The sequence below is a fragment of the Halomicronema sp. CCY15110 genome (assembly GCF_016888165.1).
Lineage (GTDB): Bacteria > Cyanobacteriota > Cyanobacteriia > Phormidesmidales > Phormidesmidaceae > Halomicronema.
In genome coordinates this window covers 1-42269 of record NZ_JACSWC010000394.1, presented here as the reverse complement: position 1 = coordinate 42269, position 42269 = coordinate 1, and the positions used below count along the sequence as shown (strand labels likewise).

The following is a 42269-nucleotide window of genomic DNA, read 5'->3' as shown; positions in this document are numbered from 1 at the left end:
GGCTGGGTGGCTGGGTGGCTGGGTGGCTGGGTGGCTGGGTGGCTGGGTGGCTGGGTGGCTGGGTCAGTTGCGGGTCTGGAGTCGGTACTTTAATTGCCCGCGCATCGCTTACCCCTACCAAGAGAAGAAACTGGCCTTAGATTTGGAGGTCAAAGGACTGGCAGCCCTGCCTCTGACGATCTTCTATACCTGTCGGACTGACGTTGACACAAGGCGCTGGGAAGTGGCTACCTGGGCTTCTGTGAGGTTTTGTGTGGCGATCGCAGACCTGGTCTGAGCTATCGAAGGCCCAGAGTAAAATCTGGTAGACGGTTGGATTAATTGTTGACGAGGTCGCGATGGAAATCATCGGCATTATTTTGTTGGTTATCTGCGCCATCATGTTTTTCACCCGGCGCAACCAACAGCAAAAGCTGTTCAGTATCAAGCGGGCAAGAGCGGTGACGGCGGCAGAGTTGACCGAGATGGCGGGGGCGATCGCGGACGAAATCGGCGGCGGCAACTGGCGCGACTATGTGAAGCTGTGGGGCCAAGTGACGACAGAAGCGCCTCTACAGTCGGAGCACAAGCAAGCATCCTGCGTGTACTACATTTCCACCGTGACTCGCGAATATGAGGAGAAAACGGAAGAGGGCAAGCTCCAACGTAAAACTGAACAGGTGGCGCGTAATCGCCAATTCACCAAATTTTGGCTGAAGGATGACACCGGCAGCATTTTGGTCAATCCTGACGGCGCTGCCATTGAAACCGTTGAAATCATGGATGAGTTTCGGGAGGAGCGATCGGAGGCGACCCTGGGCTATCGCTACAAAGAGGCCGTGCTGCCAGTAGGGCAGGATGTCTTGGTTTTGGGGGCGGTGAGTGACGCCACCGGCAACGTGGTGATTGGTCAACCCAGCCAAGCCGATCATCAATATGTGATCTCGCTCAAAGATGAGGAGCAGTTGGCGATCGCGACTTCCCGCAATGCTAAAAATATGGGCATCGCGATGTTTGTCATGCTGGGCTTGGGGATAGTTTTACTCATCTGGGGTCTGGTGTCTTAGGGGCGCGTTTAGGGATCGACGGGAAAATAACATCCCGGTAACGGCAGTGCTCGGGTGGCTGGGTGGCTGGGTCAGTTGCGGGTCTGGAGTCGGTACTTTAATTACCCGCGCATCCCTTAGGGACTTGCGCGAAAAAAAGATCCCCATGAACCGAGTTTCGACTTCGCTCAACTCTCGATGCTGGCAGGTTGAGCGAAGTCGAAACCGGATTGAACGGGTACTTTATTTAGTTGCAGTTCCCTTAGCTAACGTCTATGGCCGCAGCCACCCAGATATGACCGCCGCAACCCAGAGTGGCGGCAGTGCTCTCTAATGGCTAAGAAATCTTGGAAATTGAGCAGCCGCGATCGTCTCTTAAGATTAAGTGAAATCGCTGAATCTGCTAGTTCGTTTCCCTTGAAAAAGTCCGTTTTATTACGTAATTGGCCCGTAAATGCTGACCGTTACCGCCCAGATAAACAAGACAGCGCTAATTTTCAGCAAAAAGCTGTGCGATGGCTAAACAGAACCAGTATATTTAACAGGAAATTAAAGACGCGACGGAGAAATCTGGAATGGCAATGTTCTTTTGATGAGGTGCGCGGGAAGTTACGCTATCAAAAGTTGAAGTTCGCTATGGATAAAGCTGTGCCACCTTGCTTCAAGCCTGTGACGGGCGATCGCAAGAGACAGCCGCAAGTGGGCAGACTAATAATGTCTACGTACAAGCGTTGCTTCGCTGGGTTGGTTTTGACCCTAGCCTCTGCTAACCGAGCCCGCCATCCGAGCCAATCTGCCGGATGGACGCACTTCAGCAAGTGTGGCAGATGTCACACTGAGTCAGGGATCTTGCCTTTCATGTTCTGTCGTCTTCTTTCGCCGTATGGCAAACGCTACTGCTTCCACTGTTCCAACTGATTTGACTTCCCCTGTTAAAACCTCACTTAGAATCACTGACATTCTGGGGGTGGCGCTGTTTGACCTCAGCGGATTGCCCCGAGAGTATTTTGTCACCGATGAGAATCCGACGACGGGCTGGGTGCAGATTGTCTTTCAGGCCTTGGGGCTGCGATCGCTGCTGTCTTCATCGTTAGAACTAGAAGGATTTCATCAGATCACAATTAATTTAGAAGCAACCACCGCGATGGTGGTGCGACGTAAAAAGGATTACATTGCTCTGCAGTTTAAGGGCAAGTTGGCGCTGCACAATCCCGCCGATGAAGAACGATTATTAACCCTGATTGCGGCTTTGAACCCTGATAAGCTGCGACAGCATCCCCACTTTAAGGTCTACTAAACGACAAGCTCACAATCCCAGTCCCGATACCTCGCCCACTTACTTACCCATCACCACCGGGATCTGAATTTTTCCGCCCATCCCTATCCCGGACGCCAGGTGCCATGAAAGCTATGGGGCACAACGTGCGGTAAGTGTAGACGGCAGATCGGCGCTTCGGTCAGACGATCGCTGTCATAAATCCAGAGTTCGCTTTGGTGGGCCGCGCCGTCATATACCACCGACAATACCCAACCAGCGGGCGCATCGCCGCCCTGTTTCGGCACATAAATCGGCTCCGAAGGATAGCGATCGGGATCTGCTTCAGTGACGGTCAATTTTTCAGTATCGGGGTCAAATCGTGCGATCGCGCGAAACAGTTCGCCGGTATTGTCTTGTGCCGAAGGCTGAATGGAGAGATAAGTGGGGGCCATGGCCGTGGGCTGATCCTCTGCAAGATGGGGAAATTCGCAGTGATCGGCAATCAGACAGGTTTGCGATCGCACCCGGGCCGTTTGCGGCTCCACACAAATCCGCCAAAATTCACCGTCCGCGACCGTTTTGATCTGTCCTGTCGCAATTTCTTTCAACTGCTGGTTGGTAGCAAAGTCGGGGTAGCGCACCACCTCCAGCACAATGTCGCCGTCCTTATTCACAAACCCTTTGCCAAAGTGCCACTGATACCAGGGATCCACCGCTTCAGAACTAATCACTTCCAACGTCTCGGCATCCACCACCACGAGCTGGGTGCCGTGCTTGGGCTGCCACATCAGCGCATCGCTAAAGCTTTGGAAGCCTAACACCGCTGGCAAGGGATTGAGGCGCACGGGCGGCACACAAAAAACCAGGTAGCGATCGGCCAGTACAAAATCGTGGACCAGGGGAATCCCGTTCAAGGGCACCGATTCTTTTTTCTCAATGTGGCCCTGGGCATCGCTGCGGTAAAGATTCAGCGTCGCATTGGCTCCCGGAACGATGCCAAAGTTAAAAATCTGCCCCGTTTGGGGATGACGCTTGGGATGAGCCGAATAAGGGTCATTATCCCTCAGTTGCCCCAGGGGATGCACGCCCTTCGTTTCTAAGGTGTGCAGGTCGAGGTGATGGGGCCAGCCCCCTTCCCACAGGGCCAGTAGCTTATCGGGCAGGGCAAGGACTGAAGTGTTGCCCGCATTTTTGAGCTGGGCATTCCACCGCTGCCACAGCGGCCCCGGTGCCAGGCTGCCGTAGCCGCTGTAAAGAAACTGCTCGGCCTGTTCTTCTTCGGTAAATCCGGCGGAGCGGACGTAGCGGTAGGTCGCCTGGGCCTGTCCCTCAGCAAAATGCACCGCCAGCACTGCGCCATCGCCATCAAACCAGTGACTCACCCGCTGGCCCTGCCGTTCAAGTCGCCCCGGCCCGTTGCGATAGAGACTGCCGCGCAAGTCGGTAGGAATGTCGCCAGAGAGCACCGTCAGGGGGGTGAGGGGAAATTCTTGGGCCGGTTGGGCGATCGCTTTTGCCCAGGCTTTTTGCTGTGTCGGGAGAGACGGAGCCGCAGTCGTCATAGATTCTGTCTGGAAATGATTTGGAATTCCTTTATTGTGCAAGAAATTGACCGGGGTGTCTGAGGGCAGTCCGCATCGCAGCGGGAGCGGTCATCGACGCCCTGCAAGGAACGTATGGGTGGCGTCATAATGAAGCAGCGATCGCGCCCCTGTCGTCTTTGCTGAGCAGCATGAAGCGGTTTACCGAACTTTTTCAGGCGATCGATGCCACCACTTCGACCAACGCCAAAGTCGAGGCGCTGCGCCAATATTTTGTTGACGAAGAACCCGCCAATGCAGTGTGGGCGCTATATCTGTTGCTGAGCAAAACGCGCCGCCGACTGGTCACCTCCCGCGTGCTGCGCGATGTGTACCTTAGTGTTTCGCACATTCCCGAGTGGCTGTTTAAAGATTGCTACTCTCATGTCGGCGACTCGGCAGAGGTGATTGCCTTGCTGCTGCGCGACACCCCGCTCCAGGGCAAATCGGCGGCAGATATTCCCCTGCATCAGTGGATGGAGCAAGTTATTCCCCGGGTGAAGGCGGCAGCGACGGATGAGGAACGACACGAGCTGATTGTGTCGTGGTGGCGATCGCTCGACGATTTTGAAATTTTTGTGCTGAACAAAGTGCTGACCGGGGCCTTTCGGGTTGGCGCATCGAGCAAGTTGGTGATCAAGGGATTGTCGAAGGCGTCGGACATTCCCGAAGCGGTGCTGGCCCATCGCCTGATGGGTGACTTTGAGCCGACGGTGGCATTTTACGAAAATCTGCTCAGCGCAGAGGCGATTGAAACGGCTCCCAGCCAGCCCTATCCCTTTTTCCTCGCGTCTCAAATCGATGAGGCCAAATTTCGTGACGAGGACATGGCGCAGTGGCTGGCAGAGTGGAAGTGGGACGGCATTCGGGCGCAAGTAATCAAACGGGCAGATGAGGTATTCATCTGGTCGCGGGGGGAAGATTTGATCACCGAGCAGTTCCCGGAAATGGTCGAGGCGTTGCAAGCCTTTCCCAACGGCCATGTGCTGGATGGCGAAATTCTCTGCTGGGAGGGCGATCGCCCCCTCACCTTCAATCATTTGCAAAAGCGCCTGGGCCGCAAGCGCGTCACCAAAAAGGTGATGGCCGACAGTCCCGTCCGCTTCATCGCCTACGACCTGCTGGAACATGCGGGCAACGACATTCGCGAAAAGGCGCTGCGCGATCGCAAAACGCTGCTGTTCGAGCTGCTCCAAGCTCATCCTGACGAGCGGGTGGGTCGGTCAGTGCCGGTAGAATTTCAATCGTTTGCTGATCTGGAGGCCATGCGATCGCGATCGCGGGATCAAGGCGCGGAAGGGCTGGTCATCAAAGCCTGGGAGAGTCCCTATTTGGTGGGTCGCAAACGGGGCTACTGGTGGAAGTACAAAGTTGACCCGATGACCCTGGATGCAGTGTTGATCTATGCCCAAGCCGGGAGTGGCAAACGCGCCAACCTCTTTACCGACTACACCTTTGCGCTATGGCAAGGCGAAGAACTGGTGCCCTTTACCAAAGCCTACTCCGGCTTGGACAACGCCGAAATCGAACAGCTCGACAAGTGGATTCGCCGTCATACGGTCGAGCGCTTTGGCCCGGTGCGATCGGTGGAACCCACCCACGTGTTTGAAATTGGCTTTGAGGGCATCGCCGAATCAAAACGCCACAAATCTGGCATTTCCGTGCGCTTTCCCCGCATTCTGCGCTGGCGCGACGACAAACCCGTCGCCGAAGCCGACACCCTCGACAACGCCAAAGCCCTGCTCCAGCAGTATCAATCCTAAAAACTGTAGACCATAAAAGCAGGCGTGATGTCCTCGCGTACTGCTGGAGCGTGACCCCTAACCATTACGGCGGCGATGGCCTGACCGTCCTAGCCCAGCGCCGCCGCTCTATGCCCCTGATCGCTGCCAACCCCGAGCGCGGACCAACTAAACTGCAAATTTCTATCGCAGGACGCTTCATGCCTTGCCCTTCATCCCCGACAATGCAATCAAGCCGAGCGCTGAATGCCGTGCATATCTGCGCCTGCCCCCTGTCAAAAAAGGATGCCTTATGACTGTTTCCCGTTGGTTTAAACCCTTTTTGCCGCTAATGTTAGTGACCATGCTAGTGGTCACCGGCTGTAGCTCCGCCCCCTCAAAATATGACCAGGTGCAAGATGACACGACGGGGTTTAATGCACCCGCCGCCGTCGAAAAGGGCGCTGAGCAGGGCAGCCAGTTCAATCAATTTTTTCCCACCTCCGAGGGTGATTTCAAAGTCGTTCCCTCCCAGGAAAAGAAAGGGTTTGCTGAATATAAGCTCAAGCGCGATGGGGCGACCCTGGCGATGCTGACGATTAACGACACTATCAGCCTGCCCGCTGCCGCTAAAAAGTATGAAGATGCCACCGAGTCTTTGGCGGGTTTTCCCTTGGTGGAACAGGGCACTACCGCCACGGGACTCTTGGTGAATGGTCGCTATCAGGTCAAGGTGCTCTCCCGCAGTGACGGCTTTACCGCCAGCGATCGCGCTACCTGGCTCGAAAAGTTTGACCTCGACGGTCTGGCAGAGCTCGAAGCAAATACGAAAGCCTTTCGTCGCGTGCAGAAAAAGCGGGCAACCGCCGCCGAGAAAGCCGCGACCCCGTCAGCGCCTGCTCAGCAGTCAGCTGGGGTAACCAACTCGGCAGCCACAGATATCCCCAAAGCGACGACAGACCCGACAGCCCCCACCGCCGCCAGCCCCAAGACCCCAATCACCAAGCCTGTCACCGCGCCCTCACCGCGATCGGCCCCTGCTCCGGTGGAGCCCGTGCCCGCATCTCCCGCCGTCAAGCCTACCCCCATACCGGAAGAAGCCGCCACCGCCACGCCGGAGTCATCGGCTCCCGACGCAACGGCAGAAACGGAGTCGGCCAATTCATCGACTCCAGAGACGGCTGCACCAACAACGGGGTCAAACTCAACCCTTGAAACCTCACCGTTTTTAGTGCCGACGCCCGCGAGCTAAGTTGCGACTCAAGCGAGTTCTACCCGTTCTAGCCACATTGAACCCTGATTTTTAGGAGCGTCCCATGAGCGTCAAAATTTACGAAAAAGTGGATAAGTTACCGACCGGCGGGCTGACCGTGCGGGCGTTGAAGACTTTGGATACGTTTGTGCCTGGCCAGTGGGACAACCTGGTAGGCTTTGACCACAGCATCAAAACCATCACGAGGGAAACGGACGAGGCGATGGTGCAGGCCATTGGGGAACGCGCGATCGCCCTCTTTAACGACAAATCCCAGGGCTACCAGCGAGCGCTATGGCTGTATGAATCCGTCGATTCCGCTTCTGGCATGTTGGGCGCGGCCGCCCTGGCCAACCGCATCGGTCAAGATACGTTTCTGGGCTTTTTGAAGAACATCACCCCCAAACCCGAAAAGGCGCAAACCATTGACCTCTCCGTGAAGCTGGTCACGGAAGTCGTCGCCTTTTGCCACATCAACGGCATTCCCGGCGACAGCCTGGGCGACTTTCTTTCCGCCCTCGGCGACTACAGCAGCGAATCGCTGATGCGCATGGCGGCCCTGGTGTCCTTTGACGGCGTGATTCCCCTCGGGGCAGATTTCAGCGTCAAAGCCCTCAACGCGATTAAAAATCTCGGGCCGGATGAGCTGGAGAAAAATAACACCTTCAAAGGCGTGAAAAAGGAAATTCCGGGCAAAGATGCCAAGGGCAAGCTCTCCTTCATTACCGAGAGTTTTGAATCGACTCAGGGCTGGATGGATAACTTTGTCAGCGACCAGAACATTACCCAGAGCGGTTTGGTAGACAAGCTGGCGGGCTTTATGGAAGGTTCTAAAACCAAGCTCGACTACTTGGGGGCCTTTCTCGATGTGTCAGTTCACTATTACGAACACACCGGGGTGCAGACGCTGGCTCGGCGCTTAATTGAACGCGCCGTGGCGGAACTTTAGGGAGACCGCAGTCTATCCCTCCCATCACTAACGCCCTCTCTGGTGACATCCCAGGAGGGCGTGGTTGTTGCTGGCGCTGATCGCTTGGTAGGAGTGATTCGTTTTACTGGAAGTTGACGATGCGCGCAAAGCCTTCAGCCTGCAAGCTCGCGCCGCCCACCAACACGCCGTCGATTTCAGACTGCGCCATGATTTCGTCGATATTGCCCGGTTTCACCGACCCGCCGTATTGAATCGGCACATCCTGGTTGGTGAGCTGGGCGCGAATGGCACCGATCACTTTGTTCGCGTCAGCAGCTTCGCAAGTGTCGCCCGTGCCGATCGCCCAAATCGGCTCGTAGGCAATGACTAAATTGCTCTGATCAACATCGACCAAATCTTTGCTGATTTGGGCCGCAATCACGCTGTCAGTTTCACCTGCGTCGCGCTGCTGTTTGGTCTCGCCCACACACAAAATGGGGGTCAAGCCATGACGTTGGGCCGCCAGTAGGCGCTGATTAACGGTTTCGTCCGTTTCGCCAAAATATTGCCGCCGTTCGCTGTGGCCGACGATGACGTAACGCACGCTGACTTCGCTCAGCATGTCGCCGGAAATTTCCCCGGTGAAAGCGCCTTCGTCTGCCCAGTGAATATTCTGAGCGCCCAGCTTAACCCGACCCCCATGTAAATTTTTGGAGAGGGTGCTCAGGGTAGTAAAAGGCACACAGAGTACCGTTTCGTGATCGTCAGGGGTCTCTGTCAAGTAGTTCAAAAACTCTTGGAGAAACGTCAGCGCGTCTCCTTGAGTTTTATGCATTTTCCAGTTTCCGGCTATGACAATCTTACGCACAGGTCGTCCAACTCACGTTCTTTACAGTGTTTCGCATCACTGCATCGTACTCGGAAAAGGTGGCTTGAATCAAATACCGGTCACGGTTTTGCCGCGTAGGGGCCGTGCTTGGGGAACGGGCTCCTAAACGTGATTCAAGGCTATCGGGGCTGGGTGGGTAAAACCAGCTGTTGCTCATCCTCATGCTTTGGCAAATAACCGGACTGGGGCGGGCCACCGAAGAAGCGATCGCTGAGTTGCTTCACCACAATGTACAAAATGGGCACCACAAACAAGCTCAGAAAAGTGGCCACAAACATGCCGCCAAAGACGGCGGTGCCCAAGGATTGACGGCTCCCGGCCCCCGCCCCCGTGGCAATCACCAGGGGAAAGATGCTGCTCAGGGTCGAAATCGCTGTCATCAGAATGGGGCGCATCCGTTGTTCGGCGGCTTCAAAGGCCGATTTCACAATCGGTAGCCCCTGATCGCGCAGTTGGTTGGCAAATTCCACAATCAGGATGGAGTTTTTGCTGGCGAGGCCAATCAGCATCACCAACCCGATCTGGCAGTACACGTCGTTGGGCAAGCCCCGCAGGGTTTGCGCCAACAGCGCCCCGAGCACCGCCAACGGCACCGCAAACAGAATCACCACCGGGTCGATAAAGCTCTCATACTGAGCCGCGAGCACCAGGAAGACAAACACCAAACCCAGGCCAAAGATGATCGGCGCTTGGTTGCCCGACTCGATTTCTTCTAGCGACGTGCCCGACCATTCGTAGCCCATGCTGGGCGGTAAAACCTGGGCTGATAATTCCTCCATCGTGCCGAGGGCAACGCCAGAACTAACCCCCGGTGCGGGACTGCCCGTGATTTCGATCGCCCGATAGAGGTTGTAGTGGTTGATCGTTTGCGCACCCGTGTTGGGGGTGAGGGTGATCAGATTACCCAGGGAAATCATTTCATCACGGCCAGAACGCACATACAGCTTGGCAATATCATCGGGTGCAGCCCGGAACTGCTGGTCGGCCTGCACGTAGACCCGATAGGTGCGCTGCCCCAGTGTGAAATCGCTCACATAGCGGGAGCCAATATAGGTTTGCAGCGTGCTGAATATATCGTCAATATCCACATCCAGGGCTTTAGCGCGATCGCGATTCACATCAATCAATAACTGCGGCGTCGCGGCAGAGTAGGTACTGAAAACATTTTGCAGATTGGGATCCTGGTTCGCGGCCCCGAGCATCGCCCCCATATTTTCCACCAGTTCATTCAGGGTCAGATTGCCCTGGCGGTCTTGCAGTTGGTATTGAAATCCCCCAAACTGCCCCAAGCCCTGAATAGCTGGAGGATTCACCGGAAACACCCGCGCCTCCGTAATTTGGGAAAACTTGCCAAATAGTTGGCCAATCAACGCCTGTACCGATTCCCCCGGTCCCCGTTCCGACCAGGGTTCCAATGTGGTGAATACGACCCCGGTGTTGGACGTGCTGCCAGAAAAGCTGAAACCGCCGACGGCAAAGGTGGCCCGTACGCCGGGCAGAGCCAGAATGTCTTCTTCGACCTGGCTCATCACGTCGCTAGTGTAGCTGAGGGAGACGCCCTCTGGCCCCTGCACGATGGTAATGAAGTAACCCTGGTCTTCCTCTGGCAAAAAGGCCGAAGGTACGGACTGATAGAGCCACCCGGTAATCACCAGCAGAGCAACAAACCCAGCCAACACTAAAGGTTTCACGGCATTCAACAATTCCAGCGTGCCGCGATAGCTCCGTCGCAGTCCGTCTAAAAAGTGGTTGAACCGTCGGAAGAAGGCACCGAGCCAGCCCCCCATCGGCGGTTTTTGCCGCAGCAGCAGTCCCGCCAGGGTCGGAGTCAGGGTCAGGGCGTTAAAAGTAGACAGGGCGATCGCAAAGGCGATCGTCAGCGCAAACTGCCGATACAGCGCCCCCGTCGTGCCCGGAAAAAAGGCCACGGGAATAAACACCGCCATCAGCACCAGCGAGGTGGCAATCACCGCGCCGGTGAGTTCCTGCATGGCGGCGATCGCCGCTCTAGTGGGCGGCATGCCCTGGTCTTGAATTTTGCGGGCGATATCCTCAACGACGACGATCGCGTCATCCACCACCATGCCCGTCGCCAGGGTCAGGCCAAACAGCGTCAGACTGTTGATGGAAAAGCCAAAGATTTTGACAATGGCGAAGGTGCCGATCAGCGCTACGGGAATGGTCACCGCCGGAATGATCGTGGTGCGCCAGTCTTGTAAAAAGACGAAAATTACCAGCACGACCAGCGCCACGGCCTGCACCAACGTCCACACCACCTCGGTCATGGACTGTTCTACATAGTCAGTGGTATCGAAGCCGATACCGTATTCCATCCCCGGCGGAAACTGCTCCGCCAACCGCGCCATCTCCGCCTTGACTCCTTGCGCCACTTCCAAGGCATTACTGCCCGGCAGCTGATAAATCCCTAGACCGATCGCCTCTTGCCCCCGAAATCGCAGGAACGTGCTGTAGTTTTCGGCCCCGAGTTCGACCCGCCCCACATCGCTAAACTTCACCAGTTCGCCGTTGTCGCCCGTTTTGATAATGAGATTTTCAAATTCACCAATGTCTTGAAAGCGACCAATGGCCCGCAGGTCGATCTGATATTGCTGGGCTTCATCTGCGGGCGGTTGGCCCAGCTGTCCGGCACCGACCTGCACATTTTGCTCACGCAAGGCATCGATCACATCCTGAGCGGTCAGGTTGCGACTCGCCAGCTGTTGCGGGTTGAGCCACAGTCGCACAGCGTAAGTCCGTTCGCCAAAGATCACCACGTTGCCGACGCCTTTAATCCGACGCAGCGCATCAGTGATGTACAAGTCAGCGTAGTTGCTGAGGAAAATGTCGTCGTAGGTGTCGTCCGGCGTGTACACACTCATCGCCAGCAGAATATTGCTACTCTCTTTGCTGACGGTGACGCCAGTTTGCAGCACAGTTTCGGGCAGTTGCGGTTCCGCCAGTGACACCCGATTTTGCACATCGACCGCCGCAATATCTTTATCTCGACCGGACTCAAAAGTCGCTGTAATGGAACTAGTGCCGCTGTTGCTGCTGCTCGAAGTCATGTAGCGCAGCCCTTCGACCCCGTTGATTTCGCGCTCGAGGATGTTCGTGACGGTCTTCTCCACTGTTTCGGCGTCGGCCCCGATGTAATTGGCCTGCACGCTGATTTGGGTGGGGGCGATATCCGGGAACTGGGCGATGGGCAGGGTGGGAATACTGATTGCCCCCACCAGCAGCAAAATGATCGCGCACACCGCGGCAAAAACCGGACGCTTGATGAAGAAGTTGACGAACATGGAGTGTTCCTTAACGACGGGATGCGATCGCGCAAAACCAAATAATTAACTGACTAGGACGCCGGGCCAGATGACTCATCAGCGGGCGGCCCTTCAGTCTCTGACTGGGGCAAGATGGGAGTGCCGTCTTGCAGATTCAAAATACCGGAAACCACAATGGTCTGCCCGGCCTCTAAACCGCTCAAAACTTCGTAATTGTTGCCCTGCAGTTCGCCTAGCTGTACGGGGCGAAGACGTGCAACTTGCTCCGGCGCGGGCATGCCCGGTGGCATGGCGTTGGGCGGCGGCAGTTCTTCTTCGGTACCGGCGTCAGCGACATAAACAAAGGTTTGTCCGCCCAGGCGGGTAATGGCGGCAGTCGGCACTAACACCCCAGTGGTCTCAGACCAAACGATGCGAGCTTCGACTTTTTGCGCATCTTGCAGTCGTCCCTGCGGATTCTCAAAGCGAGCTTTGACGAGCACCGTTTGCGTATCCGGATCCGTGCTCGGGGAAATAAAACTGATGCCGCCGGTGGCGAGTTTGTTTTCCCCCTCCACCGACAACAGTTCCACCGGCAGCCCTAGTTCTAAGCGATTGCGCTGCTCAATTGGGATCTGCAAATCAAGCTCTAGGGCCGCGTTTTCAGTAATGTTGGTAATGACGGTATTGGTGCTGACAAAGTCGCCGAGTTTGATGTTCAAATTACCGACGGTGCCAGCGATCGGAGCGGTCACAGTACGATCTTGCAAGCTCTGCTGCGCCGCCGCCTGATTGGCCTGAGCCTGGGCCAGACTGGCTTCCGCTTGATTCAAATTGGCTTGGGCAGCGGCGATTTCGTCTCGGGCCGAGGCTAGGGTCGCCTGCGCCACCTCTAAATCTCGGCGGGCCAAATCTAACGCTTGCTGAGACTGCGCGCCTTGGGAGACCAACTGCTCTGTTCGATTAAATTCGGCTTCTTGGAGGGCGAGTTCCGCTTCCAATTCGGCGCGGCGCGCTAAGAGGGCTTGCAATGAAGCCGCCGCTGCCTGCCGCGCCGACTCTGCTGCCGCTGCGTTTGCTGTGGCCGCGTTGGCCTCGGCCTGGGTGCGATCGGGACTAATGAGGACGATGGGCTGACCAGGATTGACGCGATCGCCCGCGCTCACATACACCTGGGTCACCCGACCAGAGACCTCTGGCTGCAGCACCACCCCAGTTTGGGCCTCTAAGCTGCCCAAAAACTCCGAAGCATCTTGCACATTTCCGGTCTGCACGGGCTCCAGCTGCACGGTGACGCCGGGGGGCATGCCCATGCCGCCCTGGCCACGAGCCCCCATAAATCGCCAGACCAAGAAGCCGCCAGCCAACAGCAAAATTCCGATGCCCCCAGCGATGAGCCAACGCCCCACGCCAAGACGGCGATCGCTGGCCGCACTCGTCAGCATGGGCTTTTCAGAAGAAGGTAGATTGGGCGCAGTCATCGCCGAGACCCCAAAATTGAACTGAACCGTTTAGGCAATTCGATTATCATAATGCAACTTAATAATTTTGTCGGTACTCTCCGAACGCATACATCGGTACTCTCCGAACGCATAACCGAGGGCGATTAAATCCCTTACAAAAGTGGGCGATCACCAAGGCGATCGGTAACTATCGAAAGGCAGATTTCTGGACCATTCATTCAAGACAAGGGAGCAGGGGCGGTAGTCACATCCTGCCCAACAGAGACAGGACGGTCAGCGATCGCCCACCCTTCACTCGGTTTGCTCCCTCACTTGGCAAATATCTGTGGCCCCATGCGAGGTCGCTTCGTCACAGCCGCGCTTTCACAAACGTTTCGAGGCGATTCATTCCTTCTTCCAGGGTGGCCATGTCGCTGGCATAAGAGATGCGCACCGTACCGTCTTTGCCAAATGCCTTGCCTGGAATCATGGCCACCTGTTGCTCTTGCAGCAAAGTTTCACAAAACTCGATCGACGGCAGGTGCAAGCTCTCGATATCGACATACAGATAAAACGCCCCATTGGGTTTAGTCGCCTTGAGGCCCGCAATGCGGTTTACCCGGTCAAAGATAAAAGCGCGTCGCTCGGCAAATGCCCGGCGCATGTTTTCGACACAGTCTTGGGGGGACGTGAGGGCTGTGATCGCGCCATATTGCGCAAAGGTGCAGACGTTGGAGGTGCTTTGGCCCTGCAAAATGCTCATGGCTTTGATCAAGGGCTGCGGCCCTGCCAGATAACCGACACGCCACCCCGTCATGGAATAAGCCTTGGCAAAGCCGTTGCTGATAATCGTCCGCTCAAACACTGCTGGACTCACCGCTCCAATGCTCAGATGTTGGGCGTCGTCATATAAAATCTTTTCGTAGATTTCATCAGAAACGACATAAATGTCAGTTTCCAACACGACTGCCGCCAACGCCCGAATCTCTGCCGGAGTGTAGACCGTGCCCGTTGGATTGGACGGTGAATTTAAGACAAATAACTTGGTTTTGTCCGTGATGGCCGCCCGCAACTGCGCCGGCGTAATCTTATAGTCACTTTCAGGGGTGGTCTGCACAATGATCGGCGTCCCCCCCGCCAGCTTGACCATCTCCGGATAGCTCACCCAATAAGGGGCCGGAATGATCACTTCATCCCCCGGCTCGATCGCCACCATCATGAGGCCATAGAGCGAATGTTTGCCACCGTTGGTGACGATGACGTTATCGGCCTGGTAGTCGAGATGGTTATCAGTTCTCAGTTTTTGCGCGATCGCCTCGCGCAGGGCGGGTTCTCCGGCGGCGGGGCCGTAGCGAGTCTTACCTTCATCCAGAGCGCGCTTAGCCGCTTCCTTAATATGGGCCGGAGTGTCAAAATCCGGCTCCCCCGCGCTAAAGCTGCAAACATCGATGCCCTCACTTTTCATGGCCTTGGCCTTGGCGGAAATTGCCAGGGTCATTGACGGGGTGACTTGCTGAATTCTGTTGGCCAATTCCATGTCTGAATCCGTTATTCGGCTCGGTGCTCAAAAATGACAATTAGCTCTTAAGCGTAACTCGAATTTTGGCTGGGTGCTGCCCCCCTCTCGCATTTCTTTGCCCCGCCCAAAAACTTGCTGATGGGCGCGATCGCGCCCCCATCTTGTTGATGCGAATCCAGCCCCTCGCAGCGCCCCAGCCCCCGTACACAGATCATTCCCACACCTTTGCCGTTGTTAAGACAGATGAAGCCAGCGCGCTGATCAGTCATCGAAATTCAACGATTGCGAGATAAAGTTGATAAAATCTGACACTGCGTTATCGACTTTGGCAAATTGCATCGGTAGCCCCCGGCATCGCAGTAAGATTAAAGTCAATCTGATAGCAACCCGCATCCCCGAATGGCACCACGCAAACTTTCTGACGCTGATAAACGACAAATCACAAGCATCTATTGCCAACCGGGAGAAACGACCTCGACCTTAGCAAGCAAGTTTGGCATCAGCAGCAGCACCGTCAGCCGGGTGTTGAAGCAAGTTCTCCCCGATGAGGAGTATGCCAAACTCATGAAATGGAAGCGAAGCGGTGAACGGGGCCGCTTTCCGCTGGCGAGTAGTCCCGTGGTTGAACAGTTGGAAGCCGAAACCTACACCTCGGACGCCGCTGACGATCATCAAGCAGATGCCGCTGACCAGGCGACACCGTCGGCCCCTGACGCCCCCGCTGAGGATGTCGAGACGGCGGCAGAACCCGACGCCACTCCTGAGCCGATCGCCTCTGCCACACCCACCAAAGAACGTCCCACCCGGCGATCTCGGCAGCGACAGTCAACGTCGGCGAGTGGCGACAGCGACGCGGTACAGCCAGAAGCCGCCGCCACCGACGCTGAAGCGGCTGATGATGACTCAGAAACAACCAAGCCAAAAACGATTCCTGCCCCCCGCCGGTTAACCTCCCCCCCCACCGACGTTGGCGAAAACGAAGATCAAGAAGTCGCCGCCTGGGTCTCCGAAGGATTGGCCGACTCTGAAGATTATGACGAAGAGTCTGATGAGGACTGGGATGACGAAACTTGGGAGGAGGATGACGACACCGACGAAGCCGAGCCCTACAGCGCTCCACGCGAATCGGAGTTGACGATTCATTCCTTTGATAGCTTCTCACTCACTAAGCCTTGTTACCTAGTGGTCGATCGCATGGCAGAACTGATCACCTGCCCGCTCAAAGACTTCTCGGAACTCGGAGTGATTCCCCCTGATGAAGAGCAAGCTCGGACGCTGCCAGTTTTTGACAATCATCGCGTGGCCCGCCGCTTTGCCCGCCGCAATCAACGCATTATCAAAGTGCCCGATGCACTCATGCTGAACAAAACTCAAGGGTATCTAGAAGCGAAGGGCATTACCCGAATTCTGTTCGAAGGCGAAGTGTATGCCTTGAGCGCCAACTAAGCCCACGCTTTGCCGCGTTTGCCAGGGGCGGCCAAGGAGCGGTGAATAGAAAAAAGTGGCGGCGGAATCTAAAGACAGCAAGACTGCCCTTAGATTCCCTGCATATGATGCAAAATTATTGGGCAGTTTCCATACCTTGCCCACTTTCACCAGCGGCCTAACCGCTGCTAGCGGTCATCCAACCAATTGAGACTTGATGGCGGTGAAAAATCGATGACCGCACTGCTGAATGATCCGCTTACGGAGCGAGCATCCCACAATCAAATCGCGGTGGCTGAACGAACGGCATAACAGCCTTAGCGCAAAAACCAACAGCAGCGAGTGAGCTATGGACGCCCTACCTAGATCTCGTCTCGTGGACTTAGCTGCCTAAAAAGTGAAGATAAAAATTTGAACTGCTGGCCAATCAGCAATTTACGACGGCGACTTGTCACTGAAATGTAGCTAACCACCAGGTGTGGCCTGACCCTAAAGCTTACTCAGCCCAATCGTCAGCCTCTTCGTCACTGTCAAAGAGGGCTCCCATCAGAGACGCATCCATCTCCATCCGTTGTTCCATTTGCCGCAGAAAATATCCGGTCATCATGGCTGAAGCCAGTAGTCCCGCCAAGTTTTCTCGGTCAGTCGAAACTTGGACATTAAAGCCATCACCAGGCAGTACCCCAATGAGACCTTGAACATTTTGCGAAATAATCTGCTTAATCTCTGGAGTGACCGCCTGTGCCACCCGACTCAGTACCTCCGGCGACTGATGCTTAAGGTATTTCAGCAGCTGATTACTGGCCTCATCATCTACATGCAGGCCTACAAAATCAACACGCTCAGGGTTAAATGTCATGGAAATCCTGCTATTCCTATCTCTTAAACCTTAGACCGCCTGACTAAATTATTCCAGTCGGTAATCTACGCAAATGCCGTAAAAGTGTCGAAAATCAAGGGATTATCGGCTTGAAAGTCAATTTACAACACCTGCCTGGTTTTGTGTGGTTTTACCTTAACAAATGATTAGCGGTTCGCTATGACTCCAAACGCGGTCTCTGCCGATGGAGGGTTACGCATCTGGCCCGGTGACAGAGGAAAGCGACTCGACGGCGGTTTCAGAGGCCGATGAGGGGAGGACGGTGGCCTCTTCATGGGAGCTGTCACCAGTATCAGCGGCGGCGGCCTTTGGAGACTGGGCAGCTTGTTTAGTAAAGGCGGGTAAATCGTCAATTTCGAAGTGTTGGTGAAATTTATTAGTCACCTGAAGCCAAAAAGAGCGGCCATCGGCCTGGCGGCGCTTGCGCACAAACCCGAGGTTGACGAGTTCGTTGACGTGTTGATATGCGCCAGAGCCCCGAATATCGATCAGGTCAGTCTGGGCAATGGGGCCTCGCAGGGCGATCGCGGCTAACGTTCGCAGTGCCCCCACGCCCAGATCTAACGGAATGAGCGTATCCACCAGATGGCGAAAGCCTGATTTCAATTGCAGGCAATAACCGTCTTTGGTCTCAATGATCTCCAGCGCACTCTCGCGGTGGGCGTACTCATTCATCAGATCCATGAGGCCTTCCTCGGCCATCTCGCGATCGCACCCAGCATATTCCGCCAGGTTCGCGATATTGAGTGGACGCCCCTTGAGATACAAAATTGCTTCGATGACGCTGGCCAGTTTAGGCATAGCGGCGTTTAATCCAGATTGCGACCAGTGAGTTCTACAAAGATATCCTCTAAGTTCGATGGGCGCGTCATCATGCCGGTTTTATCTGGCTGTTGTTCAAAATAAGCGTTGGCTTCGGCTAGGGTAGCAAAAAACTGATAATCCCAGCGATCGCCCGTTTGCCGCATGAGAATGCCCTCACCATGCCGCTGCCGCAGTTCTGCCAGCGTGCCCAGGGCAATGAGCTGCCCCTGGTCCAAAATCCCGATACGATTGCACAGAAACTCCACTTCTTCCATGTAGTGGGTGGTCAGCAGCATCGTCATGCCTTGCTGGTTCAAAGAGCGGATAATTTCCCAAAGGCGACGGCGGGTCTGCGGATCAAGACCGACGGTGGGCTCATCCAAAAACAAAATTTTGGGATTGTGCAACAGTGCCCGGGCGATTTGCAGTCGTCGCTTCATGCCGCCAGACAGCGTTTTAACTTTGCTGTCGCGGCGATCGCCCAGTTCGACAAACCCGAGCCATTCATCAATGCGCTTTTGCCGTTGCGGCTGGGAAATGTGGTGCATCCGCCCATGCAATTCCATATTTTCCCAAACGGTGAGGTCGCCATCCACACTCGTTTGTTGCAGCACCACGCCAATCTGTCGCCGCACATCCATCGGGTCACGCTGCACGTCATATCCCGCCACGATCAAATTGCCATCCGAGGGCTGGGTCAGGGTCGTTAGCATGCGAATGGTGGTGGACTTCCCCGCCCCATTTGGCCCCAGCAGGCCAAAGCTCTCACCGGGTTGAATGACAAGAGATAAATCGTTCACAACGTGGAGGCGGTTGTAAACCTTGTGCAAATTTTGAACGCAAACGGCAGCTGTCATAGATTAGGCAATCAGCGAGTAATGGTTTGGGATGATGCATAGCCCATTGCTTAAAAGTATCAAAACCTTGGCAGGTCTAGCTGATAATGGTGCCCTGCTGGAGGCAAATCTGCGTTGGGATAAAGGAATTGGGAAATATGCGCTGTTACGTTGACTCGTCCGTTTTGCTCATCCACCAAGATGACGTGCCCCCCTACAAAAAGCAGGGGTCAGTGGTCCGCAACAGTTACTTTTGGGCCCTGAAATCGATCGCTGACACGGCCCGCTTTGATCAACCGTGGGAATTTGAGCAGTCGGTGTGGATTGCTCTGTGTCGTCTGTTGACCTCGTTTGCCATGTCGGGATATTTAGGCGATCGCGAGACCCTGCTCGAATTTCCACCCGATGCCCAAATTCCGGATGAATTACGTGCCATGAGCACTTGGGCATCGGATGCCCATGATTGTTCGGAGGCCGCAGACGCGCCAAATTTCTAAACCCCGAGTTCGCCAAACAGCATCAGACTAGGATTTCAGTGCGAGTTGCGAATCATGGCTTTCGCCAACACCCGTGGTTGCCAGCCTTGCTCGCGTTTGGCGGCATTTGGAGAGAGCGATATGCCTGCGATGCGGCCCCCAGCCCAGTGCTCCCCCTATCACCTGTAAGTGATGGCACTTACTGCACTGTGTATCAGATCCCCGCTTTCACAGCAGCCCACTCACCAAGCCTCCGTGTTTCTCCACGCAGCACATCATCGCCCCTGGAGAAATATCAAGAGTCTGTGAAGCTCACTGCTCCCATCATCAAGAAACAGTCAAGAAACCATACAAACCGTTCAATATTGGTTCGCAGGAACCAGGGTCGTTAAAATTGACTGAGCATTTACGTATTTCTCCCAGTCTGCATTCTCTTGCCATCAGAGTTGTTGACTCACGCTCTGTACTGAGCGCCCTCCTACCATCACTGTGTATGTCAGAAAATCGCCATCCAGAGCTTGAAGGCCATCAATCTGAGCCCTTATATACCTTTGAACTTACTAACCATCGCAAAGCCTTTCGCACCAAATTGCTGTGGACTCTAGTAGGCGTCAGCATTGGCATTGGCGGCATGTGGTTAGGGCTGGCAGCAAACTTTTCCTTATTAAGACCCCAGCCGGATAACGCCACCACGTCGCTCGAAGACCCCTTTGCTCAGGGATCGCGCCAAGCGATGAGTGCAGCTGAGTTGACTCAAAGTGCTGAATACCGCGAAGAGTGGAGTCAAGTCGCGATTTTGTGGCAGCAGGCGCTGACCAAGATGGAATCGGTACCAGCGTCACATTCCAGCTATGAGATGGCGCAGCAAAAGCAGGTTGAATATGCGCGCAACCTCCAGTACGCCCAGAGCAACATTGATTCCCGCGCTCCCATCAATCCGGAGGCGCAGTCCTATTGGACAATTGGTTCCGATCGCGAACTGGTGGTCGCCTTGCAGGGCATGCCGGCGCGGATGACGCAGTACGGCAATTCTTGTAAAGAGGTGATGTACTACGGCGACAGTATTGTTGAGCTAAAGAATGGCTATGTCGTTGATTTCAGTGATTCGGATGGCAATCTCAAAGTGTTGGGGGATGGGCAAGTAGCCTTGTCATTCCAGGCTTCGCCGGAAAATTGGGCGATTGGGTCTTCCCAAGAAGAGGTTTTCCAAATTCAAGGAACGCCAACCCGTACGAGCACGTTTCAGAATGCCGTGACCTTGCACTATGGCAGCAGCATTGTCCAGTTGGCCGACGATCGCGTCATTGGCTACACCAACACCAATGGCAATCTGAGCGTGGCGATGATGCCAACGATGGCAAAGGGTCAAGCGACCGCCACTTTTTGGACGATTGGCGCTGATCGGGTTGATGTCTTGCAGGCCGAGCAGCAAACGCCGACAGCCGTGAGCCGATTGGACAGTAGCTGTAAAGAAGTATTTAGTTTTGGCAACAGCACGATAACGTTCCGCCAGGGGGTCGTGAGCGAATACATCAACCACGGAAACGCGCTCAAGCTGCAGTAAAAGATCAGTGAGAAACTAACTTCTCGGCTGAGGTCAGTGGATAGGGCGCTGGGTAGCTGAGCCTGAGTATTTTCACGACGAGCAAACCCTAAGGAATGGGAATTTAATTATGTGTGGACAGCCGAGACGGCTGTCCACATGCAGGCAAGATGCCTGCCTGACAAGACTTGGATTTTATACAATCCTGATTCCTAATCGCATACGTCAGAACCGCTGGTCTAATTGCCATCGTGCCCTGGGGAAAAGGTCTGTCCCAACGCACAATGTACAAACGGGCGGCCCTCGATCGCCCGCTTCAGGACGCCCTAACGTGCTTAAAAAGGTAGCTTTTTCTTGCTGGCTTTTTCGCGATCGTAGTCGAGTTCGCGGAGCTTTTTCATAATGCGGCCAAAGTATTCGCCCAGATACTCTTCAACGGTGGTAATCTCGCCAGAATCGATGTGAAAGGTTTCGTAAACTTCGTCCATCGGCGCAATGAGCGCGTCAGACCCCACGACCACTTCGGTAAAGGCGAGGCGATCGGCCACATTCCAGCCCCATTCGAAGTAGGACAGCATCTTTTTGACAGCACGCAATAGCCCAAGTGGCATGCGAGACACCCGCGAATCTTGTCCAGTGAGGCGTTCGCACAGACGAATGATTTCGTTCGAGTCCCAGGCCCGACTGCCCGCCAGGGGAAAACTCCGTTTGACCGTGTCAGGGTTGCCGAGCGCCGCGATCGCAAATCGGGCGATATCCTGGGTGTTCATGTAAGCAATGGGTGCCGCCCCATTCATCACCCAGATTCCCTGCTTCTCAAGGATGGGAATCGCGTATTGACCAATCAAGCCCTGCAAAAAGCCACAGGGTTTGAGAATCGTGTAATCGAGCCCCGATTCTGCCAAAAACTTCTCAGTGCAATGCTTGATATTCATCAAGGGCACGTCGGGATACTTTTCGGCTCCCAGGATAGAAATGAAGATGTAGCGGTTAACGCCTGCGGCCTTAGCAGCCTTGATGAGATTGACCTTGCCATTCCAATCAACCCGGTCGATCGCGTCCGTGGGTCGCGCCGTGGCCGCATCAATGACGGCATCCACCCCTTCTAAAATAGGGGGCAGCGTCTGAGGCGCACAAAGATTGCCGCGCAGCAACTGAGCACCCCACTCTCGCAAGAAAGCACCGCGCTGAAAGCTGCGAACTAAGCACTGCACCTCATGCCCTTCATCCAGCGCTCGGCGAACAATCTGTCTGCCCAGCGTGCCAGTGGCACCGACGACCAAAAGTTTCATGAGAATTTAGAAACAAAAGTTTACGTTCTTCTAACCATAGCAGATGAACCCCAGGTGTCTGACGGATTATCCCTGGGGTTTTTAGCAAACCTATTCTTCGCCGCCCTGAAGTTTCAGCATGACAAAGCCTAAGCCCAGACCCACTAAGGTCAGAACAAACAATAGAATAGCTGTACTAGTAATTTCGCCGCCCATGATGAATTTAGCTCCTATGCTTAATTGCGTTTAATCGTTGAAAACGCTGTGTTCGCACCGTTTATTTTACAGTTTCAAGGTCTCACGTTTAGTCTTTGTGTCGCTGATGCCGACCGCTGGAAAATGCCTCATCCCTTAGATGCCCATCTCGATCAGGTGAATGTTCGGTTCAAAGCGGCCCGGCTCGGGCTCAAAGTCGAGCGGCGGGGCGATATGTTGGCGCTACGTGGCACGTTGCCGCCGCGCCCTGGCAGCGATCGCACCCGCCCCTATCAGCAGCGCATTCCCCTAAAACTACCGGCGAATAAAGCAGCTTTGAAACAGGCGGAGCAGGAGGCTAAGGTCATTGCCGCCAAGCTGATTGAGGGCACCTTTGACTGGCGCAACTATCTCGTGCAGTCTGGCCTCGTGCTGGGGTCAGATGCCCTGGCGGACAAAATTGCAGCCTTTGAGCAACATTACCTGGCGGAAGCCCAAGCCGACCCCGATAAGCATCCCGCCTCGGTGCAAGCGACATGGAGCAAAGCCTACGCACCCTATTTGAGAAAGTTGCAGTCGCTCAGCGATCGCCGCCCCAGCTTGAGTGTGCCCGAGGCGATCGTGGCGACGGTGAAAGAGACGCAGGCAAATTCTCGCAGTCGGCAGGTCTGCTGCACCGCGATGGAAGCGTTGGCGCAGTTTCTCTCGCTAGAGTTGCCCGTTGATTTGAAAACGCTGTGGGGCAAATATGGCAGCAGCCGTACCCAACGGCGAGATTTGCCCACCGATGAGCAAATTGTCGAATGCTTCCACCGCATTCCCAATCCGGCTTGGCAGTTTGTCTACGGCGCGATGGCGGTGTACGGCCTGCGCAATCATGAGGTGTTTTTCAGCGATTATCAGGCATTGCAGTCGGGGGATACCGAAGCGGCGATCGAAGTGCTCGACACCACCAAAACCGGAGCCCATGACGTCTGGCCTTTTCCCCCCGAGTGGATTGCCGAATTTGACTTGAGGACGGTCTGCTTGCCGGACATTGAGACCAATTTGCAGCGCACCACCTTGCAGCGTATCGGCCAGCAGGTGACGCTCCAGTTCCAGCGTTACAAGATGCCGTTTTCTCCTTATGATTTGCGCCACGCCTGGGCGGTACGCACTATTTTGCTGGGGGTGCCCGATACAGTGGCGGCGCGCATGATGGGGCACTCCGTGGCGATTCATAACCGTACGTACCATCGGTGGATTACGCGCCGCGATCAGCAGCAGGCGGTGCGGGCCGCCCTCAAGGGATAATCTCTTGCTCAGAATTGGCCGCCAGTTGAGTAACTGGTGAAGCGAGTCACTCAACCGGGTTTCTCAAGTCGATTGGAGCGATCGCTTGTGAAGAAATATGTCATGGTTTAAGGAAGTTGATTTCACCGTACGCTCAATGACCCGTCCATGGCTCCGTCTGATTCTCGGCATTTTAAGTTTGACGCTGACGTTTGCGTCTCCCGTTTGGGCCGCCAATGCAGCGATCGCGCCGCCGGATGTCGATCGCCCAGCCAGCACTGACAACACGAGTACCGCGATTTTTGCGGGTGGCTGCTTTTGGTGTATGGAAAAGCCCTTTGACGAATTGCCCGGCGTCATCAGCACAACTTCGGGATATACCGGCGGCACCGTGGCTAACCCCAGTTACATGCAGGTTTCTGGGGGAGGCACGGGGCACGTCGAAGCGGTGAAAGTCACGTACAATCCCGCTCAGGTCAGCTACGACCAATTGCTAGAGGTCTTCTGGCATAACGTCGATCCGGTGGATGATCGCGGCCAGTTTTGTGACAAAGGCAGCCAGTATCGCTCAGCCATCTTTTATCAAGACGAACAACAAGCAGCAGCGGCTGAATCCTCCAAGCAAGCATTAGCAGCAACAAAATTCAACCAGGCGATCGCCACCGAAATCTTGGCCACTTCGGCTTTTTACCCAGCCGAAGACTACCACCAGAACTATTATCAAACCCATTCAGTGCGCTACAAGGTCTACCGCTATGCCTGCGGGCGCGACCAACGCTTAGAGGCGATCTGGGGCGAAGCAGCGGGTCATGAGTCTGCCGCTCCAACCGCCGGATAATATCAGGTCATCCAGTTCAGAGTTCAGAGCTTTAACCAAGCGTTCCCCGAGCCAAAGCGTTCTCCAAATGTGTGAAGAACCAGACGTTTCTTGAGTTGAGAGGACACTGAGAAAACCGAATAGGCCGCTAAGCAACGATCATGAAGTATATGCGCAATAAAAATTCCTTAGCACAGCTGACGAAGAGGGTGAGCACTTCATCATGATAGAAACTGTGTCGATGGAGATGGTGCTGGCTTTATATCTATCGGCTGGCTTATCGCTGCTGAGTATATACGGCATGGTGGTCTTCTTTGGCCTCCAGCGCCAGTCCCTGGACGAGGCACCCAGGATAGCTCCCTTGACAGATCAGCCGACTGCTTTGCCGCTGGTGAGCGTCATTATCCCTGCCTATAACGAGGCCGTTAATATTCAGGACTGCATCAAAGCGGTTTTAAATAGCGAATTGCCTAACCCCGGTGACCTACAGATACTGGTTGCTGATGATGACTCCACCGATGCCACGAAAACCCTGGCTCAAGCATTAGCTGACCAAGATGACCGGGTACAAGTCATCGCCGTCCCGCCCCGTCCCCAGGATGCTGTATGGCTGGGTAAGAATTGGGCCTGTACTCAGGCAGTATCCCAGGCAACGGGCAATTATCTGCTGTTTATCGATGCAGATGTACGCTTAGCCCCGAAGGCGATCGCGACGGCTGTCACTCAAGCCGAGCAAGACGACATCGACTTGCTCAGTCTGGTTCCCAATATTCTGTGCGGTTGTTTAGCAGAGTGGCTGGTGCAGCCCGTGATGGCGAGCATTCTAGCGGTTGGGTTTAACTTTGCCGCCGTCAACGACCCCACCCAGTCGGAACAAGCGTTTGCCGCTGGCCCTTTTATGTTGTTTCGCCGCGCCGCCTACGACGCAATTGGCGGGCATCAAGCGGTAGCAGACAACTTGGTGGAAGACGTGGCTCTGGCCCGGTTGATTAAGCAGCGGGGCCATCGGCTTTACTACGCGTTAGGACTGGACTTGTTTCAGGTGCGCATGTATCAAAACTGGGCTGGCCTCTGGGAAGGCTGGACGAAGAACTACTATCTGGGAGCCGGACGCAATATTTACTCGACGCTCTATTCGGCTTTGTCGATGTTGGTCGTTTTTACGGCTCCCTGGCTGGGGTTGGGATTAGCGCTGGTGCTGATCAGCAATGGCGGGTCGTTAATTGGTATCGCGACAGTGCTACTGGGGATGGGGGCAATTGTGCGGCAATACGTCTATCGCCGGGAGACTGCGCAGCGGTTTCGGCAACCGTTGCGATATTTCTGGCTGAGTTGGTTGAGTGGCTTACTGGTAGCCGCGATCGCCATTGGCTCCATCATTAAAACCGAAACGGGCTGGGGCTGGACTTGGCGTGGTCGTCCCTTAAAAGTTCAGGCTCAGAGATAACCATATGCATCGGCAGACCTTATCACTGCAAGACTACACAGTGGCCTACTCGGAACAAGGGCAAGGGACACCCCTAATCTTCTTACACGGTTTCCTCGGCAACGGCAGTAACTGGCAATTTATTATTCCTGAACTCCAGTCGGATTATCGCTGTGTCGCGATTGATTTGCTAGGTTTCGGCAACTCCTCTAAACCCCGACTGCGCTATACCATTTGGCATCAGGTCGATTTTTTGCGGCAGTTTATTCAAGCCTTAGACCTGCAACACTTTCATTTGGTAGGTCACTCCTATGGCGGCTGGACGGCAGCGGCCTATGCCCTAGCGGCGACGGGACTGGGGTGGACTGATCAAGGGTGGTCTTCTGTCGCATCAAGGGCGATCGCCCTGCCATCCCCTGCGACCCTGACCTTAATTGCGGCAGCGGGCATTCGTGACGATAGCTTTGTGGGGCGCTACAACCATCTAAGACCGCTGCTATGGGAAACCCCATGGGTTGATTGGGGGCTTAACGCGATCGCCCCGGTAGCCAGGATTTTCAACCAGCAATCAGCCTTTCAGCAAATTCATCAGACCCGTCGAGAACTGCTGAATCAGCCAGTCGCCAAGTCATTTTTGATGGATCGGTTGCGCCCCGAAGATGCGATCGATACGGTCGATCCGTATCTACAGCGGATCAAGTCCCCCACCCAGGTTGTCGCTGGGCAGCAAGACACCACCATCCCGCTTTGGCACAGCCAAACCTATGCGGAGAAAATTCCGCTGGCAAACCTAAAAGTTATTGCTGAGGCTGATCACGATCTGATCCACACCCACGGCGCAGAAATTGCCCAACTGATTCACCACCAGGTCAGGCGACATTAGTTATTTGGTGGCGGACAAAGTCGCCGCGATTGTCCATACCCCCCAGCCTTTGCACGTTAGAAATCGCATTCTAGAATGGTGTGACTAATTCGACTAACGCCCAAAGCTAATTTCCTGAGGTGGCCCCATGGTTCACGACTATTCGCCCCCGGTTGCGCACCTGCTGAGTTACGACGCTGTCAAACCCGTGAGGCTGCCCGACTGGCCTGACTATGTGAGCGAGTTTGGGCTGACGGCTGAGCATGTGCCCGCTTTGCTTGAGTTGATGAAAGATACGGCCCTGGCCGAGTTTGATCCCGACCATCCCCCAGCATTGCCAGACTACGTTGACCCAGAAACCGCCTGGTGTGCGCCCATTCATGCTTGGCGATCGCTCTATCAACTGCGATCGCTCGCCATTTTTGAAGATCATGCCCTTGACCTATTGCAATCTGAGTTAGATGAATGGGCTGGGGAAGACTTTATCGACATGATTAAGCACTGGGGGCCTCCAGTCATTGAGCCTGTCACCCAACTCATTGAAGCTAATCTGGCGACTGAAAATCGCATTCTGCCGCTGATTGAAGGTCTATATGAGTTGCCCCAACAGTTTCCCGAGGCCCGCGATCGCATCGTCGCCGTGCTGCTGCGGCTGCTGGAAACCTATGCCACTAACGAGATTGACAACAACTCCTTTCTCGCGATCGGCTTGCTGGAACTTAAAGCCACGGAATCGGCTGACTTGCTAGAGCAAGCGTATGAGGCAGGCCAGATCGATGAGTTTATCGCGGCCACTTGGCCTGCGGCCCAGATCGAACTCGGCCTCAAGTCAGAGTCTGACTTCACGGCAGAAGAACTCACGCCCGCAGTTCCTCCAGACATTCAAAGGATGCGGGAAATGATTGACGCCTTCCAGCGGAGGGATAAACCGAATGCCTTTGAGACCGGCCTGCCGGTCGATCCGAGTGCCTTTCCTGACAGCCGACCACCCGACTTTGATGCCCTGCTAGCGGGTAAAAAGAGTGCCGCCCCCAAAGCCAAGCAGGGATTTGGCGGCCCCTCTGCCACCCACAAAAAGTCGAAAAAGGGCAAAAAGAAGAAGCGTTGATCATGGCCGATTCATCATCTGGTGTTCGGCTGGCAAGATGACGGTGCTGTCGGCTTGGCTGCGTGGTCTGTCAGCATCGGTAAAGTTTTAGCCCACTGGCATCTGGGGATTTTCGCTCGCGAACAGATGCCCCCAGCGCCCCGCAGGCAGGTGCTAACGGTCCAGGGGCCGAAGCTCCTAGGTCACGGCATCGCGATGCACCGAGCAATAACGGATGAATGAATTTGCGCCATTTTGATAATTAATCGGTAGACTTGTCGATATTTTTGAACACAATTGTGATTGATCAGGTAACCTAAGGCCAATCTTGGCGTCATCTTGGTCAAGCGAGTAACAGGAGGCAACGGCAGCGGTGCGCAGGCAACTGGTAGATGAACTCAGAGTGTTGGGGCTGCGGTCTGATGCGAGTTTTGCCGAGGTCAAAGCGTCGTATCGGCGACTGGCACGGCAGTATCACCCGGATATGAATCCGGGCGATCGCGAGGCTGAGGATAAATTTATCCGCATCACCAAGGCGTATCAGGCGTTGGCGGATGCCATGCCCACCGTCACCACGACGACGGTCGCGGCAACGGTCACGGCCGCCCAGGCAACAACGACATCGTCGCGGCCCAAAGTCACCATTCACAAATCTGCTGCTTCGAAAGTGACAGTGCAGGTCAATCCCGATCTCACCCCCGAAGATCAGGCGTTGAAACAAAAGGGCTTTGACCAATTGCAGCTGCTATTTCAAGCGCAAAAGTTTCCCAGAGCGATCGCCCTGGTGGATGGATTGGCCCAACGGCTAACGAACGATGCGGAAGTAACCCAGTGGCAGGCGATCGCTTATCAGCGCTGGGGGCGCTACTTAATTCGTCACGGCCATCATGACAAGGCCCGCCGCGCGTTGAAAAAAGCCTTGCGCCTTGACCCCCACAACAAGGTGCTGTGGCAAGAAGTAAATCGCGATTTTCAGCGGATGGAATACGTTACGCAGCAGCGGTCTCCAGCGGCTAAATGATTTAATGCCTCATCAGTCAATCGCTAATTTGGAATGCTCATATGGCTGGAAATGAAGGCGATCGCCCCCCAGCCATTGCTGTGGTTCAGGTACTAAAATAGTTGATTCAGGCCAGGAAACCCAGGAGCGATCGCCCTAGGCGTCGTCGTTTGCCGCAGTTTGAGTCGCCTCTAGGTCATTGGTGTCAAACAGCGTCAGGTACTGGTCATAGCCCTTGGCGGCTAGGTCCGTCACCGGAATGAAGCGCAACGCTGCAGAGTTCATGCAGTAGCGCAAGCCCGTAGGCTTAGGCCCATCGTTGAAGACGTGTCCCAGGTGAGAATCTGCCTGACGGCTACGCACTTCCGTCCGCGTCATAAAGAAGGAGCGATCTTTCCGCTCTACCACGTTTTCGGGCTCCAGCGGTTGCGAAAAAGAAGGCCAGCCCGTTCCTGACTCAAACTTATCGCGGGAAGAAAACAGCGGTTCCCCAGAAACAATATCAACGTAAATACCGGACTTTTTGTTGTTCCAGTAGGTGTTGCGAAAGGGGCGCTCAGTCGCCTCTTCTTGGGTGACGGCGTACTGCAAGTCGGTCAGTTGCGATCGCAAATCGGCATCAGTCGGTTTGCGAAAGTCCGAGGAAGCATTCAGGGTGGCAATGGGGCCAGCGATCGCTGCCGCCGGACTGGTGTCATTAGGGAGTGGCGTAAGCAGTGTGACGACTCCGAGCACCATACTTGCGAAAACCAGCCAATACAGTCGTTTCATCAAACCTCTCAATTCCGGGCAAAAAGCTACCGTTACTTAGCGTAACGATTTTCTGGGCACGGGACAGCCGCAGTTATCAAGTTGAGATCGCCCCTCACCGCCGACGATGGCTCTTCATGCCCACCGAGATCGCCTTGTTGAGCAAAACAAAGCCAAGATTCCAGTTGGTTCAATGGTTTCTAATGGCAAGATGGCATTGTGGCTGTCGCGCAAGATTTGCTCGATTGTGCGTGTTGAGCAGTTGCCGCAACGACTCTAAATAACCTGGCTGACTGCCAAAACTCTCGAAACCCTTATTCTGTCGTCGGTTGTATTAGCGCCAAAGTAACCCAACGAAACCCTTTCTGATGTTGGGTTTTACTGCGTTCCGCCCAACCTACGCGAGGAACTTGAATGCGCTCAATCACCGCATCCAAGTGAGCGTCAGCCTCCTGATTGGTAAAGCGAAGGCATCGAATGCCTAGAGCCGCGATCGCAGCGCTAAGGAACTTGCGCGCAAAAAAGATCCCCATGAACCGACCTTCGACTCCGCTCAACTCTCGATACTGGTAGGCGGAGCGAAGTCGAAACCGGATTGCACGGGTACTTTATTTAGTTGCCGATCCCTAAAAGAACCAGCCGTAGCTGTGCAAGCCCTTGCCGAGAATGTTGACGCCGAGATAGCAGACCCAGACCACGAGAAACCCAGACGCCGCCAAAATTGCCGGACGCCTCCCCTGCCAGCCCTTGGTGATGCGAGCGTGCAAGTAAGCAGCGAACACTAGCCAGGTGATCAAAGCCCAAGTCTCTTTGGGATCCCAGCTCCAGTAGGAACCCCAGGCTTCATTCGCCCATACGGCACCAGAAATGATGCCAATGGTCAGTAACGGAAACCCAATGCCAATAATACGGTAGCTGATGTTATCTAAAGTGTCTGCCAAGGTTAGACGTTGGGGGGTCAGCTTTTGAGGAGCCGTTGTTGGTGCGGTGACCACCTTTGCTAAAACAGCGGTGCCGCCATCGCGGGTGACGGTATCGGTCTCGCCGGCCAAGTTGGGAGCAGCGCTGACCGTCTGCAAGTTGGGGTTACGGCGCAGCTTGGTTTCCCGGAAGGCTCCGGTGCCGACAGAACTGCCACGCAGCTCGATCGCTTGCCCCCGAGTCACAATCAGAAAGGCGATCGCCATCAGTGCGCCCACCATCAACGCGGCATAACTCAACAGCATCACGCTGACATGCATCATCAACCAGTTAGATTTCAGTGCGGGCACCAGCGGCTCCGAAACCTGCATATTATCGGGAAGCGTCAGGGTGCCAAAAGCCGTCATGCCCATGGCGATTGGCGCAGTGATGGCCCCCACCAACTGACTCCGACTCATGCGCTCGGCGACGAGGTGAACAGCGGTAATGCCCCAAATCACAAAAAATAGGGACTCGTAGAGATTGCTGAGGGGAAAATACCCTCCTTCAATCCAGCGGGCCGTCAATAAGGCCGCGATCGCCATATTGGCTAGCGCCATCCCCGTCGTGCCCAGTCCACCCAGCAGACGAACCTTGGGGAAGGCAATACTGCTCCAGTAGGCCAACATGGTGAAAAACAGAATGGTAAACGCCGTGTTATCCAGCCATCCTTGCAGCGTTACAAGATCCATTGCGCAGGTACTCAAACTTTCCGTACATCCTCCATCGTACCGAGATTTTGAACGACTCACCCACGAGAATTCTTAAGGCTTATTGAGCGTTAAGGACTTTTTGACCCAGTAGCGAGCGACCAGGAGATCGCCGGCTCAATCAGCTCGCACCCCTCAGGCAAAGAGGTCAGCGATCGCCACCAAAAGATCGGGCACTAACGCCGACTGAAGTGTATCGGCGGCGGCGTAAACGCGATCTTCATATAAGCCATTCACCCACTGGCAAACGGTCACTTGCCGCAACTCCGGATCAACAATCCAGTATTCCGCAATGCCCCGCGCCGCATACTCCACATATTTGTAACGATAATCACGATCGCGATTGACCGGCCCTGGACTCACGATCTCTACCACCAGCGCTGGGGGCGGCATATCGCGAGTGATGGTGGCTCGGGATTGGTTCGCGATCGCCGCCTTTGACTCGGCAGTATGCACCAGCAAATCAGGAATCCGACAACGTGCCCGGCGTCCTGTAACTTCTATTTCTGTATCTTTGTGAGCTATCCACTCGATTGGCAACTGCTGCGCGAGCTGAATCAACAACTTCCTGGCGAGATCATTATTTTCCTCTGATTCTGGTGGCATCTCGACTAAAATTCCATCCTCTAATTCGTAGCGGATATCGGTGGCATCGTCATAGGCGAGATAATCATCGAAGGTTAGATAGTCTGGGGCGGTGGGAGTGGTGGCGGTCATGATGACAACAGAGTTAGGGCCAGACAGCAGCAGTGCCCTGATTTTAACAAGCTGCCTGAAGCAGGTTGTCAGAATGACGCGGCGCTTAGCGATCGCTCTCAGGTGATCACCACACCACGGCCACAGCCACAATAAACCGGCACCAAACCAGAGTGTGGGTGGGTCACCAATTTCCTGGTTGCCATCATGCTGCCACCTGAGGTAAACGTCGCTATCCCAATAAAAATTCACCGCTGTGTACGTATGAGCGAGACGCGAGTTCAGCCTACCGAATTGTCACTCGCGGAAATCATCACGACGGCCCACAGTCTTACTGCTAACCAGGCGATCGCCTCTCCCCCCCCAACTGTCCGAAACCTCGTTACGCTGATTGAGTCCTGATGTTTGCGCCAACATGCCTGCACCCGCGATTGTCCCTGTGACTGCGACCCCAACCGCTGACTTTGTTTACATTCCGCCTCCAGCGGCCATCAACGCCCAAACCATTCTTGTAAAGCCGAATCTGGGCTACCCGGTGGGGCCGCCGGTAACGGTCAGCATGGCGGGGCTGGGCCAGGTGCTGACAGGATTACGGCAGGCCAGCCCCCAAGCCGAAATCTTGATTGTGGAAGGGGTCTGCTCTAAGGTTTCGTTTGCCGACATTATGGGCAAATTGGGCGTATACGACTTGCTGGATAAGGGGATGCAACTGCTGGACGCCGACACCCTAGAGCTGATGGAGTATCCCAATCGGGCCATGACCCCAGTGCGCTTCAAAACCTTGTGGGCACCGAAGCTATTGCAAACGGTGGACTGCCGCATTTCCGTCGGAGCCTTTAAGAAAACGAATTTAAAGGGGCGATCGCTCATCTCCGCCTCCCTCAAAAACCTGTACGGTCTCTTTCCCCGCACCAAATACAAGGCCCGCAGCAATCACTCACGGGGCCAACTGCATCGGCCCTCGGTGCCCGAAGTGCTGCAGGATGTTTATGGCACCATCGGACATTTATTCGACGGAGCCGTGGTGGACTGCGACCAGAAATTTATCAGCCGCGACTGGCGACCCGACGTGGGGGATAGCGTGCCCATCGGGCAAGTGATTTTTGGTAATAGTTTGCTGGCAGTGGATGAGAGAGCGTGTGAAATTGGGAAAGAGGAGATTGCTTCCTATCTCCAGCTCATCCAACAGCTGCGTTTCCTTTAAGTCCGCCTGCCACAACTGAGAGGGCATTTCTAAAAAAGCTCAGCGATCGCGCCGTTTAATGGGACACAAAACTTGGGTCAGGCGTCGCAACTCTTCCGAGGTGCCCATCCCGATCACCATATCTCCCGCACAAATTACCGTATTCGCGTTGGGGCCAACGATCAGCGTATTGTCCGCCCGCCGAATCGCCAAGATCAGCGCCCCAGACTTGAGCCGCAGCTCGGCTTCCCCCAGGGTTTGCCCCACCTTCGGGCAGTCATCCACCGAAATCAGAAACTCTTCCACATAAACGGTGCGATCGCCCCCGGATAAAATGCCCTCCAAAAAATCCACCACCTGCGGTCGCAACGCCGCAGCCGCCATGCGTTTGCCCCCCGTAATGTACGGCGAGATCACCACATCTGCGCCTCCCCGCTGAATTTTTTGCACCGCTTCCTCCGAACTGGCGCGGGCGATCGTCCGAATCTGCGGCGCGAGGGTTTTGGCCGACAGCACGGTGTACAGGTTTTCGGCATCGGAGGGCAACGCCGCAATCAGACAGATCGATCGCTCAATGCCAACTCGCTGCAATACCTGGTCTTGGGTGGCATCGCCCTGATAGGTGATGAACCCCAAGCTCTGCGCCGCTTGGATCGAAGTTTCGTTGGAATCGACCACAATGAAGGGAATCCGCTCCAGCGAAAACTCTGACGCCACTTGCCGACCCGTGCGGCCAAATCCACAGATAATATAGTGCTGATTTAATGAGTCCATGAGCCTCCGGCGCTGCTGTAGACGGATTCCAGCTTGAAAGTGGCCTTGAATCAGCGCTTCAGAAAACGAGTTCAAAATATAGCCAATCACCACCACGCCCATCAAAATCAGCACAATGGTGAAAATCCGCCCCCGTGCCCCCAAGGGCTGCACCTCGGCAAACCCCACCGTCGCCAGCGTAATCACTGACATGTAGACGGCGTCCAGCCAGGTCCAACCTTCCACCCATTTGTACCAGAGGATCCCGGAGACGAGTACCCCCAGCAGGGCGATCGCGCCACCGATCAGATGGCGGCGAGTGCGGCGATAGGTCGCCTCAATGAGCGTGTCAGACAACGATGGACGCGACGGCGGGGCAGTCATGCGGTGACAAACTCAACACAAATATAAAGTGGGCAGTGACCGACCCGTTCTTGATTTTAGAAGTTCTTGCCGAGAGAAAGCCCCACGCCGCCACCCATTTTCTGCAACCGATGCGGCAACCGAGCGGCGTTGACCATGAGTAGTCATCCCTATTGTCCCCAATGCGGCGGCGACATCCCCAATCATGAACACCAGGGGCGGCGATCGCCAGCCGCTCGGAGACCGTAGGGGACGGTTCCCTGTCGGAGCCGCCACCGATCCACTCGGGATCAGTGCCAGGGAACCGTCCCCTGAGAGATGGTCTTCACAGAAATTCAACCCCGGTTGAGGGCCAACCGGGCCAAGGCACGGGCCGCAAAAACTGCCTGAGGTGCTCGCTCAAGCGATCGCCACCGACAAGTAACTTCTTTTTTCGTCATAATTTTGATGACCAGTCCGGGGGCCAAAGCTAAAAATATCCCGCAGAAATTGGGCTGATCGGCGTTCTGTAGACAGGATCGGAATACAGATAAAGGCCAAAAATAGTTAGACAGCTTAATGAGTTAGGAGGCATATTTCCAGCATGTTGACGATCGCCGACATTATGACCGCCGAGGTTCAAGTCATTGACCGCCTGGCCACCGTTGCCGACGCCATTGTGCAAATGCAGACCCACGGAGTGCGATCGCTCATCGTTGACCGACCGGCTACGGATTTGCCCTTTGGCGTGCTGACCGAGCGCGACATCGTATACAAAGTATTTGCCCGCAATCTCGAGCCTGACCGCGTCAGAGTACAAGATATTATGCGTCAGCCCTGTATTGCCTTAGAACCGCACATCAGCCTCCGAGAAGCGGCGTTAGCCATGTCTGATGCGGGTATTCAGCGAGCGCCGGTCATGCAATCAGGCGAGTTGCTAGGCATCGTGTCCGTTACGGACTTAGTCATGAAAGGCTATGTTGCCAGTACGCTGCTGCCCAGCTAGCTGGGTGCCCTGTGTGGTCACTTTGCCATCAGGGCGAACGATGTTGAAGGTTGTATCCGTTTAGCGTTGAGTTAGCGTCTAGCGGCTCCCGATGCACCTTGATCTCCCTAGAACCGGGGGACTCTCCAGCTGGTGAAGTGTCAATTCCTTTAATAATAAGTCGGTGACACTATGGGATATCAAGTAACGTGAAGCCGATATTGGGGGTTTCCATCGCCGATCGCGCATTGCCGTACTTTCCAAAGGTTTAAAGTTTTCTGATGTCGCTCAAACCCTCGCTTGATCCGGCTTACGACATTCTCCGTTCAGAAGAACAGCCCCTCAGCGCCATCTTTAACCCCAAGGCGGTGGCGGTGATTGGCGCGACCGATCGCCCTGGCAGCGTGGGCCGCACCGTGCTGTGGAATTTGATTAGTAGCCCGTTTGGGGGCATGGTCTTTCCCATCAATCCCAAGCGGCAGAGCGTGCTGGGCATTCGGGCGTATCCCAGCATTTGCGAAGCGCCGGATCAAGTCGATTTGGCCATCATCGCCACGCCAGCGGCATCGGTGCCGGGACTGGTGCAAGACTGTGTAAAGGCTGGGGTCAAAGGCGCGATCGTTATATCCGCCGGTTTCAGAGAAATTGGACCCGCCGGGATCGAACTCGAGCAGCAAATTATCGAGCAGTTGCGGCGCAGCCCCCTGCGGCTAATTGGGCCGAACTGTTTAGGCATTATGAATCCGCTCACGGGGTTAAATGCCACCTTTGCTAGCAGCCTGGCGCGACCGGGCAATGTCGGCTTCATTAGCCAGAGTGGGGCGTTATGCACTGCCGTGTTGGACTGGAGCTTTCAGGAAAACGTCGGCTTTAGCGCCTTTGTCTCCATTGGTTCCATGCTGGATGTGGATTGGGGCGACCTGATTTATTACCTGGGCGACGATCCGCGCACCAAAAGCATCGTGATTTACATGGAATCAATCGGCAATGCGCGATCGTTTCTCTCCGCTGCCCGGGAGGTGGCGTTGACGAAGCCCATCATTGTGATCAAATCAGGTCGCACAGCGGCGGCGGCCCAGGCAGCCGCTTCCCACACGGGCACCCTAGCGGGACAAGACGCCGTTTTAGATGCCGCCTTTCGGCGATGTGGGGTGCTGCGAGTCGAACGGGTTTCGGAATTGTTTGACCTGGCCGAAGTGCTGGCGAAGCAGCAACAGCGGCCCCAGGGGCCACGTCTTGCGATCATCACCAACGCGGGGGGGCCAGGGGTATTGGCAACGGATGCGCTGATTAATACCGGGGGATCGCTGGCCGCGATCGCCGATGAAACCGTCGCTAAACTCAGCGAATTTCTGCCCCCTCACTGGAGCCAGGGTAATCCCATCGACATCTTGGGGGATGCCGATCCCGATCGCTACGCCAAAACCCTGGAAGTGGTCGCCCAAGACCCCAACAACGATGGTCTGCTCGTGGTGCTGACGCCCCAAGCCATGACTGATCCGACAGAAACTGCAGAACATTTGAAGAAGTACGCCCAGACCTCCCGTAAACCCATTCTGGCCTCTTGGATGGGGGGCGCTGAAGTCACCAATGGCGAAACCATTCTCAATCAGGCCAGCGTTGCCACCTATCGCTACCCCGACGCGGCCTCGCGGCTGTTCAACTTCATGTGGAAGTACAGCTATAACCTGCGGGGCATTTATGAAACGCCAGCCCTGTTGCCCGAATCAGAATTTGGCCACACCGATCGCTCCCAAGTGGACACCATTATCGAGTCCGCCAGAGCGGCGGGTCGCACCCTGCTTACCGAGGTGGAATCCAAGCAAGTGCTCAGTGCCTATGGCATTCCCACGGTCGAGTCCTGCTTTGCTGCCACCCCCGAAGCGGCGATCGCCCATGCCAAAGCCTTGGGCTATCCCGTGGTGCTGAAGCTGGTGTCGCATACCTTTGTTCACAAAACTGATGTGGGCGGGGTCAAACTTAACTTGCAAAATGCGACAGCGGTCAAACGGGCCTTCGCTGATATTCAAGCGGCGATTACCGAGAAGGCTGGGGGCGAGTATTTTCAAGGCGTCACGGTGCAGCCCATGATCGATCGCACTCAGGGCTACGAAGTGATCATTGGCAGTAGCTTGGATGCGCAATTTGGCCCGGTCATTCTGTTTGGCACCGGGGGGCAACTAGTGGAAGTCTTCAAAGATCGGGCGATCGCCCTGCCGCCCCTGAATACGACCCTGGCCCGTCGCCTGATGGAGCAAACCAAAATCCACCAGGCTTTGCAGGGAGTGCGGGGGCGGCAACCCGCCAATCTGGACGAGTTAGAAATGTTATTGGTGCGGTTTAGCCAACTCACCCTAGAGCAGCCCTGGATTAAAGAAATTGACATCAACCCGCTCTTAGTGGCGGAAGCCAACCATCGCTATCCGCTGCTAGCGTTAGACGCCCGCATCGCCTTGCACCCCCCCGACACCGATCTCGCCACGATTCCCAAGCCCGCCATTCGTCCCTACCCCACCCAATACGTCTCGCCCTGGCAGCTCAAAGACGACACCGCGGTCACCGTGCGACCCATTCGTCCCGAAGACGAACCGCTGATCGTCCAGTTTCATCGCACCCTCTCCGAAGAGAGCGTCTATTTTCGCTACTTTCACCTGATGACGCTGAACCATCGCATCGCCCACGAGCGACTGACCCGCATCTGCTTTGTGGACTACGATCGCGAAATGGCCCTCGTGGTGGATCAGAAAGACGACAGCGGCAGCCACCAAATTCTCGGCGTGGGTCGCTTAAGTAAATCCCACGGGGCCAATGCGGCAGAGTTTGCCATGCTCATCAGCGATACCTACCAAAAGCAGGGCATTGGCACCAAGCTTTTAGAACAGTTGGTGCAGGTCGGCCGCGACGAAAGGTTAGACTGCATCACTGCCGAAATCTTGCACGAAAACCGGGCCATGCAACGCGTGTGCGAAAAGGTTGGCTTTGAGCTGAGACGAACCCCCGATTTCATGGATGCCAAGATTGACCTCACCCGCGATTCCGGCCAATAGTCACCGTTGGCTGATGCGCTGGGGGGACACTCAATCGGCTCGCGGCAGCCAAATCACAAATATCGTGCCGCGCTGGTGGGTCTCTGGCGCAATCATGTCTGGCAACGAATAGGGCCAAGCAGCCAGTGGGCTAAACACTTGCATCTGACCGTGCATTTCTTGTACGAGGTCGGCAGCGATCGCCAACCCTAAGCCACTGCCATCCAAATCGCCAGCCGCCTGCAACCCTCGATAATGTCGCTCAAAAATGCGCCCCTGATCTTCAGGGGGAATGCCCGGACCAGTATCCCCCACCAAAATGCCCACCCAGTCGGGGGCGTTCGGTAATGACCAGCCCCACTCCACCCAGATTTGACTGCCGGGGGTGGCATATTTAAGTGCATTGTCCAGCAAAATACTTAAGCTCTCGGTTAGCGCTTTGGGATCGGCCTGCACCTGCAAATCGGCGTCATCAGCAATGGCCTGCAGACCCAGTCCCGCATCTTCGGCGAGGGGCTGCGTGAGTTCCACCAGCGGCAACGCAATGGCCGCGATCGCGATCGCGCGGAGGGTCAAAGCCCCGCCAAAATGAATCAACGACTCCGGAGCGGCAGCCAGGGCTGGTGAAGACTGCCGGGTATCATCGGCAGGCAGCAGCAGCGGCACGCTGGTTGCTGTCTCCTCACGCGAATCATCCGCCGCCTGTAGCGTATCGTCAAAATAGCCCAGCAGTTCCTGCATGCGATCGCCCTCCCGCAGCATGTTCGTCACCAGTCGCCGATTGGGATCTTCAGTTGGCAGGCGCTTGGTCAGCAATTTGCCAAAGGTTTTCAGCGCCGTCAGCGGACTCCGCAACTGGTGCAGTAGTTCATGGAAGCGATCGGACTGCTGCGCTTGCACATGGTCTAACGCAGACATTTGCGTTTTCAGCCATTGGCCGCGCTGGTCTAACACACAGGCCAGCGTCAGCGATCTCGCACATTCCTCCAGGCGCTCCCGCTCCCCATCACGCCAGGGGCGATCGGCCCGCCAACTCACCAGCACCCCAAACACGCCCCCCTCATGCATCATGGGAATGGCCAATTGTTCGGGCGGCTCCGCGGCCTCTGTCGACCCCCGAGAAGAGGCTTTAGATAACGGTGGCTCTTGACGGGCGGTGATCGTCTCAGGTCGCCCCTGTAGCGCCATAAAATTGCCCGGTGCCGCCGGGAGCGATTTATTCAGCGCCCGCAAATTGGCGCTGGCACCTTCTGGCGGATAAACCGCGATCGGCAATAAATTAGGCACCTGTTGAGCTGACCACCCCTCCGCCATGTACACAGCAGTCGAATCAGCGCCTACCAGCTTGGTCATCATCGCCAATTGAGACTGACACAGGGCGGCAAATTCGGCGCTGGCAGGCATCAACATCATCAAAATCGCTGAAAAACCTTTTCAAGAAAGAAAAATTGAACCCCTGACCAGGAGGCACATACGGCGTAAACCTACGGGTAGGCTGTAGATTTGAAAATCTATCATTTAACCACGCCAGCTACCCATAGTACGTTCAGATAAGTTGAAATTTTAGTTTTTACCGGATATACTTTGCAAGGTTGGGGGTTTTGTAGCACAAACTACATCCTCTATCTTACATGTACACCAGAGAGTAGGAGGTAGGCAGGTTGGCAAGAAGACGTAAACGTAAAAGCCGCCGTCGTCTAGAAGGTAGGCGTATTCTGGAGTGTGTACCTCAATATAGTATCGAAAGCGGTACCGATAAACCGGTAACTGCGGCTCGTAACTTTATCCATAGTGAAAACATTGCTCCCCCCGCATTGTTATTGGTAAAGCGTAATGAGCATACAACTGATCGATATTTTTGGGCAGAAAAAGGCCTTTTTGGTGCCCAGTATGTTGAAGAGAACCACTTTTTGTTTCCCAGCTTGAGAGCCCTGTTGAATGAAGACGAAGATGAGGTTGTGAGCTTGTCGAAGTAAGCTTTTCATCTGATCGCTGGAGAACCCAGTAATTAAAGTTTTCCAGCTTTTCAGGTGCTCGCGGAGAAACAATTAAAGTCCTAATTAACGAGAGGTAGAGGTCGATTACTCTACCTCTCGTTGTTGCTTTAAAGGCAGCTGAGCGGCCAGCGTGGCGAGTTCATCACGGTGAGCTGTCACTCGCAGCTGCGTTGCTACCGTTTGGCCCGTTGTTTGGGCGGGCTCATCTGATGGCAGTACACAAAACGAAACTTGCTCTAAGCGGTTAGCCCCGCGCCAATAGAACCAAGAAGCCAGTGGCGAAAACCCCAAGAGCACATAAGGCCAATAACCCAGTTGAGGGGCTGATATCACCACTACCAGCGCCAGGCACAATAAACCGACCGCAGCGAGTCCACCTAAAAAAACGGCAAGAAACACACTGGCCCCGACGTTTCCTTCCAACGCAATTTGACCTGATTCTGGATCGACCACTTTGACCCGATAAGCCCGATTAGCAAAATACTCCTGCAACTTTTCCAGCAGGGTGACATCGGACAGGGGCGTCACGTAGAGCGCCGTCTCCGTACGGTCTTTGGTCGCGGCACGAATAAAAAAGAACAGACCAATGAATAAGAGAAAGGTCAACCCGAAGATTGAGGGCGGCACCAGTTGTTCGACAGCAGTCATAGAAATTAAGTACAGGTCCGTTGATTACAGTTCAGTGATTAAACGCATGTAGCGGGTCGGGCGATCGCCAATATCGACCGGGACTGGACTCCACAAGATGCTCAAACCGGGCAAACAACCTATCAGGTCGCAAATTAGATGACATCCGGCGTCAGCTTACTGAGCCAGGAATCCCAGTCATTGGCCACTAAGCCACTGCCGATCTTCACCACTGCTTGCCAGTTAAACAGCTTAAGCGGCTCAGCCCTACCGATACTTGAACAATCCATAAGGCATTACCTAAATGGCCTCAGACACAAGTGTGCCCTCTCGTAATCGATCGCTGATTCAGGAGTGCAACTAGAGAACGGCACTTTCATGTAGAAATGTGAACGTGCTGTGATCGCTGCGCGTGAACCACTCTCCTCAATATAACGGCCCAAATGTTGTTGGCCGAGACCGCCAGCTTAACATTCATTTACAAAATTTATCGGCATCATTAAACTTTTGTTTCGCGGGATTGAGAAAACCCGCTGATTGAGAAATCCTAGAGAAGAATAATTTTTCGGATGCCGCTATGAGCGATCGCTTTCCCTTAGTTCCCCGATATCGATTGGATGACGAGCAAACCTGGCTGGTGGGGATTGACCCCCTTCGCCGATATTGGTTGTTAGTCAACGGGGACGAAGCTAAGCCGATTATTTTGCCAGGACTGAGCATCAACGATTTTGATCAGTTTCGGCAAGCCATCTTGGCCTTCCGGGGGCTCGCAGCCGGCGACACGCTAGAGTTGCCTACCGCTACAGGTGACGTGTTAACTATCCGATGTGCTTCGAAAAATTGCTTTGCCATCGACTTTGACGTTGATGGGTATCTGGCAACGCATTTGTTCGATCAGGAATCGCTAGAGTCGCTGTTGATGACCGCCCATCCTGATTGGCGCTGCGCCCCCCACCATCGCGATTTGGGACGAGAAATGCTGTCGCTTTCCTGGCATCAGCCCGCAGCCGAGAAAACCGCCGCCTAGCTCTGTTCGCCGAATGAACTGGGCACTGCGGCACACCAATGATGAAAAAGATGAACGTTTGGGCTGACTGAATTTAAAGTTGGCGTGGCGATCGCGGTGCAGCTATCAACCATCACTGAATTGATGCAGGCGATCGCGATGGCTGGCAGCGCCCCATCAATCGTCGTTTTTGTGATGCCGACCATTTTTCAGCCAGCTTGCCGTCGATAATGCTGCATCAGTTTCGCAACATTACTGATCCAGCAACATCACTGATCCAGCCAATCTGCCTTATTTTCCTCGTCCTGGTAACGTGAGTTGCCCCAACAGCGAACGCATCAGATCTTGGTGCCATTTTGAGATCACGCCCGACAAGCTCTGAGGTTGGAGCCTTTCCCTGCTAAGGAAACTGCAACTAAATAAAGTACCCGTTCAATCCGGTTTCGACTTCGCTCAACCTGCCAGTATCGAGAGTTGAGCGAAG

Annotated in this window: 35 protein-coding genes and 2 pseudogenes; 20 read left to right on the top strand and 17 right to left on the bottom strand. The window is 55.0% G+C overall.

The genetic code is table 11. From position 1 onward, the window contains the following. From JUK32_RS19990 to JUK32_RS19980, 3 genes and pseudogenes are all read left to right on the top strand, one after another. Positions 1-277: pseudogene (locus JUK32_RS19990) on the top strand (hypothetical protein); the annotation flags it as partial. A 61-nt stretch (positions 278-338) separates the two neighbouring features. Beyond that, entirely contained in the window at positions 339-1046 is a 708-nt protein-coding gene (locus JUK32_RS19985) for an E3 ubiquitin ligase family protein (RefSeq protein WP_204140625.1), read from the top strand. A gap of 862 nt (positions 1047-1908) precedes the next feature. Then, positions 1909-2322: a hypothetical protein gene (locus JUK32_RS19980; protein ID WP_204140624.1), complete on the top strand. Its 414-nt coding sequence runs from the start codon at positions 1909-1911 to the stop codon at positions 2320-2322. Between the two features lie 83 nt (positions 2323-2405). Here the strand turns inward: JUK32_RS19980 and JUK32_RS19975 are convergent, their stop codons facing one another. Further along, a complete protein-coding gene (locus tag JUK32_RS19975) occupies positions 2406-3845 on the bottom strand; it encodes a carotenoid oxygenase family protein (RefSeq protein ID WP_204140623.1) in 1440 nt (479 codons plus the stop codon). 170 nt (positions 3846-4015) lie between these two features. Between JUK32_RS19975 and JUK32_RS19970 the strand changes: the two genes are divergently transcribed. The 3 genes from JUK32_RS19970 (at position 4016) to JUK32_RS19960 (ending at position 7785) form a co-directional block, all read left to right on the top strand. Next, positions 4016-5626, top strand: a complete 1611-nt coding sequence (locus tag JUK32_RS19970; protein ID WP_204140622.1) for an ATP-dependent DNA ligase — start codon at positions 4016-4018, stop codon at positions 5624-5626. 271 nt (positions 5627-5897) lie between these two features. Then, on the top strand, positions 5898-6836 hold the full coding sequence (locus JUK32_RS27710; RefSeq protein ID WP_239112884.1) for a hypothetical protein: 939 nt from the start codon (positions 5898-5900) through the stop codon (positions 6834-6836). A gap of 64 nt (positions 6837-6900) precedes the next feature. Further along, the gene (locus tag JUK32_RS19960) at positions 6901-7785 is read left to right on the top strand and encodes a hypothetical protein (protein ID WP_204140621.1); all 885 of its coding nucleotides are present in this window, start codon (positions 6901-6903) and stop codon (positions 7783-7785) included. 103 nt (positions 7786-7888) lie between these two features. Here JUK32_RS19960 and tpiA read toward each other — a convergent pair whose 3' ends face one another. The 4 genes from tpiA to JUK32_RS19940 form a co-directional block, all read right to left on the bottom strand. Continuing rightward, positions 7889-8614 (bottom strand): triose-phosphate isomerase, encoded by a 726-nt coding sequence (gene tpiA / locus JUK32_RS19955; RefSeq protein ID WP_204140620.1) that lies wholly within the window; start codon positions 8612-8614, stop codon positions 7889-7891. A 140-nt stretch (positions 8615-8754) separates the two neighbouring features. Continuing rightward, on the bottom strand, positions 8755-11934 hold the full coding sequence (locus JUK32_RS19950; RefSeq protein ID WP_204140619.1) for an efflux RND transporter permease subunit: 3180 nt from the start codon (positions 11932-11934) through the stop codon (positions 8755-8757). Positions 11935-11987: 53 nt separating this feature from the next. Next, the gene (locus tag JUK32_RS19945) at positions 11988-13340 is read right to left on the bottom strand and encodes an efflux RND transporter periplasmic adaptor subunit (protein ID WP_239112882.1); all 1353 of its coding nucleotides are present in this window, start codon (positions 13338-13340) and stop codon (positions 11988-11990) included. A 367-nt stretch (positions 13341-13707) separates the two neighbouring features. Next, on the bottom strand, positions 13708-14874 hold the full coding sequence (locus JUK32_RS19940) for a pyridoxal phosphate-dependent aminotransferase (protein ID WP_204140617.1): 1167 nt from the start codon (positions 14872-14874) through the stop codon (positions 13708-13710). 381 nt (positions 14875-15255) lie between these two features. Between JUK32_RS19940 and JUK32_RS19935 the strand changes: the two genes are divergently transcribed. Next, positions 15256-16302 carry a hypothetical protein gene (locus JUK32_RS19935; RefSeq protein ID WP_204140616.1) on the top strand — a complete coding sequence of 349 codons (1047 nt, stop codon included), beginning with the start codon at positions 15256-15258 and terminating at the stop codon, positions 16300-16302. Between the two features lie 475 nt (positions 16303-16777). Here the strand turns inward: JUK32_RS19935 and JUK32_RS19930 are convergent, their stop codons facing one another. The 3 genes from JUK32_RS19930 to JUK32_RS19920 all read right to left on the bottom strand — a co-directional run bounded on the left by JUK32_RS19930 (position 16778) and on the right by JUK32_RS19920 (position 18822). Beyond that, complete coding sequence (locus tag JUK32_RS19930) at positions 16778-17140, bottom strand: DUF760 domain-containing protein (RefSeq protein ID WP_204140615.1); 363 nt, start codon at positions 17138-17140, stop codon at positions 16778-16780. 213 nt (positions 17141-17353) lie between these two features. Further along, positions 17354-17962 carry an SMC-Scp complex subunit ScpB gene (scpB, locus tag JUK32_RS19925; protein ID WP_204140614.1) on the bottom strand — a complete coding sequence of 203 codons (609 nt, stop codon included), beginning with the start codon at positions 17960-17962 and terminating at the stop codon, positions 17354-17356. 8 nt (positions 17963-17970) lie between these two features. Next, positions 17971-18822, bottom strand: a complete 852-nt coding sequence (locus JUK32_RS19920; RefSeq protein WP_204140613.1) for an ABC transporter ATP-binding protein — start codon at positions 18820-18822, stop codon at positions 17971-17973. A gap of 137 nt (positions 18823-18959) precedes the next feature. On the opposite strand from JUK32_RS19920, the gene JUK32_RS19915 reads away from it, so the two are divergent. Both JUK32_RS19915 and JUK32_RS19910 read left to right on the top strand, forming a co-directional pair. Further along, a complete protein-coding gene (locus tag JUK32_RS19915; protein WP_204140612.1) occupies positions 18960-19298 on the top strand; it encodes a hypothetical protein in 339 nt (112 codons plus the stop codon). Between the two features lie 472 nt (positions 19299-19770). Continuing rightward, on the top strand, positions 19771-20841 hold the full coding sequence (locus JUK32_RS19910; protein ID WP_204140611.1) for a hypothetical protein: 1071 nt from the start codon (positions 19771-19773) through the stop codon (positions 20839-20841). Positions 20842-21155: 314 nt separating this feature from the next. Here JUK32_RS19910 and JUK32_RS19905 read toward each other — a convergent pair whose 3' ends face one another. Beyond that, positions 21156-22112, bottom strand: a complete 957-nt coding sequence (locus JUK32_RS19905; RefSeq protein WP_204140610.1) for an NAD(P)H-binding protein — start codon at positions 22110-22112, stop codon at positions 21156-21158. Positions 22113-22202: 90 nt separating this feature from the next. Further along, the gene (locus JUK32_RS19900; protein WP_204140609.1) at positions 22203-22307 is read right to left on the bottom strand and encodes a PetM family cytochrome b6-f complex subunit 7; all 105 of its coding nucleotides are present in this window, start codon (positions 22305-22307) and stop codon (positions 22203-22205) included. Positions 22308-22355: 48 nt separating this feature from the next. Here JUK32_RS19900 and JUK32_RS19895 point away from each other — a divergent pair, with 48 nt between their 5' ends. The 6 genes from JUK32_RS19895 (at position 22356) to JUK32_RS19870 (ending at position 28771) form a co-directional block, all read left to right on the top strand. After that, entirely contained in the window at positions 22356-23579 is a 1224-nt protein-coding gene (locus tag JUK32_RS19895) for a site-specific integrase (protein WP_309224592.1), read from the top strand. A 136-nt stretch (positions 23580-23715) separates the two neighbouring features. Continuing rightward, positions 23716-24396, top strand: coding sequence for a peptide-methionine (S)-S-oxide reductase MsrA (msrA, locus tag JUK32_RS19890; protein ID WP_204140608.1), 681 nt, complete (start codon positions 23716-23718; stop codon positions 24394-24396). Between the two features lie 202 nt (positions 24397-24598). Further along, positions 24599-25822, top strand: coding sequence for a glycosyltransferase family 2 protein (locus JUK32_RS19885; protein WP_239112881.1), 1224 nt, complete (start codon positions 24599-24601; stop codon positions 25820-25822). Positions 25823-25826: 4 nt separating this feature from the next. After that, on the top strand, positions 25827-26684 hold the full coding sequence (locus JUK32_RS19880) for an alpha/beta fold hydrolase (protein ID WP_204140607.1): 858 nt from the start codon (positions 25827-25829) through the stop codon (positions 26682-26684). 127 nt (positions 26685-26811) lie between these two features. Then, complete coding sequence (locus JUK32_RS19875) at positions 26812-27771, top strand: hypothetical protein (protein ID WP_204140606.1); 960 nt, start codon at positions 26812-26814, stop codon at positions 27769-27771. 352 nt (positions 27772-28123) lie between these two features. Beyond that, positions 28124-28771, top strand: a complete 648-nt coding sequence (locus tag JUK32_RS19870; RefSeq protein ID WP_204140605.1) for a DnaJ domain-containing protein — start codon at positions 28124-28126, stop codon at positions 28769-28771. Between the two features lie 135 nt (positions 28772-28906). On the opposite strand, the pseudogene msrB reads toward JUK32_RS19870, so the two are convergent. The 3 genes and pseudogenes from msrB to JUK32_RS19855 all read right to left on the bottom strand — a co-directional run. Continuing rightward, positions 28907-29386, bottom strand: a pseudogene (gene msrB / locus JUK32_RS19865) (peptide-methionine (R)-S-oxide reductase MsrB); the annotation flags it as partial. Positions 29387-30126: 740 nt separating this feature from the next. Further along, the gene (gene ccsB / locus JUK32_RS19860; protein ID WP_204140603.1) at positions 30127-31152 is read right to left on the bottom strand and encodes a c-type cytochrome biogenesis protein CcsB; all 1026 of its coding nucleotides are present in this window, start codon (positions 31150-31152) and stop codon (positions 30127-30129) included. A gap of 153 nt (positions 31153-31305) precedes the next feature. After that, positions 31306-32118, bottom strand: coding sequence for a Uma2 family endonuclease (locus JUK32_RS19855; RefSeq protein WP_309224591.1), 813 nt, complete (start codon positions 32116-32118; stop codon positions 31306-31308). Positions 32119-32281: 163 nt separating this feature from the next. On the opposite strand from JUK32_RS19855, the gene JUK32_RS19850 reads away from it, so the two are divergent. Further along, a complete protein-coding gene (locus JUK32_RS19850) occupies positions 32282-33070 on the top strand; it encodes a DUF362 domain-containing protein (RefSeq protein ID WP_204140602.1) in 789 nt (262 codons plus the stop codon). 39 nt (positions 33071-33109) lie between these two features. Here JUK32_RS19850 and JUK32_RS19845 read toward each other — a convergent pair whose 3' ends face one another. Beyond that, on the bottom strand, positions 33110-34186 hold the full coding sequence (locus JUK32_RS19845; RefSeq protein WP_204140601.1) for a TrkA family potassium uptake protein: 1077 nt from the start codon (positions 34184-34186) through the stop codon (positions 33110-33112). A gap of 562 nt (positions 34187-34748) precedes the next feature. On the opposite strand from JUK32_RS19845, the gene JUK32_RS19840 reads away from it, so the two are divergent. Beyond that, complete coding sequence (locus JUK32_RS19840; protein WP_204140600.1) at positions 34749-35150, top strand: CBS domain-containing protein; 402 nt, start codon at positions 34749-34751, stop codon at positions 35148-35150. A gap of 260 nt (positions 35151-35410) precedes the next feature. Further along, positions 35411-38176 carry a bifunctional acetate--CoA ligase family protein/GNAT family N-acetyltransferase gene (locus tag JUK32_RS19835; protein WP_204140599.1) on the top strand — a complete coding sequence of 922 codons (2766 nt, stop codon included), beginning with the start codon at positions 35411-35413 and terminating at the stop codon, positions 38174-38176. Positions 38177-38206: 30 nt separating this feature from the next. Here the strand turns inward: JUK32_RS19835 and JUK32_RS19830 are convergent, their stop codons facing one another. Continuing rightward, positions 38207-39565 carry a GAF domain-containing sensor histidine kinase gene (locus tag JUK32_RS19830; protein ID WP_204140598.1) on the bottom strand — a complete coding sequence of 453 codons (1359 nt, stop codon included), beginning with the start codon at positions 39563-39565 and terminating at the stop codon, positions 38207-38209. A gap of 251 nt (positions 39566-39816) precedes the next feature. Here JUK32_RS19830 and JUK32_RS19825 point away from each other — a divergent pair, with 251 nt between their 5' ends. After that, the gene (locus tag JUK32_RS19825; RefSeq protein WP_039728799.1) at positions 39817-40131 is read left to right on the top strand and encodes a DUF3155 domain-containing protein; all 315 of its coding nucleotides are present in this window, start codon (positions 39817-39819) and stop codon (positions 40129-40131) included. 105 nt (positions 40132-40236) lie between these two features. On the opposite strand, the gene JUK32_RS19820 is transcribed toward JUK32_RS19825, so the two are convergent. After that, positions 40237-40800: a cofactor assembly of complex C subunit B gene (locus JUK32_RS19820; protein WP_204140597.1), complete on the bottom strand. Its 564-nt coding sequence runs from the start codon at positions 40798-40800 to the stop codon at positions 40237-40239. A gap of 134 nt (positions 40801-40934) precedes the next feature. Beyond that, positions 40935-41069: a hypothetical protein gene (locus JUK32_RS28095; RefSeq protein WP_255538302.1), complete on the bottom strand. Its 135-nt coding sequence runs from the start codon at positions 41067-41069 to the stop codon at positions 40935-40937. A 287-nt stretch (positions 41070-41356) separates the two neighbouring features. Here JUK32_RS28095 and JUK32_RS19815 point away from each other — a divergent pair, with 287 nt between their 5' ends. Then, complete coding sequence (locus JUK32_RS19815; RefSeq protein WP_204140596.1) at positions 41357-41806, top strand: hypothetical protein; 450 nt, start codon at positions 41357-41359, stop codon at positions 41804-41806. Positions 41807-42269: the final 463 nt, after the last annotated feature.

Bases quoted from the DNA above. Each gene is read 5' to 3' on its own strand.
- JUK32_RS19985 (WP_204140625.1), top strand. From the start codon at position 339: ATGGAAATCATCGGCATTATTTTGTTGGTTATCTGCGCCATCATGTTT.
- JUK32_RS19980 (WP_204140624.1), top strand. From the start codon at position 1,909: ATGGCAAACGCTACTGCTTCCACTGTTCCAACTGATTTGACTTCCCCT.
- JUK32_RS19975 (WP_204140623.1), bottom strand. From the start codon at position 3,845: ATGACGACTGCGGCTCCGTCTCTCCCGACACAGCAAAAAGCCTGGGCA.
- JUK32_RS19970 (WP_204140622.1), top strand. From the start codon at position 4,016: ATGAAGCGGTTTACCGAACTTTTTCAGGCGATCGATGCCACCACTTCG.
- JUK32_RS27710 (WP_239112884.1), top strand. From the start codon at position 5,898: ATGACTGTTTCCCGTTGGTTTAAACCCTTTTTGCCGCTAATGTTAGTG.
- JUK32_RS19960 (WP_204140621.1), top strand. From the start codon at position 6,901: ATGAGCGTCAAAATTTACGAAAAAGTGGATAAGTTACCGACCGGCGGG.
- JUK32_RS19950 (WP_204140619.1), bottom strand. From the start codon at position 11,934: ATGTTCGTCAACTTCTTCATCAAGCGTCCGGTTTTTGCCGCGGTGTGC.
- JUK32_RS19945 (WP_239112882.1), bottom strand. From the start codon at position 13,340: ATGCTGACGAGTGCGGCCAGCGATCGCCGTCTTGGCGTGGGGCGTTGG.
- JUK32_RS19940 (WP_204140617.1), bottom strand. From the start codon at position 14,874: ATGGAATTGGCCAACAGAATTCAGCAAGTCACCCCGTCAATGACCCTG.
- JUK32_RS19935 (WP_204140616.1), top strand. From the start codon at position 15,256: ATGGCACCACGCAAACTTTCTGACGCTGATAAACGACAAATCACAAGC.
- JUK32_RS19930 (WP_204140615.1), bottom strand. From the start codon at position 17,140: ATGACATTTAACCCTGAGCGTGTTGATTTTGTAGGCCTGCATGTAGAT.
- scpB (WP_204140614.1), bottom strand. From the start codon at position 17,962: ATGCCTAAACTGGCCAGCGTCATCGAAGCAATTTTGTATCTCAAGGGG.
- JUK32_RS19920 (WP_204140613.1), bottom strand. From the start codon at position 18,822: ATGACAGCTGCCGTTTGCGTTCAAAATTTGCACAAGGTTTACAACCGC.
- JUK32_RS19915 (WP_204140612.1), top strand. From the start codon at position 18,960: ATGCGCTGTTACGTTGACTCGTCCGTTTTGCTCATCCACCAAGATGAC.
- JUK32_RS19910 (WP_204140611.1), top strand. From the start codon at position 19,771: ATGTCAGAAAATCGCCATCCAGAGCTTGAAGGCCATCAATCTGAGCCC.
- JUK32_RS19905 (WP_204140610.1), bottom strand. From the start codon at position 22,112: ATGAAACTTTTGGTCGTCGGTGCCACTGGCACGCTGGGCAGACAGATT.
- JUK32_RS19900 (WP_204140609.1), bottom strand. From the start codon at position 22,307: ATGGGCGGCGAAATTACTAGTACAGCTATTCTATTGTTTGTTCTGACC.
- msrA (WP_204140608.1), top strand. From the start codon at position 23,716: ATGACCCGTCCATGGCTCCGTCTGATTCTCGGCATTTTAAGTTTGACG.
- JUK32_RS19885 (WP_239112881.1), top strand. From the start codon at position 24,599: ATGATAGAAACTGTGTCGATGGAGATGGTGCTGGCTTTATATCTATCG.
- JUK32_RS19880 (WP_204140607.1), top strand. From the start codon at position 25,827: ATGCATCGGCAGACCTTATCACTGCAAGACTACACAGTGGCCTACTCG.
- JUK32_RS19875 (WP_204140606.1), top strand. From the start codon at position 26,812: ATGGTTCACGACTATTCGCCCCCGGTTGCGCACCTGCTGAGTTACGAC.
- ccsB (WP_204140603.1), bottom strand. From the start codon at position 31,152: ATGGATCTTGTAACGCTGCAAGGATGGCTGGATAACACGGCGTTTACC.
- JUK32_RS19850 (WP_204140602.1), top strand. From the start codon at position 32,282: ATGCCTGCACCCGCGATTGTCCCTGTGACTGCGACCCCAACCGCTGAC.
- JUK32_RS19845 (WP_204140601.1), bottom strand. From the start codon at position 34,186: ATGACTGCCCCGCCGTCGCGTCCATCGTTGTCTGACACGCTCATTGAG.
- JUK32_RS19840 (WP_204140600.1), top strand. From the start codon at position 34,749: ATGTTGACGATCGCCGACATTATGACCGCCGAGGTTCAAGTCATTGAC.
- JUK32_RS19835 (WP_204140599.1), top strand. From the start codon at position 35,411: ATGTCGCTCAAACCCTCGCTTGATCCGGCTTACGACATTCTCCGTTCA.
- JUK32_RS19830 (WP_204140598.1), bottom strand. From the start codon at position 39,565: ATGTTGATGCCTGCCAGCGCCGAATTTGCCGCCCTGTGTCAGTCTCAA.
- JUK32_RS19820 (WP_204140597.1), bottom strand. From the start codon at position 40,800: ATGACTGCTGTCGAACAACTGGTGCCGCCCTCAATCTTCGGGTTGACC.
- JUK32_RS28095 (WP_255538302.1), bottom strand. From the start codon at position 41,069: ATGGATTGTTCAAGTATCGGTAGGGCTGAGCCGCTTAAGCTGTTTAAC.
- JUK32_RS19815 (WP_204140596.1), top strand. From the start codon at position 41,357: ATGAGCGATCGCTTTCCCTTAGTTCCCCGATATCGATTGGATGACGAG.